This window comes from Segatella copri DSM 18205 (assembly GCF_025151535.1).
GTDB classification, from domain to species: Bacteria; Bacteroidota; Bacteroidia; order Bacteroidales; family Bacteroidaceae; genus Prevotella; species Prevotella copri.
Map to the genome: position 1 here is coordinate 181,052 of NZ_CP102288.1, position 57,671 is coordinate 238,722.

Annotated in this window: 47 protein-coding genes and 1 pseudogene (2 of these 48 running past the window's edge); 38 read left to right on the top strand and 10 right to left on the bottom strand. The window is 46.1% G+C overall.

Translation table 11 applies throughout. The features are described from left to right. From NQ544_RS00750 to NQ544_RS00790, 9 genes are all read left to right on the top strand, one after another. Nucleotides 1-192, top strand: the 3' portion of a protein-coding gene (locus NQ544_RS00750; RefSeq protein ID WP_006849065.1) for an efflux transporter outer membrane subunit. 1,203 nt of this gene lie to the left of the window's left edge; only the last 192 of its 1,395 coding nucleotides appear in the window; the start codon falls outside the window, past its left edge; it ends in the stop codon at nt 190-192. Between the two features lie 30 nt (nt 193-222). Continuing rightward, nucleotides 223-1,005: an acyl-ACP--UDP-N-acetylglucosamine O-acyltransferase gene (gene lpxA, locus NQ544_RS00755; protein WP_006849066.1), complete on the top strand. Its 783-nt coding sequence runs from the start codon at nt 223-225 to the stop codon at nt 1,003-1,005. 282 nt (nt 1,006-1,287) lie between these two features. After that, entirely contained in the window at nt 1,288-2,166 is an 879-nt protein-coding gene (locus NQ544_RS00760; RefSeq protein WP_006849067.1) for a cell division protein FtsX, read from the top strand. 99 nt (nt 2,167-2,265) lie between these two features. Further along, complete coding sequence (locus NQ544_RS00765; protein WP_006849068.1) at nt 2,266-2,496, top strand: DUF3098 domain-containing protein; 231 nt, start codon at nt 2,266-2,268, stop codon at nt 2,494-2,496. 29 nt (nt 2,497-2,525) lie between these two features. Continuing rightward, the gene (locus NQ544_RS00770) at nt 2,526-3,371 is read left to right on the top strand and encodes an undecaprenyl-diphosphate phosphatase (RefSeq protein ID WP_006849069.1); all 846 of its coding nucleotides are present in this window, start codon (nt 2,526-2,528) and stop codon (nt 3,369-3,371) included. 9 nt (nt 3,372-3,380) lie between these two features. Continuing rightward, on the top strand, nt 3,381-4,097 hold the full coding sequence (gene truB / locus NQ544_RS00775; RefSeq protein WP_006849070.1) for a tRNA pseudouridine(55) synthase TruB: 717 nt from the start codon (nt 3,381-3,383) through the stop codon (nt 4,095-4,097). A 13-nt stretch (nt 4,098-4,110) separates the two neighbouring features. Beyond that, the gene (gene queA, locus NQ544_RS00780) at nt 4,111-5,295 is read left to right on the top strand and encodes a tRNA preQ1(34) S-adenosylmethionine ribosyltransferase-isomerase QueA (protein WP_006849071.1); all 1,185 of its coding nucleotides are present in this window, start codon (nt 4,111-4,113) and stop codon (nt 5,293-5,295) included. 92 nt (nt 5,296-5,387) lie between these two features. Further along, entirely contained in the window at nt 5,388-5,795 is a 408-nt protein-coding gene (gene folK / locus NQ544_RS00785; RefSeq protein WP_006849072.1) for a 2-amino-4-hydroxy-6-hydroxymethyldihydropteridine diphosphokinase, read from the top strand. Nucleotides 5,796-5,814: 19 nt separating this feature from the next. Continuing rightward, entirely contained in the window at nt 5,815-6,462 is a 648-nt protein-coding gene (locus NQ544_RS00790) for a helix-turn-helix domain-containing protein (protein ID WP_082231268.1), read from the top strand. Here the strand turns inward: NQ544_RS00790 and NQ544_RS00795 are convergent. Further along, nucleotides 6,372-7,559, bottom strand: a complete 1,188-nt coding sequence (locus tag NQ544_RS00795) for a helix-turn-helix domain-containing protein (protein ID WP_006849073.1) — start codon at nt 7,557-7,559, stop codon at nt 6,372-6,374. The two genes, NQ544_RS00790 and NQ544_RS00795, sit on opposite strands and share 91 nt — an antisense overlap. A 430-nt stretch (nt 7,560-7,989) precedes the next feature. On the opposite strand from NQ544_RS00795, the gene NQ544_RS00800 reads away from it, so the two are divergent. The 6 genes from NQ544_RS00800 to NQ544_RS00825 all read left to right on the top strand — a co-directional run bounded on the left by NQ544_RS00800 (nt 7,990) and on the right by NQ544_RS00825 (nt 20,409). Further along, a complete protein-coding gene (locus NQ544_RS00800; RefSeq protein ID WP_006849075.1) occupies nt 7,990-9,477 on the top strand; it encodes a DUF3575 domain-containing protein in 1,488 nt (495 codons plus the stop codon). A gap of 41 nt (nt 9,478-9,518) precedes the next feature. Further along, nucleotides 9,519-11,327 carry an Mfa1 family fimbria major subunit gene (locus tag NQ544_RS00805; protein ID WP_006849076.1) on the top strand — a complete coding sequence of 603 codons (1,809 nt, stop codon included), beginning with the start codon at nt 9,519-9,521 and terminating at the stop codon, nt 11,325-11,327. 20 nt (nt 11,328-11,347) lie between these two features. Continuing rightward, nucleotides 11,348-12,397 carry a FimB/Mfa2 family fimbrial subunit gene (locus tag NQ544_RS00810; RefSeq protein ID WP_006849077.1) on the top strand — a complete coding sequence of 350 codons (1,050 nt, stop codon included), beginning with the start codon at nt 11,348-11,350 and terminating at the stop codon, nt 12,395-12,397. 22 nt (nt 12,398-12,419) lie between these two features. Beyond that, nucleotides 12,420-13,562 (top strand): FimB/Mfa2 family fimbrial subunit, encoded by a 1,143-nt coding sequence (locus NQ544_RS00815; protein WP_006849078.1) that lies wholly within the window; start codon nt 12,420-12,422, stop codon nt 13,560-13,562. Nucleotides 13,563-13,634: 72 nt separating this feature from the next. After that, nucleotides 13,635-15,146, top strand: a complete 1,512-nt coding sequence (locus NQ544_RS00820) for a hypothetical protein (RefSeq protein WP_006849079.1) — start codon at nt 13,635-13,637, stop codon at nt 15,144-15,146. Continuing rightward, on the top strand, nt 15,133-20,409 hold the full coding sequence (locus NQ544_RS00825) for a hypothetical protein (RefSeq protein WP_153134136.1): 5,277 nt from the start codon (nt 15,133-15,135) through the stop codon (nt 20,407-20,409). The genes NQ544_RS00820 and NQ544_RS00825 overlap by 14 nt, the downstream gene beginning before the upstream one ends. A gap of 102 nt (nt 20,410-20,511) precedes the next feature. Here the strand turns inward: NQ544_RS00825 and rpsO are convergent, their stop codons facing one another. Beyond that, complete coding sequence (gene rpsO / locus NQ544_RS00830) at nt 20,512-20,781, bottom strand: 30S ribosomal protein S15 (RefSeq protein WP_006849081.1); 270 nt, start codon at nt 20,779-20,781, stop codon at nt 20,512-20,514. Between the two features lie 184 nt (nt 20,782-20,965). On the opposite strand from rpsO, the gene typA reads away from it, so the two are divergent. Together typA and NQ544_RS00840 are read left to right on the top strand one after the other, a co-directional pair. After that, nucleotides 20,966-22,768 (top strand): translational GTPase TypA, encoded by a 1,803-nt coding sequence (gene typA / locus NQ544_RS00835; RefSeq protein WP_006849082.1) that lies wholly within the window; start codon nt 20,966-20,968, stop codon nt 22,766-22,768. A 57-nt stretch (nt 22,769-22,825) separates the two neighbouring features. Beyond that, nucleotides 22,826-23,737: a transporter gene (locus tag NQ544_RS00840; protein WP_006849083.1), complete on the top strand. Its 912-nt coding sequence runs from the start codon at nt 22,826-22,828 to the stop codon at nt 23,735-23,737. Between the two features lie 21 nt (nt 23,738-23,758). On the opposite strand, the gene NQ544_RS00845 is transcribed toward NQ544_RS00840, so the two are convergent. The 3 genes from NQ544_RS00845 to NQ544_RS00855 form a co-directional block, all read right to left on the bottom strand. After that, nucleotides 23,759-24,244 carry an S-ribosylhomocysteine lyase gene (locus NQ544_RS00845; RefSeq protein WP_006849084.1) on the bottom strand — a complete coding sequence of 162 codons (486 nt, stop codon included), beginning with the start codon at nt 24,242-24,244 and terminating at the stop codon, nt 23,759-23,761. Between the two features lie 23 nt (nt 24,245-24,267). Next, nucleotides 24,268-24,966 carry a 5'-methylthioadenosine/adenosylhomocysteine nucleosidase gene (locus tag NQ544_RS00850; protein ID WP_006849085.1) on the bottom strand — a complete coding sequence of 233 codons (699 nt, stop codon included), beginning with the start codon at nt 24,964-24,966 and terminating at the stop codon, nt 24,268-24,270. Between the two features lie 69 nt (nt 24,967-25,035). Next, entirely contained in the window at nt 25,036-25,206 is a 171-nt protein-coding gene (locus NQ544_RS00855; RefSeq protein WP_228023621.1) for a hypothetical protein, read from the bottom strand. An 865-nt stretch (nt 25,207-26,071) separates the two neighbouring features. Here NQ544_RS00855 and NQ544_RS00860 point away from each other — a divergent pair. Next, nucleotides 26,072-26,347: a phage antirepressor KilAC domain-containing protein gene (locus NQ544_RS00860; protein WP_228023616.1), complete on the top strand. Its 276-nt coding sequence runs from the start codon at nt 26,072-26,074 to the stop codon at nt 26,345-26,347. A 143-nt stretch (nt 26,348-26,490) separates the two neighbouring features. Here the strand turns inward: NQ544_RS00860 and NQ544_RS00865 are convergent, their stop codons facing one another. Next, complete coding sequence (locus NQ544_RS00865; RefSeq protein ID WP_040553226.1) at nt 26,491-27,165, bottom strand: outer membrane beta-barrel protein; 675 nt, start codon at nt 27,163-27,165, stop codon at nt 26,491-26,493. A gap of 239 nt (nt 27,166-27,404) precedes the next feature. On the opposite strand from NQ544_RS00865, the gene NQ544_RS00870 reads away from it, so the two are divergent. The 6 genes from NQ544_RS00870 to NQ544_RS00895 all read left to right on the top strand — a co-directional run bounded on the left by NQ544_RS00870 (nt 27,405) and on the right by NQ544_RS00895 (nt 37,446). Then, the gene (locus NQ544_RS00870) at nt 27,405-29,894 is read left to right on the top strand and encodes a YfhO family protein (RefSeq protein ID WP_006847837.1); all 2,490 of its coding nucleotides are present in this window, start codon (nt 27,405-27,407) and stop codon (nt 29,892-29,894) included. A gap of 50 nt (nt 29,895-29,944) precedes the next feature. Then, nucleotides 29,945-30,766 (top strand): GSCFA domain-containing protein, encoded by an 822-nt coding sequence (locus tag NQ544_RS00875; protein WP_040553225.1) that lies wholly within the window; start codon nt 29,945-29,947, stop codon nt 30,764-30,766. Between the two features lie 27 nt (nt 30,767-30,793). Beyond that, nucleotides 30,794-33,271 (top strand): bifunctional UDP-N-acetylmuramoyl-tripeptide:D-alanyl-D-alanine ligase/alanine racemase, encoded by a 2,478-nt coding sequence (locus NQ544_RS00880; protein WP_006847835.1) that lies wholly within the window; start codon nt 30,794-30,796, stop codon nt 33,269-33,271. A 251-nt stretch (nt 33,272-33,522) separates the two neighbouring features. Further along, nucleotides 33,523-34,878, top strand: a complete 1,356-nt coding sequence (locus tag NQ544_RS00885) for a PTS galactitol transporter subunit IIC (RefSeq protein WP_006847834.1) — start codon at nt 33,523-33,525, stop codon at nt 34,876-34,878. Between the two features lie 27 nt (nt 34,879-34,905). Continuing rightward, nucleotides 34,906-35,871 carry a 5-dehydro-4-deoxy-D-glucuronate isomerase gene (kduI, locus tag NQ544_RS00890; protein WP_006847833.1) on the top strand — a complete coding sequence of 322 codons (966 nt, stop codon included), beginning with the start codon at nt 34,906-34,908 and terminating at the stop codon, nt 35,869-35,871. A gap of 111 nt (nt 35,872-35,982) precedes the next feature. Beyond that, a complete protein-coding gene (locus NQ544_RS00895) occupies nt 35,983-37,446 on the top strand; it encodes an MFS transporter (protein ID WP_006847832.1) in 1,464 nt (487 codons plus the stop codon). 179 nt (nt 37,447-37,625) lie between these two features. Here NQ544_RS00895 and NQ544_RS00900 read toward each other — a convergent pair whose 3' ends face one another. Continuing rightward, the gene (locus NQ544_RS00900; RefSeq protein WP_006847831.1) at nt 37,626-38,363 is read right to left on the bottom strand and encodes a nitroreductase family protein; all 738 of its coding nucleotides are present in this window, start codon (nt 38,361-38,363) and stop codon (nt 37,626-37,628) included. 369 nt (nt 38,364-38,732) lie between these two features. Between NQ544_RS00900 and NQ544_RS00905 the strand changes: the two are divergent. The 5 genes and pseudogenes from NQ544_RS00905 to dnaA all read left to right on the top strand — a co-directional run. Then, nucleotides 38,733-39,191 (top strand): annotated as a pseudogene (locus NQ544_RS00905) (adenosylcobalamin-dependent ribonucleoside-diphosphate reductase); the annotation flags it as partial. A 66-nt stretch (nt 39,192-39,257) separates the two neighbouring features. Continuing rightward, nucleotides 39,258-39,635: a dihydroneopterin aldolase gene (gene folB / locus NQ544_RS00910; protein ID WP_006847829.1), complete on the top strand. Its 378-nt coding sequence runs from the start codon at nt 39,258-39,260 to the stop codon at nt 39,633-39,635. Nucleotides 39,636-39,690: 55 nt separating this feature from the next. Continuing rightward, nucleotides 39,691-41,031: an N-acetylmuramoyl-L-alanine amidase family protein gene (locus NQ544_RS00915; protein ID WP_040553150.1), complete on the top strand. Its 1,341-nt coding sequence runs from the start codon at nt 39,691-39,693 to the stop codon at nt 41,029-41,031. Between the two features lie 50 nt (nt 41,032-41,081). Next, complete coding sequence (locus tag NQ544_RS00920; protein ID WP_006847827.1) at nt 41,082-41,981, top strand: MlaD family protein; 900 nt, start codon at nt 41,082-41,084, stop codon at nt 41,979-41,981. A gap of 310 nt (nt 41,982-42,291) precedes the next feature. Beyond that, complete coding sequence (gene dnaA / locus NQ544_RS00925) at nt 42,292-43,707, top strand: chromosomal replication initiator protein DnaA (RefSeq protein ID WP_006847826.1); 1,416 nt, start codon at nt 42,292-42,294, stop codon at nt 43,705-43,707. A gap of 148 nt (nt 43,708-43,855) precedes the next feature. On the opposite strand, the gene pnuC is transcribed toward dnaA, so the two are convergent. Both pnuC and NQ544_RS00935 read right to left on the bottom strand, forming a co-directional pair. Further along, entirely contained in the window at nt 43,856-44,446 is a 591-nt protein-coding gene (gene pnuC, locus NQ544_RS00930; protein WP_006847825.1) for a nicotinamide riboside transporter PnuC, read from the bottom strand. 12 nt (nt 44,447-44,458) lie between these two features. Next, nucleotides 44,459-46,819 carry a TonB-dependent receptor gene (locus NQ544_RS00935; RefSeq protein WP_006847824.1) on the bottom strand — a complete coding sequence of 787 codons (2,361 nt, stop codon included), beginning with the start codon at nt 46,817-46,819 and terminating at the stop codon, nt 44,459-44,461. A gap of 994 nt (nt 46,820-47,813) precedes the next feature. Here NQ544_RS00935 and NQ544_RS00940 point away from each other — a divergent pair. From NQ544_RS00940 to NQ544_RS00965, 6 genes are all read left to right on the top strand, one after another. Further along, nucleotides 47,814-48,965 carry an AraC family transcriptional regulator gene (locus NQ544_RS00940; RefSeq protein ID WP_228023614.1) on the top strand — a complete coding sequence of 384 codons (1,152 nt, stop codon included), beginning with the start codon at nt 47,814-47,816 and terminating at the stop codon, nt 48,963-48,965. A gap of 117 nt (nt 48,966-49,082) precedes the next feature. Next, a complete protein-coding gene (locus tag NQ544_RS00945; RefSeq protein WP_040553149.1) occupies nt 49,083-49,343 on the top strand; it encodes a hypothetical protein in 261 nt (86 codons plus the stop codon). A gap of 64 nt (nt 49,344-49,407) precedes the next feature. Next, a complete protein-coding gene (locus tag NQ544_RS00950) occupies nt 49,408-49,536 on the top strand; it encodes a hypothetical protein (protein ID WP_006847820.1) in 129 nt (42 codons plus the stop codon). Nucleotides 49,537-49,785: 249 nt separating this feature from the next. Next, on the top strand, nt 49,786-49,947 hold the full coding sequence (locus NQ544_RS00955) for a hypothetical protein (RefSeq protein WP_153112973.1): 162 nt from the start codon (nt 49,786-49,788) through the stop codon (nt 49,945-49,947). Beyond that, a complete protein-coding gene (locus NQ544_RS00960) occupies nt 49,944-50,288 on the top strand; it encodes a hypothetical protein (protein WP_006847818.1) in 345 nt (114 codons plus the stop codon). Before NQ544_RS00955 ends, NQ544_RS00960 begins: the two co-directional genes overlap by 4 nt. A gap of 33 nt (nt 50,289-50,321) precedes the next feature. Then, nucleotides 50,322-50,573, top strand: coding sequence for a hypothetical protein (locus tag NQ544_RS00965; protein WP_006847817.1), 252 nt, complete (start codon nt 50,322-50,324; stop codon nt 50,571-50,573). A 202-nt stretch (nt 50,574-50,775) separates the two neighbouring features. Here the strand turns inward: NQ544_RS00965 and NQ544_RS00970 are convergent, their stop codons facing one another. Next, nucleotides 50,776-51,603: an alpha/beta hydrolase gene (locus NQ544_RS00970; RefSeq protein WP_006847816.1), complete on the bottom strand. Its 828-nt coding sequence runs from the start codon at nt 51,601-51,603 to the stop codon at nt 50,776-50,778. Between the two features lie 379 nt (nt 51,604-51,982). On the opposite strand from NQ544_RS00970, the gene NQ544_RS00975 reads away from it, so the two are divergent. The 3 genes in view from NQ544_RS00975 to NQ544_RS00985 are tightly spaced (at most 58 nt apart) and all read left to right on the top strand, a layout consistent with a single transcriptional unit that may run on beyond the window. Further along, the gene (locus NQ544_RS00975) at nt 51,983-54,961 is read left to right on the top strand and encodes a SusC/RagA family TonB-linked outer membrane protein (protein ID WP_006847815.1); all 2,979 of its coding nucleotides are present in this window, start codon (nt 51,983-51,985) and stop codon (nt 54,959-54,961) included. A 12-nt stretch (nt 54,962-54,973) separates the two neighbouring features. After that, nucleotides 54,974-56,500 (top strand): RagB/SusD family nutrient uptake outer membrane protein, encoded by a 1,527-nt coding sequence (locus NQ544_RS00980; RefSeq protein WP_006847814.1) that lies wholly within the window; start codon nt 54,974-54,976, stop codon nt 56,498-56,500. 58 nt (nt 56,501-56,558) lie between these two features. Beyond that, nucleotides 56,559-57,671, top strand: partial view of an endo-1,6-beta-glucanase gene (locus NQ544_RS00985; protein ID WP_006847813.1) — the 5' portion only. The gene runs 435 nt beyond the window's last position; the window shows 1,113 of its 1,548 coding nt (coding positions 1-1,113); its start codon is at nt 56,559-56,561; its stop codon lies beyond the right edge, outside the window.

Consider the following 57,671-nt stretch of genomic DNA (forward strand, 5'->3'; position numbering starts at 1 on the left):
CGAATAGAAGTACTCGAGAAGAATGTAGAATCTACCAAGGAATTGATGGGTATTGCAGGCAGCTCTTACCTTGAAATCATCCAGGCACAGTCTTCACTCCTCAACGTACAGCTTTCTAAGGTAGCTGATGACTTCAACAAGATGCAGGCAGTAGTAAATCTCTACTATGCATTGGGTGGAGGAGCTAAGTAGTTTATAGTTAATAATTAATAGTTTATAGTTATGGCTAGTATAATAAGTCCAAAGGCAGAGGTTTCTCCAAAGGCTAAGATTGGAGACAACTGCAAGATATATCCATTCGTCTATATCGAGGACGATGTGGTCATCGGCGACAACTGTACCATCTATCCATTCGTGAGCATCATGAACGGTACTCGCATGGGTAATAATAATAAGGTGTTCCAGGCAGCCGTTATCGCTGCCCTCCCACAGGACTTCCACTTTACAGGTGAGGAGAGTGAGGTAGTAATCGGCGATAACAATACCATCCGTGAGAACGTGGTTATCAACCGTGGTACCCATAAGGGCGGCAAGACCGTTCTGGGCAACAACAACTTCCTGATGGAAGGTGCCCATATCTCTCACGATACCGTAATCGGCAACGGTAGCGTATTCGGTTATGGTACCAAGATTGCGGGCGACTGCGTGATTGGTAACGGTGTCATCTACTCAACATCTGTAGTAGAGAACGCCAAGACTAGAGTAGGCGACCTGGCGATGATTCAGGCAGGTACTACCTTCTCTAAGGACATTCCTCCTTATATCATTGCCGGTGGAAAGCCTGTGAAGTATGCAGGTCCTAACACCATCATCATGGAAGCAGCCGAGCTTACCGAGAAGGTTCGCAAGCATATTGCTAATGCCTACCGACTGGTATTCCATGGTCAGACATCCCTCTTCGATGCCATCAACCAGATCAAGGATCAGGTGCCAGATGGACCGGAGATTCAGAACATCATCCAGTTCCTGGAGAGTTCAGAGAAGGGTGTCATCACTAAGATGTAATGAATGTACATAAAGGGATTTACCATCCCGAATAATAAATTTTCATTTAGTAAATTCAAGTCATACCTATTTGAATTTTACTTATTATGTGAAGGGCTGGCCGTGAGGTTGGCCCTTTTCCTTTTTCAATTGAACTTAACTTTTGCCTGTGGTTCGATTAATTAATTGAATAAATGTAAATAAATGCTATTTTATTTTGTAATCTCTTCGTTTATGCGTATCTTTGCAGACAATTTGGGTCATTGTGCCCTTTTGGTTTTAAGTTAGTAAAGGTTTTTAAAAATGAGAAAGAAACAATATAAGCCTAGCAATCATCGTGGATTGCAGGTCATTACTTTGTGTATCAGTACCGCTATGGTGCTCATTTTGTTGGGATTAGTTATCTTCTCTGTCCTCATGGGACGTAATCTCTCTTCCTATGTGAAGGAGAATCTCGTGGTACAGGTGATGCTCGAACAGGATATGACTAACCCGGAGGGATTGCAGATGTGTAAACGCCTGAATGCAAGATCTTATGTCAATACGCTGACTTATATCACCAAGGAAGAGGCACTGAAAGAAGCTACCCGCGATTTGGGTACCAACCCGAGCGAGTTTGCCGGTGTCAATCCTTTCCAGCCTTCCATAGAGATTACGACGAAGGCAGATTACGCGAACAATGATTCATTGAAGTGGATTGCCAAGGAACTGAAGGCATATCCGCGTGTTACCGAGGTTACTTATCAGCACGACCTGATAGAACAGGTGAACAATTCGTTGGCAAAGATCAGTATCGGATTGCTGATTGTAGCAGCCCTGCTCACCTTCATCTCGTTCTCGCTGATTAACAATACGGTGCGTCTGGGCATCTATGCCCGCCGTTTCTCCATCCATACGATGAAGCTGGTAGGTGCATCCTGGGGCTTTATCCGCCGTCCGTTCCTGCGCAAAGCTGTGCTTGTGGGTGTTGTTTCAGCCCTGCTGGCAGATGGTTTTCTGGGCGGTTGTCTCTATGCATGGTCGCTCCACGAACCGGAACTGATGAATGTTTTGGGCTGGCAGGAACTTGCCATCACCGGCGGCTCCGTCTTCCTCTTCGGTATCATCATCACCGCCTTCTGCGCCTGCATCTCAGTCAATAAGTTCCTGAAGATGAAGGCGGGAGACCTTTATAAGATTTAGTTGATAGTTGATAGTTAAAAGTTAATAGTTAAAAGTTAATAGCAGCTTTGCCGTATAGCAAGTTTGCTATAAACTGTAAATTGTAAATTATATAAAATAATGGATAAGAAGAATTTAGCATTCGACAAGATGAACTTTATCTTGTTAGGCATCGGAATGGCGATTATTATCATCGGTTTTCTGCTGATGAGTGGCGCCGGTTCTAACGAGCATACCTTCGATACTGATATTTTCAGTACCCGTCGCATCGTTGTAGCACCAACTGTAACATTGATAGGTTTCCTTTCAATCATCTATGCGGTGATACATAAACCGAAAGACAATGAATAATTTATAATTAATATACATATTATTATTAGATGGATTTTATTCAGACTATCATTATCTCTATCGTAGAGGGACTGACCGAGTTCTTGCCTGTATCCAGTACGGGCCACATGATTATAGCAGAAAATTTGCTGGGTGTAGATATCCAGGATAAGTTTGTCAACGCCTTTACTGTCATCATCCAGTTTGGCGCCATCCTTTCTGTCATCTGTCTGTATTGGAAGAGATTCTTCTATCCAGAGGCTGTGAAGACCGGTGAGAAGACCTATTTGAAGGCGATGTTCGATTTCTATGCCCGTCTGGTTGTAGGTACCGTGCCTGCCGTGATATTGGGCCTTGCCTTCAATGATTTCATCGAGTCAAACCTTGGCAATGTACAACTGGTGGGCTGGATGCTTGTCATCGGCGGTATTTTCATGCTCTTCTGCGATAAGATATTCAATAAAGGCAGCGAACAGACCAAGCTTACTTACAAGCGTGCCCTGATTATCGGTTTCATCCAGTGTATAGCGATGATTCCTGGTGTATCGCGCTCCATGTCAACCATCGTAGGTGGTATGTCCCAGCGTCTTACCCGCAAGGCAGCAGCCGAGTTCTCATTCTTCCTGGCTGTGCCAACCATGTTTGGCGCCACCTGTCTCGAGGTTTATAAGCTCATCAGCCATGGCGGCGGCTCATTGCTCACCCAGGGCAACAACCTGTTCACATTGATATTAGGCTCAGTGGTAGCATTCATCGTTGCCATTCTCGCCATCAAGTTTTTCATCAATTATGTCACCAAGTACGGTTTTGCAGCTTTCGGCTGGTACCGTATCGTAGTAGGACTTATCATTATCATCTGCGGCCTTTGTGGTGTAGATATGCAGATGGTTGACTAAACATAAAATATGGATTTCAGAAAAGGAGAAATTATTGCCATCGACAAGCCTTATCGAATGTCGAGTTTCGGAGCCCTGGCACATGTTCGCTATCTGCTCAGCAAGAAGCTCGGTTTTAAGGTGAAGATAGGACATGCCGGTACGCTCGATCCCCTTGCCACTGGCGTGCTGGTGCTCTGCACCGGTAAATGTACCAAGCAGATAGAACAGCTGCAGACCCATACTAAGGAGTATACAGCTACCCTGCAGCTCGGTGCTACTACCGCCAGCTACGATAAGGAACACAGCGTGAATCACACCTATCCTACGGAGCATATCACCCGCCAGCTGGTGGAGGAAACGCTCAAGCAGTTTGTGGGCGAGATTCAGCAGGTTCCGCCTACCTACAGCGCCGTAAAGGTGAATGGCGACCGCTCTTATGCCTTGCGCCGGGCAGGCGAAGAGGTTCAGCTCAAGCCGAAGACCGTGCGTGTAGACGAGATAGAACTCACCGATTATAACGATGAGGAGAAGACCGCCAGCATCCGTGTGGTTTGCGGCAAAGGCACTTACATCCGCTCCCTCGCCCGTGATATCGGCAGGGCTCTCGATAGTGGCGCATACCTTACCGCCCTCCGCCGTACCAAGGCAGGAAGTTTTGCAGTAGAAAACTGCATCAGTTTTGATCATTTCCAGGAATGGCTTGATGAGCAGCCTCTCGAAGACAGCCTTCAGCCATCCAAGTAATAAAAAATATAACATGAAGCTATCACAATTTAACTTTAAGTTGCCAAAAGATCAGGTGGCACTTTATCCACATAAGGCAAAGCACGTGGTAAAAACGGCTAGTGGTGAACGTACATTCGAGATTACTCGCCGCGATGAGTCCCGACTCATGGTTCTCCACAAGAAGTCAGAAACCATCGAGATGTACAAGAAAGATGAAAACGGCAAGGATATGGTTGATGCCGATGGCAATCCAGTATTCCTGCAGTTCAAGGATATCGTGAATTACTTCGAAGAGGGCGATACCTTCATCTTCAACAATACCAAGGTTTTCCCAGCCCGTCTTTATGGTACCAAGGAGAAGACCGATGCCAAGATTGAGGTGTTCCTGCTCCGTGAGCTCAATCCTGAGATGCGCCTTTGGGACGTATTGGTAGAGCCTGCCCGCAAGATCCGTATCGGCAACAAGCTTTTCTTCGATGATGTCAACGAGATGGTTGCCGAGGTTATCGACAATACCACCAGCCGTGGACGTACCCTCCGTTTCCTCTATGATGAGGACGGCAATCATGATGTCTTCAAGCGTTCGCTCTTCGCTCTGGGCGAGGCTCCGCTTCCTCGCTACGTTATCGATGCACGTGAGGATCATCACGCTACAGAGGATGATATGGACGATTTCCAGTGTGTTTTCGCTGAGGTAGAGGGTGCTGTTACTGCACCTGCTACCGGTCTTCACTTCTCACGCGAGCTGATGAAGCGTATGGAAATCAACGGTATCAACGAGGCTTATATCACCCTGCATTGCGGTTTGGGCAACTTCCACGATATTGAGGTGGAGGACCTTACCAAGCACAAGATGGATTCTGAGCAGATGATGATCAGTCAGGAGGCATGCGATCTGGTTAACAAGACCAAGCTTGCCGGCCATCGCGTCTGCGCTATCGGTACCAGTGTGATGAAGGCAACAGAAACGGCTGTAGGCACCGATGGTATGATGAAGGCATTCGACGGATGGACCAACAAGTTCATCTTCCCTCCATACGATTTCGGTCTTGCTGACTGTGCCGTAGCCAATTTCTATCATCCGGAGTCAACCCTGATGATGAGTACTGCAGCCTTTGGCGGTTACGACCTGGTTTACGAGGCATACAAGATGGCTGTGAAGAATGGCTATATGTTTGGCTGCTATGGTGATTCTTTGTTGATGCTTCCAGATTAACTGTGGTATAAACAGTTTATATACACATAGAAGTTATTGATATTTTGGGTTTTAGCTTAGTTATCCACAATTTTATAAAAGTGTGAATAAGTATGTATCAGGTATATTTAAGTCTCGGTACGAATTTGGGCAACCGAAAGCGCAACATTCGCGAGGTAATTGAAAAGATAGGAGAGCAGATTGGTGTGGTAGAGCGCCAGTCTGCTCTTTACGAAACCAAGCCTTGGGGCTATTCATCGCCCAACGACTATATCAATGCCTGTGTGCTGGTTCTCACCACGATGGCTCCGCGCCAGGTGCTGGAGGCTACGCAGCGCATAGAGAGCGAAATGGGGCGCACTATGAAGTCGGTGGATGGCGAATACCAGGACCGCATCATCGACATTGATATCCTGATGATAGATGACTTGGTGATAGATGAGCCCGATTTCAAGGTTCCCCATCCGTTGATGGAGGAGCGTGAATTCGTGATGAAACCGCTGAAGGAGATACTAAAATAGAGATTTTAAAAAAGAAATTATGCAGTTGTTCGAAAGTTATCACTTCATTTCCTGGGCGGTTATGGCATTGGTCCTACTAGCCCTTTTGATATTTTATATAATTAGCTTGCGCTTAACAGTGAAGAGACAGGTTTGTATCATCAAGTCTCTGCGCCAGCAATTGCAGAATCTTTTAGATCCTTCGGCTTCGGTTGAAGCCGTTCGTACAGATCATCTCTTTTCCGAAGTACAGGGTAAGAATTTGGGCGATGAGGCACTTGAGGCATTGACTACGGAGCAGGAATTATTTGTCAAGGCAACATTATATATGAAGGAGAAAACTCCTTTTACCAATCCTGATTTTCATATAGATGATTTGGCAAAGGCTTTGTGTTCTAATCGTACTACCTTGGCAAATTGCATCAGGAAATATACTTTCGGTGATATGACCTTATTGCAGTTTATCAATCGTTATCGTCTGAATTATGCCGTTCAGTTATTGTCTTCTCCAGATAATAAGCTAAATATTTCGCAGATTGCAGAAGCTGCGGGCTTTCGTTCTCGCAGCGTCTTCAATCGGCAGTTTTTCTTGCGGTTTCATTGTTCACCTTCTGAATTTCGAGAGAATCCTCTTAACCAGGCAGAGGGTGAGATGCCTTCTGACTTGACAAATACACTTGAAAAATAGGCCAGTGAAGAGAATCCTGCCTTGTAAGCTACGTCAATGAGCTTTTGTTGGGGATCATTTGCCATGATTCTCTTGGCTTCTTCTATTCGCAGGCTCGAAATCCAGGAACTGAAACTCATGCCATATTCTTCATTGATAAAGGTTGATAGATATGTTTTGTTGGTGTGTAGTCGGCTTGCCAGTTCTTCTATGGTGAATTGTTCTTGCGTATAAGCCTTTTCTTTCAACCACAATGCCAATCTTGGGCGCAATATATTCCTGAAGTCTTCTTTCCTTTTGTTTTTATAGCTGTTGCCGGCAGCTATGGCGTTTTCTTCCTTTTTTGTATCAAGAGCACTTGGGCACTTGTTTTCATCTGTATGGATGCCCCGCTCGCTAGCCAATTGTAGGTTTCCGTATTCTCTGGCATGGTTTATAAAGTTGATGGTGATATAGATATTCACTGCTACAATATAAAACTGCAAGAGCCAGTTGATGATTGCTCCTGATGTGGTGGAAATAACTGCAAAGGCAAAAAGGATATAGAGCAGCCAATGAGTGATGTTCAGCCATTTCAGGAAAGATCTTTGGTCGCTGGAGAAATAGTTGGCCAGTTCTATGTTGTACTGAAGATAGGTTCTATGGAAATAGAACACATGTTGGAAGCATAGTTCCACAATGCCTAACAGGGCGATGATCTGCAGTATGGGGCTGTACTCTTGTAATGCGTCGAGCATAGCAAAAAGGGCAAAGCAAGATGTTGCGCCAAACTTGATTGCTGTGATTTTGCAGCGTCGCTTGGAAATGTATTGATGGTTTATCAGATTACTGAAGGAAAAGGAGAAGCAGATGCCGATGAGATAGAATAGGATGGTATCTAAACTCACCTCCCAATCGTATGAGTATGTCCACACTCCGTTGAAGCTGGCAAGCCAGATCCATATATCTATACTCATTATGAACATGCCAGTAGCCAGTAATCTCTTTGACTTTCGATAGGGCGCATAGATGCTGGTTTGGGGTGTGTTGATGAATATAAGGAAAAATCCCAGCATGCAATAAATGATGCTGGTCATCGTTACTAAATACGAAAAGTTTTCTTCTAAGAACTCATTCATAATCTTTTTCTTTCAAGTAAATTCTATATATTTAGTTGACTGATAACTACTGATAGGCGCAATGAAAAAATGTTTTGTTTGTATCTCCTGCAGTTATACTCCTGCAAAGTTACAAATTATTTTCCTAAAAATGAAATTTTTATGTTCTAAAAATGCAATTCTTTGATATTTAGTTGGTTTTACACACAATTTTCCCCTCCCATTATGTTCGTTTTTTCTTTTTTCTATCATCTTTTCCTTGCTTTTTTTTTCTGTTTTCTAAAATTGCAAATCGTGTTTTTGCGGTTTTTGATAATATATTTTCCTCTTTTTTTTTAATTTTGCGGCCAAAAATAAGTACATTATAAGAAATTGTATTCTAAGATAATAATATATGAAATTTAGTGGATTTATATCAGTTGCTATATTGTTGTGTTTTTGCATCTTACCTATGCAAGCCCGCCAAGCCGAGCAAACCAAGCCATCTCAGCAGACCTGGCAGACTAAGCAGGTTGGCTTGAAGACCAATATGCTTTATTGGGCTACTGCTACCCCTAACTTGGGATTAGAGATGGCTGTAGGCAAAAAGCATACAACTCAGGTTTTCTTCGGCTTGAATCCTTGGAAGCAAAGTGGCGGCAACCATTCCAGTCTTCGTCATTGGATGGTGATGCCTGAGTATCGCTACTGGTTCAATCAGAACTTCGATGGTTGGTTCCTCGGTGCTCATGCTTTAGGAGGACTGTATAATGTAGGTGGCGTGAAGTTTCCTTTCGGGTTATTGAAAGGATTGCGCAACCATCGCTATGAAGGATGGTATGCCGGAGGCGGTATCACAGCCGGTAAGCAATGGAATCTTTCTAAGCACTGGAACTTCGAGGCTTCGCTCGGATTGGGCTATATCCATACCAAATACGATAAATTCGAATGTGGTACCTGTGGTGAAAAACTCAACTCTGCCCATAAGAATTATGTGGGACCCACCAAGGTGGCTCTTTCCCTCATTTATTTGATTCCGGGTAGGGCAGATGAAAAATGCTCAACAGGTGCTCCTCAGATCATCGAGACCATTCAGCAGCCTAAGCAGAACGTATTGAAGCCGGTGCTCCAGTTGCAGGCAGTAGTAGCCGAAGCTCCGAAGATTCGCCATTTGGATAAGCGTGCCTATATCGACTTCCCGGTCAACAGGATAGAATTGCGTGCCGATTATCGCCGTAATCCGGCACAGTTGGATAGCATCATCACCACCATCAAGGCATTGAAGGCGGATAATAACCTGCAGGTGATGGGCATCAATATCCATGGTTTTGCTTCGCCGGAAGGTTCGTATAAGCATAATGAGTATCTGGCAAAGAATCGTGCCATCACCCTGACAGAATATGTCCGCAAGATGGTAGAGTTGCCTGACAGCATCTTTGCGGTATCATCTACCGCTGAGGATTGGGACGGTTTGCGTGAGTATATCCGGGCAAGCAACTTGGAGAAAAAGGAGCAGCTTCTTGCCATAGCCCAGGATGAAAATCTGGATCCAGATGCTCGTGATGCGAAGCTGAAGCAACAATATCCTGCACAGTATCGCACCCTGCTCACCCTCTGCTATCCAGCTCTCCGCCATAGCGACTACCACATTACTTATAAGGTTAAGCCTTTCGATGTGGAAGAGGCAAAGCAGATCATGAAGACCAGGCCGCAGCTGTTGTCGCTCAACGAGTTGTTCATGGTAGCCCAGACCTATGAGGTAGGTTCCATGGAGTTCAATGAGGTGATGGAGCTGGCTGTGCGCATGTATCCGGAGGATGAAACGGCAAACCTGAATGCTGCCATTATCCGTCTGAACAACGGAGATGCCGATGCTGCCAAGCCATATTTGGATAGAGCCGGCGATTCAAAGGAAGCCAATGCCGCAAGAAAGGCGTATGAAATGATGATGATGCAATAGAACGAAAAAGAAATTATAAGTAAAATTAAAACTATAGGATTATGAAGAAATTTACGATGCTTTCATCTGTGCTAGTTTCTGCACTGATGCTGGTGGTTGCATCCTGCTCTAGCGAAGATGTTGCTGGCGACGATGCACAGAATGGTAAGGGGACTACTTCTTTCCTTGCCGTGAATATCGAGAACGTGGGTTCTGCTCCTGCATACGTGGGTTCTGCTCCTGCATCTCGTAGTTATGAACAGGGTGATGGTACTTATGAGAATGGCACTGAGGCTGAGAGTAAGATTAACAAGGTGCGTTTCTATTTCTTCAATGGTGATGGTACTCCATACCTGTTGGTGAAAAAAGATCCATCTCAGGCAGAATCCGTAAATTATTTGGATAAGTCTGTTGTACAACATGGTGGTAATAATGACCAAACAGTTGAAACCAAGACTGATGCGGTGCTTGTGATAGAAGGTGATACGAAGACTGTACCAGCCTCTGTTATCGCTGTGATCAATCCAGATGTGTTGGAGAATACAACCCTGCATAATGGTAAAAGTATGACTATTTCTGAACTCCGAACATCTGCAACAGGTTCGAAGTTTTATGATACTACCAATGGCTTTGTTATGTCTAATTCTGTGTATGAAAGTGCTGGTCAGGACATTTGCTCAACACCTGTTGCAAACAACGTTTTCTCTACATCTGATAAGGCCTTGAGGAACCCTGTGGATATTTATGTGGAGCGAGTTAATGCCAAGGTTAATGCAAAGATTGATAAAGACTATAAACGCACTGGAGAGACCGAGAATGCATGGAGTCAAAATGCAGAGGGTAAGTACCAGATAAAGGTTGGCAGTATTGATGTTACCACTTATGAAGAGAATACCAATTCAACTCCAACAACACACCAATATCCTGTATATGCAGTAGTTCAGGGATGGCAGGTGGCTGATGCCAATGGTAAGGCTGAAGTTTGCAAGCAGATTAAGACTTCATGGTTTGCAGGAGAATTAGGTATTAATCCTTGGACAACTCGTGATTACCATCGTAGTTTCTGGTCTGAGTCAGTACCTTTCAATTCGGGTGCTGTGACAGGAGCTAATCGCCCAGTCAATCCTTCTTTTAATGACATCAATATGCCATTGTCAGACGGTTTCGCGGCAACACCTGTCTATACATTGCCAAATACGCCAGATGCGGTAGTTAAAAATCCAAAAACAAGTGACAATGACTTGACAAAACTGATTGTCGCAGCCAAACTGGTATACAAGGATGCTGATGATAGCTATAAGGCAGCGCAGGTATGTCAGTATAGAGGTTTGACCTATCTCGGCGAGGATGCTGTTAAAAAGCAGATTGCAGGTAGCTTTACACAATATTTCAAAAAGACATCAGATGCATCAGGTGCTACAGTCTATAAATCCCTTGAGGCTTCTGATATTGCATTCAAGACTTCTTCTTCTGTAAAGAATTATGAGGTTGTTGCAACTCTGGCAAGCACCGTAGGTGATATTTATGTCAAGAATGGAGAAACATGGACAATAGCACCTAAAGACGATGTTAATGCAGCCCTTGCCAAGGAGGACGCTCTGATTCGTACTGCTGATGGTTCTACCTATTATTATACACCAATCAAGCATCTCGGTTCTGAAGGCAAGTTGGGCGAGTATGGTATCGTGCGCAATCATTCTTATCAGGTAACTATTCAGAATATCCAGGGATATGGAACTCCAGTCTATGATCCAGACAAGGTTATCGATCCAATGATTCCAAGCGATGATAATACCTATCTTGCTGCACGTATCAATGTTCTTTCTTGGCGCGTGGTATCCTCAACTGTAGATTTGGATCAGACAAAGTAAATAATTCATAAACTGTATAAATGAAGAAGATTATAAATGATATCAAAGAGAAGGGAAGGCTGATGATGCTCTCTTGCTGCGCCATCCTCGGTTTGCTGCTCGCATCCTGTGATTATTGGCACGATAGCTACGAGGGATGTGAGGAACTGCTGAAGACTCATCTGAAGGTGCAGTTCATCTACGATATGAACATGAAGTTTGCCGACGCTTTCCCTCATGAGGTAAAGAACGTCACACTTTATGCTTTCGACCAGCAGGGAAAATTGGCTTATGTCAAGACCGAGGCTGCCGAGAAGATTATCGCCGAAGAGGGGATGAACATCGACGACCTGACTCCTGGTGTCTATGATCTTCTCGTTTGGGCACAGGGCGAAGAGCGTTATGCTGGCTCCTATACTTTTGGGCAGGCACGCATAGGCTCTTCAGCCTGTGATGTACTCAAGGCTACGGTGAACCGTGCCGATAAGGGAATCGTCGACCATGATTTGACTCCGCTCTTCCATGGACAGTTGGCAAAAGCCAATCTCACAAAGATGGAGAAGGGGGGAACGAGAACCGTCAAGGTTTCGCTTACCAAGAACACCAATCATTTCAAGGTGGTTTTGCAAAACCTGTCGGGAGTGAATCTCAGTGCCGATGACTTCATCTTCCAGATTACCGATAACAATGGTAAGATGGATTACGACAACAGTCTGATGGAGGATGAAATGCTTACCTACAACGCCTGGTCTGCTTACTCCGCTTCTGCCGGTGTCAGTTCAGGTAGCAGCGAGCAGACATCAGTGGCATGCGCCATCGCCGAGTTGACCACCAACCGGCTGGTGAAAGGCCACGATATGCGACTGCGCGTATACAATAAGTCAACGGGTGCAAGCATCATCAATATTCCATTGATAGATTATGCCTTGATGGTAAAAGGTAATTATAACAAGAGTATGAGCGATCAGGAATATCTGGATAGACAGGATTCCTACGACCTTGTATTCTTCATTGACGAAAACCACAAATGGCAGGCAGCTTCCGTCATCATCAATTCATGGAGAGTGGTACTGAGCAAGACAGATATGTAATCTATAATTATTGTATTTAATCATGATGTATGAGATAAAAGGAATAAGATATGCTGGGGGACTGCTTAGGTTCTTCGTATCAATAGCGATGGCTTGGCTAGGCTGTATTGCTTTGGTCTCATGCGACCAGAGAGAAATAGACGGAGTGGAGGCTGAAGCGGAAGCTAATATTACGTTAACCCTCTGTTTGAAAGGAACGGATGAGAATAGCACAAGAGCAGGTGCCTCATCTAACAGACTGCTTTCTTCGAGAGGAGATGCCGGAACGGAAAATCCCGATTCGGAGATGGAAAACAGTATCGACTTTAGCAGATTCCACGTCGTTTTCTATGATGCAAATCATCGTATGGCTGGAATCCTGCAAAACATGGTGCTCATTCATGTGGGCGGTAATATCTACCGGTTGACAGGCTCTTTGCCTGTGAGCAACAAGGTGCTTGTTGGTAACCATTTTGAAGGAAAAATGGTGGTTTATGCCAATTTCAATATGAGTGAGGCTGACTTGCAGAAAGACTACAACGATACGGATATCGCCCAGAAGTCGTTTAATTACGAAGAAAATCCTAAGTATCTGCCGATGTGGGGTGTCAAGAAAGTTGTCTTTACACTTGCTGCCGGCAAGCTTCAGGATTTCTCGGATATCAATCTGCTGAGGGCGGTAGCCAAGGTAAAGGTGAATCTGAGTAACGATATGAAGAAAAATGGATGGCGCATACATAGTATGCAACTCTTCAACTATAATAATAAGGGCTATTGTATGCCTGGTAAATATACAGATTGTGAACGGACTGCATCGCTTACCCATAAGGAGTTTTCGCACTTCTATGATACAAAGCAAAGCGGTGGCATCACCCTGACAGATAATGTGCCCATCTATCTGCCTGAATATCAGAATACGGTCAGAAATGATGCGGATAAATGTGTCATCAAGTTGAAACTGGTTAGAAATGGAACCGTTGAACAGGATGCATCAGGCAAAGATAAGGAATATACCCTGCGTTTCATTGATTATACAGACCAAGGAACGGAAGGTACAACCATCAATGATATCGTACGCGACCATTATTATATCTTCGAGGTGTATAAGAGCAGCAATGGTCAGAATCTCGTGAAGTTGACGGTGAGGAAATGGAATGTACGTAATCACGAAGATATCGTGATGTAACTTCTATGAATAATAAATAAAGAATTAATAAGAAAATATAAATCAAGCAATTGATTGTTGGCTTTTCAAAACATGGCAAAGATATACTATTATATATGTATTTGGGCAGTATGCTTGCTGGCGGCTTGTTCTGCCGGTGATGATGCAACTTCCTTTCCCGGTCAGGCTGATGCCGAGAACCGGGTAGGGGTGACGTTGCAGCTGTCTGCCTTATCTTCCCAGACTTCGCAGTCTTCCCGGTCTTCTCTGACCAGGGCGGGTTGGGAGACGGATACCGAAGCTTGGCCTGGAGAAATGATGAAAAGCTGGTTTGTGGTGGTGGTACAGAATGGACAGATAGAGAAGATTATCACTTCCGATTTGAAATCTGGTGTTACTGAGGTAGAGAAAGACCAGGCCTTTGTGGAGCTGAATAAGGGCGAGACAACCTTCTATTCTTTTGCCAATATCAAGCCTGAAGATATCGAGTTGGATGCCATTACATCTGTTGGGCAACAGCTGCGTACTGGTTTTGATCAAAAGACTTATCAGATGGATGGCAACAGTAAACTCTTCCATCAGTCGATGGCGCCTGACTTGCAGAACGGTTATCCGATGAGTAATAAGCAGATTGTGAATATAACTGATAATCAGCAAGTCATCAATCTGGAGGTTATCCGTATGGTGGCTAAGGTACAGCTCTCTATTACCAATGCCACCGATCATGCCATTGTCTTGAAGACCATCACCCTTTCAGATGTTACCCAGAATGGTAATCAGAATATCAAGCTTTTGCCAAATGTGGATTCGGCAAATGAATTGAAGGGTGTGAATTTACCTGATGGTGTGGCAAAGGGAACCATCACGCTGACGGCTGCCGAAAACAATGGTATGACCATAGAGGCTAGAGCTAAGCAAACGGCTTGTTTCTATATGAACGAGAGTTTGGTAGATAAGGGCGCAGATGGTGGCAACCGGTATTTTATCCTTTCGCTTACTACGGTAGATGCGACTACGGGCACTACCAGTAACCATCGTTATGCCATGCTATCATGGAATGAAATCCGGCGCAATGATTATCTGAAGATTCCTATCAAGCTGGAGGATTACCAGATTAGATGGACGGTGGAGGCATTCTCGCCAATCGGTGTGTTGCCGAAGGTAAAGGATGATGGGGAAAACCTTTCGCTTGACTTCGGTTATTATGGAGAGTTTCATATCAAGCCTGAGGTCATCAAGTTGAGCCGTACTGGTTCTCAGACCCTGCCAGTGAGTGAATGGCAAATGGGAACGGATGCGGCAGGTTCTGATGGCTGGAAGCTGCAAGAGCAGAATCCGGAGGGAGCTGATGGCGTAAACATCTTCGATAGCTCGCCAGCCTGGGTTCCATCCGCTTACCGCCTGGAAGGAGAAATGGGCAACCGCACGGGTTCTTCCATTTACACAATGAAGATCAAGGTGAAGGAACAGAATGGCTTGGGTATGTATCCTATCATCTCCCGCAAGGTTCGCTTTACGATGAAGCAAATAAACCTGACCCGTGCAGGAAAGAATACTGAAAAAATAGTATTAAATACAAAGACTTTTGGCTATGAAAGTAAATAGTTTATTTTCTAAATACATCTTGTTTATCCTGGGCATCATCTCTTTGATGCCTGGTATGGCTTATTCCCAGACCTTTAAGCATTACGAAGGTCTCGCCAATAAAACTGGCGATTACGAGGTGATAGATGCCGCCTATGACTGTCTCCGACAGAAAACGCATGTGGTTCATTATTATATCGCCCTGCCTAGCGGCGGTAGCAAGGAATTGTCGTTGCCATTTACCGGCTATTCGGGCAATGGTGAAAATTTGGAACCCAGAGGATATTTCAGATGGTATAATTACGATACTGATAAGGCTTCTGATCAGTTGGAGAAATATTCTGCCGGCGGCAGTTTGCAGCGCATGAATGATGCTCATGGGATAAATAAAGGTTTGATAGCCTATGGGCTTTCATCCAAGCCAAATCGTAATTTGGTGGGCGTAAAATACACCCGTCCCTCTGATACTTCCTGGACTGGGGAGACCATCGCCTGCGATGTGAGCCGATACATGGACGGCTGCAATGGAACCTTCTATCATGAGCCGACTCTTTCTATCCGATACATCTTCCATATTATGCCGGCAGAAAAGATGGCGGATGATATCAAGCAGAAACTCCTGGAAACGGGAATAACCAGGGATTATTCTTATGAAGATGGAAAGGGTGTTTCGGCAGGATTGATGGATTTTAAAGCCACCATGACACTCCGTTTGAATCAGAATGATGTATCCAACTATTATTTCCATCCCATGAATAATAGCTATACGCATCATGTCTTTGCAGAGGATGAGGCGCATAAGATAAAGGAGTCGGATTTCTCTTCAGAGGTTGTTCAGGCAACTAAAGTGCAATGGCGTGTCTATAATTCCGATAAAACCCAGTTTGTCTGGTGGACATATACAGGTAGTTCTTCATCCCGTTTCTTTGATTTGAGTCTGGATTTGCTGAATAATAGAGCGGCCACTAGCGCATGGCGAAATCTGGATGGTGAAGGAGTCAGCAGCAAGCAGACCTTTAAGTATGGCGACCGTATCTATGTGGTGGCGCTAGCCGCTTCCAGCAGCGGACAGATGTGTCCTATCGCCAATTTCACCTGTCAGCTATTCAACCAGTATCCGATGACTGCGGACGAACTGAAGGCGAAAGGTCAGAATACCCGATTAAATTCTTATCTTGAAGATCATTATCGCTCTGTCAACACCGTTTCTTTTGATGACGATGATGAGGAGCAGACTCTTCTGGCTCCTACAAGCCCGGATGATAACCAGGCCCGCCTGCCTTCTAAATGGAGCAAGCGAAGCTATGGCTTTGTCTATCGTGAATTGATGAATTTCGCTCCGGCAGGCGATATGTATGTAAATCCTAAGCATTCACCGCTGCATGGAGAATACGGACTCTATAAGTCGGCAAATATAAAGGGAAAGTCAGGATGGGGAAACTCTGGTACAGATAGCTACCTGTGGTGGCCTACTGCCCAGCTCTACGACCGTACCTACGAAAATACGAATGGCACCCAATATGGACATTTCCTCTATATAGATGCTTCCGATGAAAGCCGACAGATTGCCGAAGCTGATTTCAAGGCCGACCTCTGTGTGGGTTCGCAGGTGATTTTCAGTGCTGCCATTGCCGATATGACCACCGGTTCGCAGCGCCCGCAGCTGATGTTCAAGCTCTATGGCGTGAATTACGATGGGAATAACCAGGAAACGGAGCGCAGGTTGCTGCACTCCTTCTCATCCGGCAATTTTTCGGGAAACCGTGAAGGAACAGATGCTGCCAATGTAGGAAAATGGTATCAGGTTTACGGAAAAATGGTGCTGCAGAAGGAGAGCGGCGTGAATAATTTCACCGATTTCAAACTTGTGGTGGATAACATGTGCAAATCTACCTCTGGTGCCGACTATGCCTTCGATGATCTTCGCATTTACACCAAATCATCCAAGGTGGATATCATCCAGAGCTCGCCTATCTGTCCTGATAAGAACACGGCAGAAGATTCCTCCGTTTCCAGCAATATCCTCACCAAACTGAGGGCCTTGCAGGAAACCATGGCGGCACTCATCGCCCCGGCTACAGAGAAGAAACTCTACTTCCGCTTCGTGGATGCCGAAGGAAATCCGGCAAAGAACGTGAACTATGGAACGGCAGAAAGCCCGAACTACAATTGGGGAACCACCACCATATATAATTATGTGGATGATAAGCAAACGGTGGATGGAAAGCCGATGTACGAGAAAATCAACGACGAGTGGAACGTGGTGCTTGCCAACAGATACTTCAATCTGCAGTCGAACCAGACTTACTATGTTAGTTTCGCCTTCGAGGATGATTCGGTGACGGATAAGACCCAGCTTGCGTGGGGAAAGCCTTCGGATGTGTGCTCGCTCTATAGCGCCAACTTCCAGATGGTGCAGCAGAAGGTGCTGGTTACCGATGCCAACGGAAGCATCACCACCACCGTCACCATTCCTTGCGATGACAACGATACCCCGAAATATAACATCAAGGCGCAGTTGCAGACCGTAGACCAGAACAATGGCGGCAGCATCCAGCTGAATGGTGTGCTCTACGATTGGTATGTAGACGATGCCACGACGCCGATTCTAAAAAACTGTGCCGAGTTCAAGGACGTGCCGCTGGATGTGGGCGACCATACCATTCGTGTGCTTCCTACCAATACATCTGGCACCATCAACCAGGGCGGCGTGGATTATCAGATCTGTCTCGGTGAGATGTCGTTCAAGCTTCGTGTCGTGAAGAACGGACCGCAGTTGGATCTGGGACGTCCCGGCGTGGCATATCCTAATAATTATGTTCGCACGGTTCGCATCGGTTTGCCGCAGGTAGCTCATCTGGCTCAGCAGGAAGCCAAGAAGGGCAAGGGTGGGTACTTCTGTGTACCGGTTAGCGGCAAGAACTTTGTGGCAGATAATTCCAATCGCCTCTACTTTGTTGTGGCTGGCGGAAAGGACCATCTGGATGAGTCGCAATATACCCAGGTGATGTATCTCTCGGATACCAACGACCCTGCCTACCAGAACAGGATAGGGGAGAGCCTGACGCTGGCTACGCTTCAGGATAATTACATCGAGCGTAATACCAGCCAGCTGAAGCTGAAGTTTACGCCGCAGTCGGGGACTGCATCTTCTGCTTCTTCCAAGAATGTGCAGTTGCACGAGGGATATTGGTACGAAGGCGTATTGATATTCCGTGAAGATGGCTCCCAGGGAACCACGGTACTCTGTTCGGGCGAGGTATACATCCGCTTTGCGGTGGTACCGGAATACGCTACCTGGAATCCTACTGCCAACAGCAGGATGAGTGCGGCATGGAACAATGATGAAAACTGGCGCCGCTCTGGCTGTGGCGAGCTCTATAAGGGGGCTGATAAATATACGGATTACAGCAGCGGCGGATACGTGCCGATGAAGTTTACCAAGGTAACGATTCCAAATTTGAGCGGACTGTATTTCCCTTCCCTGGGCTATATCGCCTATCAGAAATCCACGGGCATCGCCACCCGTCTGAGCAATGCCAAAGGCGATGCGGCTACTGCGAATATCCAGTATGACATGCTTGCCAAATGGGATGCTGATGCCGCAGATCACGGATTGAACGCCGACGGCAATCTGGAGTGTGAACCTTTCTATGGCAACACCTGCGACCAGATTTACTTCAAGCCGGGAGGCGAACTGCTCAACCAGTGCTATCTGATATACAACAAGGCGTGGGTGGAGAAGCAGATGAAGTCAAACACCTGGTATGCCCTCACTTCGCCTTTGCAGGATACCTATGCGGGCGACATCTATGTGCCGGCTGCATCGGGCAGACAGGAGACGGAGGCGTTCGAGCCAATCTCGTTCTCATCATCGGTAAACAATCGTGTAACCAGTCCTGTATATCAGCGAAGCTGGGATGATGCTTCTGCCAAAGAAGTAATCTTGGGCGGCAGCTACGATGCCTACGACTATGCAGGCACCGGCATCACATTCGAGAAACAGAATCTCAATGCGCTTTCAGCCCACTGGAGCCACGTATATAATCAGGTGGATAAGAAATATCAGCCGCTGGAGGGCGTGGCTATCAGGATGGGAGATAAATATACGATGGGTGCATCGGGCGAAGTATTGCTCCGTTTGCCGAAGGCAGATACGCAATATACTTATGTTTCGGCTTCTCAGCAGCAGAGTACGCTTTCGAAGAATGTGGATAAACAGAATGCTTATCGCCTGGTGGTGCATGCCGATGCCCAGGAGAATGCTTTGGGCACAATGAGCTATTCGCTGGTTAATAAGTTGTCGGAGGGCAACAATTATTATCTGGTGGGCAATCCTTATATGGCTACGCTCAGCATGCATAAGTTCCTGAAGGCAAATCCATCGCTACAGTCCAGCTTCTATGTCTATGAGAATGGTGTGTTGAAACTCTATGATAAGCTGGATATGTCAACCACCACGTATGAGTCGAAGAACGACGTGAAGATTTCGCCGATGCAGTCGTTCTTTGTCCGTCTGCAAGATGGACAGAGTGCATCGCAGCTCAACTTCACTTCTGCGATGACGGTAGATAGAGAAGTGTTTGGCGGTGTGAAGACGGCATCGGATGAGGAGCAGAATCTCATGACGCTTACCCTTACGGCATCTGCATCGGGTTATCGCAGCCGTTCGAGAATCGTTCTTGATGCATCAGCTTCGGAAGATTATGATGATGTCGAGGATGCCCAGCTGCTCTATGATGCCCAGCTGAAGGAAGTTCCGGTGGTCTATACGGTGGCAGGCGATGAGGCTGTGGCGCTGAATTCCTTGCCGGATGTAGATTGGCTGCCACTGGGTGTGGTAGGCAAATCCTCTTCTGTTGGATTGAAAATTGATGGCATCTCTCGTCTTTCTTCTCCTCTCTATCTCTATGATGCTGCCACCCGGAAGTATCAGGAGATAAAGGATGGCGAGGAAGTGAAGGTGCAGGCAAACGAGCACGGCAGATACTTCCTGACGCAGACTCGCAGTACTACAGGTATTGAAAATGCTGAGATGGGAGAGAGTGACGTGAAGATCTATTCTCCTGCCAGGGGATTGATAGTAGTATCCAAGGTTGGGGGGTCTCTATTAAATAAGGTGGAGGTTTATACCCTTGATGGAAGACTGGTGGCAGCGAAAAAGGCTGCAGGTGCTGTTTCTGTCAGCATCCCGGTTTCCTCTTCGTCCCAGACTGTCTATATTATCAGAGTATCCTTGATGGATACGCAGACTGTAATAACAAAAAAGCTTTCTCTCCGTTGAGAGAAAGCTTTTTTGTGTTAAACTGAGAAAAAAGAAAATCCCATCGTTCTTGTGAGCGATGGGATTTTTAATTCTGTTAAGCAATGTGTCTGCTTTCGCTGATTACTTACGAAGACCGAGGGCCTTGACGATAGCACGATAGCGATTGATGTCGCGATCATACAAGTAATCGAGCAATGCACGACGCTTTCCTACAAGCTGTGTCAACGCACGTGTTGTAGTATAATCTTTACGGTTCTTCTTAACATGTTCCGTCAAATGAGCAATACGGTATGAGAACAATGCTATCTGGCTCTCAGCTGAACCAGTATCAGAGTTAGACTTTCCGTACTTGCTAAAGATCTCTTCTTTTTTTGCTTTGTCTAAATACATAGCTGTAAAAACTTAATTTAATAAAATATGAATATGTTTAATTTTGTGCATCTGATGACCTTCCTCACGGTGGTTTCATTAAAAATGCGGTGCAAAGATACAACTTTTTGGTGAATTATGCAAACATTTCGGGATTTTTTTGTAATTTTGCACCCAAATTTAAGTATTTAAGGTAAAAATTAAAATGCAAGACATTAGAAACATTGCAGTTATTGCACACGTTGACCATGGTAAGACTACATTGGTCGACAAGATGATGCTCGCCGGTAAGCTGTTCCGCGACGGCCAGGATAACAGCGGCGAAGTGCTCGATTCCAACGACTTGGAGCGCGAGCGTGGTATAACCATTCTCTCAAAGAATGTATCTATCAATTGGAAAGGTACTAAGATTAATATCCTCGATACTCCTGGACACTCTGACTTCGGTGGTGAGGTTGAGCGCGTGCTCAACATGGCAGACGGATGCCTCCTCCTCGTCGATGCTTTCGAGGGTCCGATGCCCCAGACCCGTTTCGTGCTCCAGAAGGCATTGCAGCTCGGACTGAAGCCTATCGTCGTTGTTAATAAGGTAGATAAGCCTAACTGTCGCCCTGAAGAGGTGTACGAGATGGTGTTCGACCTGATGTGCGACCTCGATGCTACAGAAGACCAGCTCGACTTCCCTGTAGTTTACGGTTCTGCCAAGAACGGCTGGATGGGCGAGGACTATAATCATCCAACAGACAATATCGATTATCTGCTCGATAAGATAATTGAGGTTATCCCAGCTCCTAAGCAGCTCGAGGGTACTCCACAGCTCCTTATCACATCACTCGATTACAGCTCTTATACAGGTCGTATCGCCGTAGGTCGTGTACATCGCGGTACATTGAAGGACGGCATGAACGTTACTATCTGCCACCGCGACGGAACCCAGGAGAAGACCAAGATCAAGGAACTCCACACCTTCGAGGGTATGGGCCACAAGAAGACCGATCATGTAGATTCTGGCGATATCTGTGCTGTTATCGGCTTGGAGAAGTTCGAGATTGGTGATACCATCTGCGACTTCGAGAACCCAGAGCCACTGCCTCCAATCGCAGTCGATGAGCCTACCATGAGCATGCTCTTCACCATCAACGATTCACCATTCTTCGGTAAGGAAGGCAAGTTCTGTACATCACGCCATATCCAGGAGCGCTTGAACAAGGAGCTCGAGAAGAACCTCGCTCTCCGCGTACAGCCTTACGAGGATTCTACCGATAAGTGGATTGTATCAGGTCGTGGTGTGCTCCATCTCTCTGTCCTCATCGAGACCATGCGCCGCGAGGGCTATGAGCTCCAGGTCGGTCAGCCTCAGGTTATCTATAAGGAGATTGACGGTGTGAAGTGCGAGCCTGTAGAGGAGTTGACCATCAACGTACCAGAGGAGTTTGCTTCTAAGATGATTGATATGGTAACCCGCCGCAAGGGTGATATGACCTCTATGCTGAACATGGGCGAGCGTGTAGACATCGAGTTTGATATCCCATCACGTGGTATCATCGGTCTGCGTACCAACGTGCTTACCGCTTCTCAGGGCGAGGCTATCATGGCTCACCGCTTCAAGGAGTATCAGCCATACAAGGGTGAAATCAGCCGCCGTTCTAACGGTAGCATGATTGCGCTCGAAACCGGTACTGCCTTTGCTTACGCCATCGATAAGCTGCAGGATCGTGGTAAGTTCTTCATCGACCCGGGTGAGGAGGTTTACGGCGGCGAGGTTGTAGGTGAGCATGTTCACGACAACGACCTGGTAGTCAACGTAACCAAGGCTAAGCAACTTACCAACGTGCGTGCTTCCGGTTCTGACGATAAGGCTCGCGTCATTCCTAAGACCGTGATGAGTCTTGAGGAGTGTCTGGAGTATATCCGTGAGGACGAGTACGTAGAGGTAACTCCAAAGAACATGCGTATGCGCAAGATCGAACTCGATCACCTGAAGCGCAAGCGCAGCAACAAAGACTAAACAGAAATGTTTTTGTGGAGATTTTTTAGAAAGTTTTCATTGCCCTGCTCCCTGGTTATGGGAGCATTGGGCTACCTGTTATTCGCCAATGTGCCCTTTCTGGTGCCCATTGGCGATTATTGTGGTCCGAGGTTGGTAAGTCTGATGCCGGTGGTGCTGTTCTCCCTGCTCTATGTTACTTTCTGTAAGATAGAAATCAAGGAGATGAAGCCTAAGGCGTGGCATTTCATCCTCCAGCTCATCCGTACCTCGCTGGCATTGATGATGGTGGTGCTTATCTTCGAGTTCGGCTCCGATTACAGTACCAAACTGGTTCTAGAGGGTGCCTTCATCTGCTTCATCTGTCCTACGGCAGCCGCCGTGGCTGTGGTTACGGAGAAGTTGGGCGGCAGTATCGGTTCGCTAACCACCTATACGGTCATCGCCAACATTTTTACGATGGTCATCATTCCGAGTCTTTTCCCGATGGTAGAGAAGGGGGCAGATGTATCGTTCCTCATGATGAGTGCGATGGTGTTCCGCAATGTCACTACCGTGCTGGTGGTGCCTCTGCTGCTTGCCTTGCTGAGCCGCCGGTTCCTGCCAAAATGGGTGGATAAGGTGAAGAATGTAAAGGATTTGGGCTTTTATATGTGGTGTTTCAACCTCACGATACTGATGGGCGAAACGGTTCGCAACATGCTCCATGCCGAAGTATCGGGCGTAACGATGCTTCTGCTGCTCTTTGTACCGCTGCTGGTATGTCTCCTCCAGTTTGCCATCGGCAAGGCGGTAGGCAGGCATTTCGGTGCGAGTATCAGTGCCGGTCAGGCGTTGGGACAGAAGAATACGGTAGTGGGCATCTGGCTCACCCTCACCTTCCTGAATCCTCTTGCTGCCGTAGCACCGGGTGCCTATGTAGTATGGCAGAATCTGGTCAATGGCTGGCAACTTTGGTATAAAGAAAAATATGGCAAGCTTAAGTGGTAAGCTTGCCATATTTTTTTGTTTCTAATCCTGGGTAGGGTAGATGAGGTTTTCTTCCCTGATGCAGCAGAGCACCTCATCCAGATATTTTCTGGCTTCATATTTCGCCATAGGCAGGTCGTGGAGCAGGTAGTTGCCGCAGTCCTTTGCCGCCTGTCCCGGAATCTCACCCTCGAAATCAGCGATAAACTGAAAGGTGCGCTTCATCAGTTCCACGATGTCCTTGCTCTCCAGGTCGCCCTTGATGAGGAGATAGTTGCCCGTGAGGCATCCCATCGGTCCCCAGTAGATGATGCGGTCCTTCCACTCCTCGTCGTTGCGCAGATAGGTGGCAGCCAGGTGCTCAATGGTGTGGATGGCACCGTTGTGCAGACAAGGCTCTTGGTTAGGCACCTTCATGCGGATATCGAATGTTGTGATGACTTCTCCGCCTACTTCGTCCTTACGGCTCACGTAGATGCCGCGGAGCAGCTTATTGTGATTGATTGTAAAACTTGGAATCTTATTCATCTTGATAATTAATAATTTACAGTTTACAGACTTTCGAGGAAAGCCTTGGTAACATTGAAAGAGCCTTCAGCCATTTTAGCCCAGAAGTCGAAATACTGCTGTGCCTTGGTATCTTTCAGCGGTACATCGCTGATGATGCGGAAGGAGATGAAAGGCGTCTTGTAGATGTGGCAGGTCTGGGCGATAGAGCAGCTCTCCATATCCACCGCCATCACCTGAGGGAAGTGTTCCAGGATAGAGCGCATCTTCTCCTTGCTGTCTACAAACCATTCGCCGCTCACAATCTGTCCGGCGTGGATCTTCGGGTGCCTATTGCCCGGCAGGTTGTTTATGGCGAGTGCCTTCTCCACATATTCCTTAGGTGTTTTGAAGGAAGCAGGCATGCCCAGAATCTGTCCGAATTCGCATTCCTCGCCGCAGTAGGCATCGTGGTAAACGCAGTTGGTTGCCACCACCACCTCAGTCACGTTGAGGTTGATATCAGCTCCTCCAGCCACGCCTGAAGAGATGACGAGGTCAGGGTGATAGTTGTCAATCATTTCCACGGCACCTATGGTACTGTTCACCTTACCGATGCCGCATTGTTGCATCACCACCTCGTTATTGCCTATCTTTCCGATAACGAAGTCCTTATAGTTTTTTCTCTCAACCTGCGATTCGGTCAATAATGTTTTGAGTTGCGCGAACTCCTTGTCCATCGCAACGATAATTCCTATTTTCATCTTGTATACTAACTTTTGGGTGCAAAGTTACTAAAAATATTGCAGAGAGTAGCAAAGTTTAAGGAGTTTTTAAGGAAAAAGGCTTTTAAAGGTGAAAAAGTAAAAAAGCCCCCGATGCGTGATGCACCGGGGGCTTTGGTCGGTTACCGAAGTAGCATACCACTTCTTCTTACCTGCGTTTTCACCAGTCTGAGGTGTGCGCTGTACTTTACGATATTTCAATGTTCCTTTCTGTTCCATAATCTTAAATTTTTAAAGGGTTAATAAATTGTTAATTGTTAACTTTGTGGGTTGCGTTTTGTCGCGTGCAGCCTTTCTTCGAACGACAGTGCAAAGATACGCCAATTTCCCGATACCACCAAATTTCAGCGTGGGATAAGGCGCGATTTTCAGCACGCTTTCAATCCGAAACCTGTTAAACAATCTAACTCGCCGTTTTGCGCCCCGCAACTCATACTTTTTCAGAAGAGAAAACATAGAGTTAAAGAAAAGAAAACACAGCACCTTATTCAGTATTCAGTTATTCAGTTTTTTTTAAGGGGTTACTTTTTACCCCCTTAAAAAGTAAAGTTTATATACTATCTATATATCTATATATATAAATATATATATAATATAATATAATAATAAAAAATACATTACAAAATAACCAATCCCTTTCTTCCGGGTTTTCAACCCCTTTATCCATGTAAGGGTTTTAAAAAAAACTGAATAACTGAATACTGAATACGGATGGTGTCATTTGATACTTTCTTCATAATTCTTTTCTTTTGATTCTATGTTGCGAAGATACAAAAGAATCCGAATAATCGGATACCATTTCAGCTTTCTTATATTTTTCGCGCACTTATAAACATTTTCTCAATTTTTATCAGAAAACTCTTGCAGATATGAAAATAAAATCGTAACTATTGCTGATGCAATAGAAATATTAATAACATTGGGATTATGAAGCAGGTAGAAGAAAGATATATCAGTTTTGAAGCCAGCAAGATGGCATATCGTGATATCAAAAATTCGATTGATACCGCTAAGCGAGAAGGTAAAGAAGAGGGCCTGGCTGAAGGCATGGAGAAGGGGCTGGCTGAAGGAATGAAAAAGGGCTTTGCAGAAGGAGTGGACCCAGGAGCTGAACCGCTCGCTCTGTGCTCTGCATATCCTGTATTACCAGAGCGGTCAGTATCTCCTCTATGCTGATTATGCCCACATGGGTTTAGCCAAGAGCCGTACCCGCTACAGCGCCTTCCTAGACCCGAAGAGCGATGGCAGACAGGAGAAGATGGGTAGAGCCTACACCCATACCTATCTCGTATGGACCGAACGAGGGCGAAAGTTCATCCATGACCTCGCCCAGCGATACTGGGAACTCATTGAAAGGTAAAAAAGTAAAAAGGTAAAAAGAGCCTAGCGGAATGTTAAGCTAGGGTGCTCTTTTTACCTTTTTTAGGGGACCAGCGATGGAATCGCTGGGGACGGGGCGCGAAGGGGGTAAGGCTCTTTTTACCTTTTTACCTTTAAACGTTTCTAGAAGTTAACTCCGAAATTGAGCTGGAGGGCTCCATTGCGCGATTTGTCGAAACTGTCGTGGCAGATGTTGGCAAGACCGATATCGTAGGTGAGATCGGCATAGAACATGTCGTAGCCGATGCCGCAGCCGATGCGGATACCACCATCAAGGCGGCGGAAGTTTGCATCCTTGAATGAACTCTCTGCTTCATGCTTGGCAAAGTCCTTGATCTTGCCTCCTACACCAACGGCAAAATAGCCGCCTACCTGAGGCTGGATGGAGAAGTGGTCGTCTACTTCGTACTTGTACTTCAGTACGGCTGGAATCTCAAGATAGTTGAGATTGTAGGTCATCTTGCCTTCAGGAAGTTCCTTCTTGCCCCCTTTCTCTATATATGAAAGTCCGGTTTCGAGATAGAGTGGGGCGCTGTCGGTCAATGGAATGCCGGCTACTATGCCCACATTCAGGCCGGTCTGCCAGTCGTCACCATCCAGTCGGGAATTGTCGGAATTGACAAAGGTGAAGGCAGGACCGATGCGGAATCCGTAATACGGGCTGCCGTAGTTGTGGTTGTAACGGTAGTCGAGACGGTCTGTCTTGCTGTTGTAATATCTGCTGTCACGATAATTCTGTGCTGCTGCCGGCATCAGAGCCAGGAGCAATGCCAGCATGATGAATGCTAATCTTTTCATAATTCTTATTCTTTTATACATTAATATATACTGTTTGAAGAAACTTGTTTTACGGTGCAAAGGTAGGGATAAAAACCGAAACGGCAGCGAGTGTTTCCCTAAATGATAGAGGGGAACCCCTATTTCTGACCTAATACAACTTTCTCAACAAAAAAAATATAAATTTTTGCTATATTTTTTGTTTTGTCTCCAATTTGTGCTATCTTTGCCTTCAAATTATAAACGTTTATATAGAAATTATGAAATTTTTGAAGAAGTATCTACTGGATATTCTGGTAGTTATTGCATTTGCAATCATCTCCTTCGTCTACTTTATGCCTGCCGATATGGACGGACGAATCCTCTTCCGACATGATGCAGCGGCAGGAAAGGGACTGGGACATGAAAAGGAACTCTTCCAGCAGCAGACGGGAGAGACTACACGATGGACGAACTCGGTGTTTGGCGGTATGCCTACCTATCAGATGTCGCCTTCGTATGACAGTAATCAGGTGCTCAGCCAGATTGTGAAGGCATATCATCTGTGGTTGCCGGACTATGTTTGGTATGTCTTTGTATACCTCCTGGGCTTCTATATCATGCTGCGTGCCTTCAACTTCAGACAGTCGCTGGCGGTGCTGGGAAGTATCATCTGGGCATTCTCGTCCTACTTTTTCATCATTATCGCTGCCGGACATATCTGGAAGGTATGGGCGCTGGCTTATCTGCCTCCGATGATTGCGGGCGTGGTGCTTGCCTATCGGGGCAAGTATCTCAAGGGACTGCTCCTTACTGCCATCTTCTCGGCTTTCGAGGTGCAGGCTAACCACGTGCAGATGACTTATTACTACCTCTTTATCATCCTCTTCATGGTGATTGCCTTCCTGGCAGATGCCATCAAGAAAGGCGAACTCGCACGCTTCGGAAAGGCTACGGCAGTATGCGTGGTGGGTGCCCTCATCGGTATCTCGCTCAACCTCTCGAACCTTTATCATACCTGGCAGTATGGTCAGGAAACCATGCGAGGAAAGAGTGAACTTGTAAAGAAAAATGCGGCTAACCAGACCAGCAGCGGACTGGATAGAGACTATATCACACAGTGGAGCTACGGTATCGACGAAACCTGGACGCTGATGATTCCGGATGCCAAGGGCGGTGCCTCCGTTCCGCTGGCGCAGAACCAGCAGGCGATGGAGAAGGCTGATCCTAACTTCGTTCAGATTTACCAGCAGCTGGGACAGTACTGGGGCAACCAGCCGGGAACGAGCGGACCGGTATATGTAGGCGCCTTCGTCTGCATGCTCTTTATCCTGGGTCTGTTTATCGTGAAGGGTCCGATGAAGTGGGCGATGCTTGCTGCCACCATCCTGAGCATCCTGCTCGCCTGGGGTAGAAACTTCATGCCGTTTACCAATTTCTTCCTCGATTATGTGCCGATGTATGCCAAGTTCCGTACGGTGGCATCTATCCTGGTCATCGCAGAATTCACCATCCCGCTCCTGGCGATGATGGCGCTGAAGAAGATTGTGGATGAGCCAGAGATTCTGACAGAGAAGATAAAATATGTATATGCCAGTTTCGGTCTGACAGCAGGCTTCTGTCTGCTTTTTGCCATCATGCCGGGCGTATTCTTCCCTGATTTCGTATCGGTACAGGAGACACAGGCGCTGCAGCAGTTGCCTCAGGAGTATATCTCTCCAATCATGAGCAATCTGACAGATATCCGCAAGGGCATCTTCACATCCGACTGCTGGCGTTCGTTCTGGATCATCCTCATCGGTTCGGCACTGCTGATGCTCTTCAAGATGAAGAAGCTGGGCAAGGAATATATGATTGCCGGTATCGCCGTGCTCTGTCTGGTGGATATGTGGATGGTGAACAAGCGCTATCTCTACGATGATATGTTCGTAGACAAGGCGCAGCGCGATACACCGCAGCAGATGACCGAGACCGACAAGATTATCTGCCGTGACAAGGAACTCGACTATCGTGTGCTGAATCTGGCATCGAATACATTCAATGAGAACGAAACCTCTTACTACCACAAGAGCATCGGCGGTTATCATCCAGCCAAGCTCCGTCGCTACCAGGAGATGATTGAGGCACATATTGCTCCTGAGATGCAGAAGACGATGCAGGCGGTAGCTGCTGCGGGCGGCGATATGACCAAGGTGAACGGCGACAGTATCTATCCGGTATTGAACATGCTGAATACCAAATACTTCATCATGCCGCTGCAGGGCGGACAGACCGTTCCGGTTCAGAATCCGTATGCCTACGGCAATGCATGGTTCGTAGACGAGGTGAAGTATGTGAACAATGCCAACGAGGAAATCGATGGTGTGGGCAAGGTGAACCTCCGACATGTGGCTGTGGCTGATGCCAAATTCAAGGAACAGCTGGCGCAGAGCGTGAAGCAGGATGATACTTCGGTGGTGAAGATGACGCAGTATAAGCCGAACAACCTGACTTACGAGGTGAAGTCGAGCAAGGGCGGCGTGATCGTATTCTCTGAGATTTACTATCCGGGCTGGACGGCTACGGTTGATGGACAGCCGGCTGAACTGGGTAGGGTAAACTATATTCTGCGTGCGCTGAACGTGAAAGCAGGCAGCCATAAGGTAGTGCTCGATTTCCATCCTCAGTCGCTCAAGAATACCGAGACTGTGGCTTACATCGGTTATGGCGTTCTGGCTCTCCTTATTATAATAGGTGTAGTGGTTGAGGTGAGAAAACGCAAGAAGGAATAGCGGGGATTGCAAATCCCCTTAGACTGATAGACAGATTGCAAATTCTAATGATGCGATTTAGAACAGAAATAGATATTCCGAAGGCCGACTTCGAGATAGAGGCGGCAGAGCGGATGCTCTTTGTGGGCAGTTGCTTTGCCGACAATCTGGGTAGGAGGTTTGTGGAGAACCGCTTCCGGGCTACGGTGAATCCCTTCGGGGTGATGTATAATCCGGCAAGCATTCTCCATACGGTAGAGAAATGTTCCGAGGTCCGCCCTCGTGTGGCTGTCTTTACGCTGGGTACCAACCATGTGTATATCCTGAAGGAGACGGGCGAGATAGTGGACAACTGCCAGAAGCGCCCGCAGCGCCTCTTCGAAGAGCGGGAACTGAGCGTGGACGAATGTGCAGGCTATCTGCAGAAGGCTATCAGTCTGCTGAAATCGCAGACCGCAGCATCTGATGGCAGTGAAGGCACTCTGAAGGTAATCATCACGGTAAGTCCTATCCGCTATGCGAAATACGGCTATCACGGGAGTCAGCTTTCGAAGGCTACGCTCCTGCTGGCAGCCGATAAGCTGGTGAAGGAGAATCCCGGAGTGGTGAGCTATTTTCCGGCTTACGAGATCATGAACGATGAACTTCGTGACTACCGCTTCTACAAGGAAGACATGCTGCACCCGAGCGAACAGGCTGTGGAATATATCTGGGAGCGGTTCCGGGCAACTTACTTCGGCAAGGCAGCGGAGCTGTTTCTGGAAGACTGGAGGCCTATCCGCGAAGCACTCGGCCACAAGCCCTTCCATCCCGAGAGCGAGGAACACCAGAAGTTCATCGCCAGGACGGAAGAGAAAAACAGACAATTTGAGGAGAAATATCATCTCTTATAAAATAAAGAATATTTAAATAACAAGACAATGACATATACTATTGAAAAGGTAACCACACTGATAGGTGCGCGTCGCTATGGAGACAATGATACCAACATCGGTTTTATCCTGACCGATAGTCGTTCACTTTGTTTCCCAGAGGAAACTCTGTTCTTTGCGCTCAAGTCGGAGCGTAATGATGGTCATAACTACATCCCTGAGTTGTATCGCAGAGGTGTGAAAAACTTTGTTGTAACGAATGTGCCAAAGGGCTATGCTTCTGATTATCCGGGAGCCAACTTCCTGAAGGTAGTAAACACGCTCGAGGCTCTCCAGCGTCTGGCTGAGCGCCACCGTGACGAGTTTAACATCCCTATCGTAGGCATCACGGGCTCAAATGGCAAGACCATGGTCAAGGAGTGGCTCTACCAGCTGCTTTCGCCAAGCATGTTTGTTACCCGCAGTCCGCGCAGTTATAACTCTCAGATAGGTGTGCCATTGTCGGTATGGCTGATGAACGAGCAGACCCAGGTGGGCGTTTTCGAGGCAGGTATCAGTATGCCTGGCGAAATGCTTGCCCTGCGTGACATCATCCAGCCAACCATCGCTGTACTGACCAATCTGGGTGCTGCCCATCAGGAGAACTTCTCTTCCATGGAGGAGAAATGCCGGGAGAAACTCATCCTCTTCCATGACGCAGAGACCGTAATCTATGATGGCGATGACGAGGTTATCAACAAGGTGATAGCCGAATATCCCGACTATAAGGGCGAGAAACTCTTCTGGTCGCTCAAGAATGCGGAGGCTCCTTTCTATGTAAAGAACATCGAGAAGCAGCAGAGCGTGACCGTGATTACCTATATATATAAAGGTGAGGAAGACAGTTTCTCTATCCCGTTCATCGACAATGCATCTGTACAGAATGCCATCATCTCTGCCGTCGTGGCATCGAAACTCGGTCTTTCGGCTGAAGATATCGACAAGCGCATGACACAGCTCGAACCTGTGGCAATGAGACTGGAGGTGAAAGTAGGACAGCACGGATGTACGCTGATCAACGACAGCTACAACAGTGATATCAATTCGCTTGATATCGCCCTCGACTTCATGAACCGCCGTCCAGACCATCGCGGTCGTCGCCATACACTGATATTGAGCGACATCTACCAGAGCGGTCAGGCACCGGAGGCATTATATAAAGAGGTGAGCGATTTAGCCCGTAAGCGTGGCGTGGTAAAGTTCATCGGTATCGGTCCTGAGCTCTGCAAGCAGCACGACGTGATTCAGATTTCAGAGAAGTTCTTCTTCCCGAATGTAGAGGAATTCATCGCCAGCGAGGTGTTTGCTTCCCTGCGCGATGAGGTGATTCTGCTGAAGGGCGCCCGTCAGTTTGGCTTTGACCAGCTCACCGAACTACTGGTACAGAAGGTACACGAGACTACGCTGGAGGTGAATCTGAATGCCGTGGTAGCCAATCTGAACTACTACCGTGCGTTTATGAAGCCGGAAACCAAGCTGGTATGCATGATCAAGGCAGACGGCTACGGTGCAGGTGCCGTGGAGATAGCCAAGACCCTGCAGGATCATCGTGTAGACTATCTGGCTGTGGCTGTAGCCGATGAGGGCGTTACGCTGCGCAAGAACGGCATCACCAGCAACATCATGATCATGAATCCGGAGATGACCGCCTTCAAGACCATGTTCGATTACGACCTGGAGCCGGAGGTTTACTCTTTCCGTCTGCTCGATGCGCTCATCAAGGCAGCTGAGAAAGAGGGCGTAACCGGTTTCCCTGTCCATATCAAGCTGGATACCGGCATGCACCGCATGGGCTTCGACCCTGAGAACGATATGGAGGAACTCATCGGCAAGCTGAAGCACCAGAATGCCATCATCCCACGTTCTGTGTTCTCTCACTTCGTGGGCAGCGATGACGACAGCTTCGATGATTTCTCAGCTCATCAGTTTGAACTCTTCGACAAGGGCAGCAAGCAGTTGCAGGCAGCCTTCGACCATAAGATATTGCGCCATATCTGCAATTCGGCAGGTATCGAGCACTTCCCGGAGCGCCAGCTGGATATGTGCCGTCTGGGACTCGGGCTCTACGGTATCAATTCGCGCAACAACAAGACCATCAACTGCGTGAGCACCCTGAAGACAACCATTCTGCAGATGCACAACGTGAAGGCAGGCGACAGTGTGGGCTACAGCCGCAAGACGATTCTCGACAGAGACAGCGTCATCGCAGCCATCCCTATCGGATATGCTGACGGACTGAACCGCCGTCTGGGCAACCGTCATGCCTACTGTCTGGTGAACGGCCAGAAGGCAGAATATGTGGGCAACATCTGTATGGATGTGGCTATGATAGACGTGACTGACATCCCTTGCAAGGAAGGAGATTCGGTAGAAATCTTCGGCGAGCATCTGCCTGTCCAGACACTGAGCGACATCCTCGAGACCATCCCTTACGAGGTGCTGACCACCATCAGCAACCGTGTGAAGAGAGTTTACTTCCAGGACTAGGAAGTGAAGAGGGAAGAACGAAGAGGGAAGAATGAAGACCGATTCGGTAAAAAATCATTTAAAAACGTATAAAAATAGAGAAATCCTATCAGAAATGTTCTGATGGGATTTTTTTTGCGTAAATTTTTCCATCAAAACGTATTGTAATTGAAGAAAAAAGTGTATCTTTGCACACAACAAATCATAAAAAGACAAAAGAGGGTGCTCTTTGTCGTGTATTTTCTAACAATTAAACAATACTACAAATTAAAATGGAACAAGTATTTAGCTATATTATCAGTCTCGGTGCGAGCGTGATGATGCCTATCATCTTCACGGTCATCGGTCTGTGTATTGGCATGAAATTAGGAAAGGCTTTGAAGTCGGGACTCTTCGTAGGCGTGGGTTTCGTAGGCTTGGGCGTGGTAACAGCATTGCTTACTACCAACTTCAACGACCCATTGAAGGCTATTTCAGACATCTACCACTTACAGTTAAACGTTTTTGACATGGGATGGCCAGCAGCTGCAGCTGTAGCTTACAATACAGCAGTGGGCGCATTGATTATTCCAATCTGTCTGGGTGTCAACTTCCTGATGTTGATTACCAAGACAACACGTACAGTGAATATCGACCTCTGGAACTACTGGCACTTCGCCTTTATCGGTGCAGTGGCTTACTTCGTGATGGGTCAGAGTTTGCTCTGGGGCTATTTCGCAGCCATCGTCTGCTACATCAATACCTTGGTCTGTGCAGACCTGACAGCCGACAGATTCCAGAAATATTACGATTTGGATGGTATCTCTATTCCGCAGCCATTCTGCCAGAGTTTCATGCCATTCGCAATCGTTTTCAATAAACTCTTCGATATGATTCCGGGCTTCTCTAAGCTCGATATCGATGCAGAGGGACTGAAGAAGAAGTTTGGTGTGCTCGGCGAGCCACTGGTACTCGGTGTTATCGTAGGAGCCCTGATAGGTTGGGCAGCCCAGCTCGATATCAAGAAGATTCTCTTCCTGGGTGTAACGATGGGAGCCGTGATGGAGCTGATTCCTCGTATTACAGCCCTGTTTATCGACGGTTTGAAGCCTATCTCAGAGAAGACACAGGAGTTGGTGAAGACCAAGTTTAACGGCAAGAAGGTTCATATCGGTATGAGTCCTGCCCTGGTAATCGGCCATCCTACTACTCTGGTAGCATCTGTGATTCTGATTCCGGTTATCCTGGCTATCGCAGTCTTCCTGCCAGGCAACCAATTCTTGCCTTTAGCTTCGTTGGCAGGTATGTTCTACCTCTTCCCAATGATTCTGCCGTTTACAAGAGGTAATGTGGTGAAGACGCTTATCATCGGCCTGGTAACCCTCGTCATCGGTCTCTATTTTGTTACCGATATGGCACCAGACTTTACGCTGGCAGCCAACCAGGTTTATGCAGCAACAGGCGATAATGCCGCTCATATCCCTGACGGATTCTCAGGCGGTGCACTCGATTTCGCATCCTCTCTCTTCGGATGGGTTATCTATCGCGGTGTGAAGCTTTCATACGTAGGTATGGGTGTTCTCGCAGTCATCACGGTAGTCATGATGGTTATCAACCGTCAGCGCATCGTGAAGGAAGAAAAAAAGTAAAAAGGTAAAAAATAAAACAAGATAATTATGAAGAAATTAACATTAATATTAGCAGCAATGGTATTAACAGCAAGTCAGGCTTTTGGTCAGTGTGGAAAATGTGGTTATGAAGTGAAGGCAGAAAATGCCTACACTAACTACAACGTTCGTTATGCAAGCAATCCGATGGATGCAAAGCACTATACAACAGACCGCCTTCGCAGTGAATTCGCTATCGAGAAGGTGTTTGCTCCAGGCGAGGTAAACTGGACATACACCATGTTCGACCGCTTCCTCATTGGTGGTGCTGAGCCAACAACCGCTCCTCTGAAGCTGACTTCTATCGCTCCTCTCTATACAGACAAGCCAAACGATGAGAAGAATCTGCTCGACAACCGCGAGTTGGGTATCATCAACATCGGTGGCGAGGGTACTGTTACCGTTGACGGCAAGAAGTATACGCTCGGTTTCCAGGAGGCTCTCTATGTAGGTCGTGGTGCCAAGAACATCGAGGTAAGCAGCAAGGATGCAGCTAAGCCAGCTAAGTTCTATATGAACAGCGCTTGTGCTCATCAGACATATCCTACCAAGAAGGTTACCCTGAAGGATGCCAACAACATCAAGGCTGGTAGCCTGAAGGAGAGCAACGACCGTGTAATCCACCAGTTGATTATCGACGGTGTAGCCGGTGTTCGTACCTGCCAGTTGCAGATGGGTGTTACTGAGTTGAAGGAGGGTTCTGTATGGAACACCATGCCAGCTCATACTCACCTCCGCCGTATGGAGACTTACCTCTATTATAATGTACCAGAGGGTCAGAAGATTCTCCACGTAATGGGTGAACCACAGGAGACACGTCCTATCTGGTTGAACAACGAGCAGGCTGTGATTTCTCCAGAGTGGTCTATCCACTGTGCAGCAGGTACCAGCAACTATACCTTTATCTGGGGTATGGCAGGTGAGAATCTGATCTACAACGATATGCAGGTAGTGAAGATTCCTACATTGGAATAATAAGATACATGATATGGCAACCTGGTTTATGATTAATATGAGCCAGGCTTTGCCGTCTAAATAGTAATCTAAAATAAAAATAAGTATAACGCTTAAAAACTTTTTTATAAAATGAGCCCTATTACAACAAGTAAAATGTCCAACTTCCGTTGGGTAATCTGTGCGCTGCTCTTCATCGCAACTACAGTCAATTACATGGACCGTCAGGTTCTCTCTTTAACATGGAAAGACTTTATTGCTCCAGAATTCCACTGGACAGATGATCACTATGGTACCATCACTGGTCTTTTCTCAATCTTCTATGCCATCGCCAACCTCTTCGCAGGTAAGTTCGTTGACTGGATGGGCACCAAGAAAGGTTATCTCATCGCCATCTTCGTATGGTCAACAGGTGCTGTGATGCACGCCGGTTGCGGTTGGGTAGCTATGCAGATGGAAGGATATGATTCTATCGAGGCGCTCCGCATGGTACAGGCTGGTAGTGATGCAGCAGTAGCGATTGCTACAATCAGTGTATGGCTGTTCCTCTCTTGCCGCTTGATTCTTGCTGTGGGTGAGGCAGGTAACTTCCCTGCAGCCATCAAGGTAACAGCAGAGTATTTCCCTAAGAAAGACCGTGCTTTCTCTACCGCTATCTTCAACAGTGGTGCTTCTGTAGGCGCTTTGGCAGCTCCAGCTACCATTCCATTGTTGGCTCGCAGCATGGGCTGGGAGTGGGCTTTCATCATCATCGGTGTGCTCGGTTATGTATGGATGGGCCTCTGGGTATGGCTCTATGACAAACCATCTAAGAGCAAGCATGTAAACAAGGCTGAACTTACTTACATTGAGCAGGATGAAGACCTTGAAAAGGTTGAGGCTGAGAAAGAGACAGAAACTGTCGCTGAGGAGAAAACTATCGGCTTCCTGAAGTGCTTCAGCTACCGTCAGACCTGGTCATTTATCGTAGGTAAGTTAATGACTGATGGTGTTTGGTGGTTCTTCCTCTTCTGGGCACCTGCTTACTTCTCTGACCAGTATGGTTATTCTTCTGATTCAGGTATGGGTATTGCCCTCATCTTCACACTCTATGCTATTGTAACCGTATTGAGTATTGGTGGTGGTTACTTGCCAACTTACTTTGTTGACAAGAAGGGTATGAATCCATATATCGGTAGAATGCGTGCGATGTTGATTTTCGCTTGCTTCCCATTGCTCGGTTTGATAGCCCAGCCTATGGGTGAGTACAGTGCATGGTGGCCAGCTATCATCATCGGTTTGCTCGGTGCAGGTCATCAGGCATGGTCAGCTAACCTCTATTCTACCATCGGTGATATGTTCCCTAAGTCAACTGTAGCTACTATCACCGGTATTGGTGCGATGGCAGGTGGTATCGGTTCCTTCCTAATCAACAAGGGTTCCGGTATGCTCTTCACCTATGCAGATGGTCTGGGTTCAGACTTCAGCTTCATGGGCTTCGATGGCAAGCCAGGTGCCTACATGATTGTATTCTGCATCTGTAGTGTTGCTTACCTCGTAGGCTGGTGCATCATGAAGGCATTGGTTCCTAAGTACAAGCCAATCGTTGTAGAATAATGAAAAGGCACTTTTAAAGGTAAAAAAGCCTTAACCCTTTATAACCCCATTCCCTCGAAAATTTATATAGCCCCTGGTGTGTTATTACATCAGGGGCTTTTAATATTACGGGGGACCTGCGATGGAATCGCAGGGAACGGGGGGCAAAGAAGGAGAGGGGGCTTTTTACCTTTTTACTTTTAAATAAATCCTTGCTGCTTGAGGGCTTCGATAACCCCAACGCTCATCGCCTCGCAATCCTTCTTTGTGTATCGGATGTCGGTGAAAACCTGGGCTAGGGTCTCTACGTTGTTGATGCGAACGAACTCCTTGTTTTCTTCAAGAGCTTCCTTCTCTGCATAGAAGTCATCTATCTTTTCTGGGGTATAATCCTCGAAATGCTCGTGGTGGATGATGCTGCGCAGAGGGAGACGGTCGCTCAGGGCTGGATGTTCTGCCGGCCAGCCGATGGTCAATGTGGCTACTGGCATTACGAGCTTAGGGAGCTTCAGGGTGTCGATGATCATCTTTGGCATATAAACCGTAGTTCCCAGGAAACAGGTGCCTAAACCGGCTTCTTCTGCCAGGTTCGTAAAGGTCTGGGTGAAAAGAAGGGCATCGGTAGCTGCATTCATAAAAGAGAGAATGTTGTCATAGCCCGGGGTTCCCTTGCGGTTCTCTGCCCAGATGGTTGTGCGGCGATAATCAGCACAGATGGTGAGGACGACCGGGGCTTCTGTTACCATCGGCTGGTTGAAGTGGGCTGGCGCCAGCGCCTTCTTTCCTTCTTCACTTCTTGTTACCACAACGCTGTAAAGCTGCAGGTTTCCCATTGTCGGGGTGCGCTCTGCCTCTTCTAAAAGGCGGTTCAGGAGTTCTTCAGATACTTCCTTCTCTGCATATTTTCTGATGCTTGTTCTGTTCTTAATCGATTCCATATCTTTTTTATTTTATCATTATACCTTATTATATATATAGGAGTTCTGTTCCATTTCAGAACCCTATTTTGCTGCAAAGTTAGTGAAAGTTTCCCAAAAAGTTGTCTTTCTTTCGCTTTTTTAGTGAAATATATGGCAAAACGTTTCAGATTTTAGAAATAAAAGTTTAATTTTGCACCTAAATATGAAACGTTTGATATGAAATATACTGAAAATATGACTTTTGAAGAGGCTTCCAAGGCTCTTATAGATGAATTGAATGCTAATCTGGCTACACTTCATCAGAATTATCATGTAGAACAGTCTGATTGGAATAAACTCTATGATCAGATAGCCAATGTTGTTTCAGAGGAAACTCATCTTCCTGTTTTCTCTCCTGAAGTGATGGAGGTGCGACCTCGTGAACTGGAATGCGATGTGGTGCGATTCCAGAATAATAAGGAGAAATGGGTGGCTCTGGTAGGACTGCTCGATGGTCATCCATACGAAATCTTCACGGGTTTGCAGGATGAGGACGAGGGTATCATGCTGCCTAAATCTGTAAGCAAAGGCAAGATTGTGAAGACCATTCTGGATGGAGGATTGAAGCGATACGACTTCCAGTTTGTGAACAAGCGAGGCTATAAGATTACGGTTGAGGGATTGAGCGAGAAGTTTAATCCTGAATACTGGAACTATGCCAAGCTGATTTCCGGTGTGCTGCGCTACCGTATGCCTATCGAACATGTCATCAAACTCGTTTATCAGCTCCAGCTTACTTCAGATAACATCAATACCTGGAAGAAAGGTGTTGTGACAGCCCTGAAGAGATATCTGAAGGATGGTAGCTTGATGAAACTTTACGATGATAGCGATTCCGAATCCTAATCCCCAAGATAGAAACTGATATAAACTATGCTTTTCCGTAGTAAGATATACTTGAAGAATGTCCGTTTCCATGCATATCACGGCGTTCTGCCACAGGAAACCCAGGTGGGCAACGATTATGTGGTGAATCTGGATGTGAGCTATGATTTTTCCAAAGCCATGGAAACCGATGAACTGGCTGGAACCCTCAACTATGCAGAACTCTATGAACTCGTGAAACAGGAGATGGAGATACCTAGCAAACTGCTGGAACATGTAGCCGGAAGGATAGGAAAGCGACTCTTTGCAGAATATCCGACTATTCAGAAAATACAACTCGCCATTACCAAAGTTAATCCTCCTTTTGGAGCAGATTGTGACGGCGCAGGGGTAGAAGTTGTATTAACAAATGATAAAACTTTATAGTAGATTTAGGTTTTCTGATACAAAAGTAGTAATTTTGCAAAATCATCAGAAAGATATGTTGAAGAAAATAACACTCATATTGACCCTATTGTGTATGTTGGTGCTGACAGCGACAGGCGCCAACCGCCGTTTCACGCTCGTTATCGACCCAGGTCATGGCGGTCATGATGCGGGTGCACTTGGTGCTATTGCCAAAGAAAAGAATATCAATCTCTCTGTGGCATTGCAGTTTGGCAAATATGTTGAGCGCAATATGCCGGATGTGAGAGTTATCTATACCCGCAAGACGGATGTCTTTATTCCTCTGAAAGAGCGTGCCAACATTGCTAACCGCGCCAATGCCGACCTGTTTATCTCGGTACATACCAATGCGCTGCCAGCCGGTAAGATAGCCCGCGGTTTTGAAACCTATACGCTCGGTATGCACCGTGCCAAGGATAATCTCGATGTGGCTATGCGAGAGAACTCCGTTATCTCGATGGAGAAGGGCTATCAGCAGACCTATCAGGGTTTCGACCCGCGATCTTCTGAGAGTTACATCATCTTCGAGTTTATACAGGGTAAAAATATGGAGAGAAGCGTAGAACTGGCGCGCAATATCCAGCGAAAGGTATGTTCCGGTGCCAACCGTCCGGATAAGGGTGTGCATCAGGCAGGATTCCTGGTTCTCAGAGAAACCTCGATGCCTAGCTGTCTGATAGAGCTCGGTTTCATCACTACTGCCGATGAAGAAAGACTGCTCAACGATGCCAGCAGGGTGGATGATATCGCCCGAGGCATCTACGAAGGTTTTGCGCAATATCGCAATAAATACGATAAATCCATCTCGGTTCCTTATCGGGCTGCGGATACAGAATCGGTGCCGGTTGCCAAGATAGTTTCTGATACGAAGCAGGAGAAGGACGAGCGCCGTGCTGAGGAGGCGGATACTGCGCCGAGAAGAACGGTGAAGCAGGTGGAAACCAGAGCAACAAAGGCTAAAACGGTTCAGCAGAACAGAAGACAGAACCAGCAGGATAAGCCGGCTCAGCATAGCAGACAGACGCAGCAGAACAGACAGACGCAGCAGAACAGAACTGTAGCTCAGAACAAGCCGGCACAGCAGAAAGCCAATGTAGCCGATGCGCCTGTCTTCAAGCTTCAGATATTTGTCAGCAACCGCATGCTCCGCAAGGGCGATGCCCATTTTAAGGGCGAAACCGGTTATGACAGTTATCCGGAAGGTAATATGGTGAAATATACGATGGGAGCCTCTACCAACTACAATGAGATTTTCCGCTTGCGCAAGACGCTTGCCGAGAAGTTCCCGGAAGCTTTTATCATAGCTTTCAAGAATGGAAAGAAATATGATGTGAATCAGGCTATACGTGAGTTCAAACAGAACAGAAACCGCTGATTGACCTGAATAAGGATAAGATATAAGCACGAATATATAAAGAGATAAATATGAAGCTAACAAAAGAAATCAAGATAGCTCTTGTAGCTATTGTCGGTATTTTGGTTATGTATTTCGGAATCAATTTTCTGAAAGGCATGAATCTGTTCTCTACCAACAATACCTATTTTATAACGTTTGATGACATCCAGGGACTGGGTGCCTCTACGCCTATTTATGCGGATGGTTATAAGGTAGGTACCGTGGATGGTTTGGAATATGATTACAAGGAGAATGGTCCTATCAAAGTAAAGGTGGATATTATCAAGGATTTGAGAATCCCGCAGGGCAGTAAAGCCGAAATAGTAAAAGACTTGATGGGTAACCTGCAGGTGAATCTGCTTCTGGCAAACAATCCGCGCGAAAGAGTAGAACCGGGTGGTATCATTCCGGGTGCTGTAAACGGAGGCATGATGGATAAGGCTGCCAACCTGGTTCCGGTAGTGGAAAAGATGTTGCCTAAGTTGGATTCTATCCTTACCAGCGTGAATGCGCTGCTGGCTGACCCGGCTCTGGCTGCTTCGCTGCATAATGTGGAAACCATCACAAGCAACCTCACCGTTTCTACACGTGAACTGAATACCCTGATGGCAGGACTCAACAAGCAGGTTCCGGGTATGATAGGAAAGGCAAATGGCGTGCTGGATAATACCAACCGCCTCACAGCTAATCTGGCCAGTCTTGATGTGCAGGGCACTTTGAACAAGGTGAACCAGACTTTGGAGAGTGCTCATCAGTTTACTGAGAAGCTGAACAGCAACCAGGGAAGCCTCGGATTGCTGATGAACGATACCAAACTGTACGACAATCTGACGTCAACCATGGGTCATGCCGACTCCTTGGTTATCGACTTGAAGGCCCATCCGAAACGCTATGTTCATTTCTCTGTTTTCGGCAGAAAAGACAAGTAAAAAGAGTCCGAGCTAAATAAATTTAGTCTAAATAAGATTCGGTATGTTTCACGCCCCGAAATGACTCGCAAACTGTTTGTTTGTTAGCCGTTTCGGGGACGTTACATTATTGTTTCACTGAATTTCAGTCTGCTATATTTGTATTTTAGGCAAGTGTTTGGTATTCAGTAATTTAAAGATTATCTATTAAAATGTTTTAAATAAGGGGATTTGCATTTCTCCTATTTTTTTTGTAACTTTGCACGTGATTTCGCATCTTTTGGTGCGTCCCGTCATTTGTGAATTAAAATATTAATAATATAAGTAATCAATGTTAGCAAGTCCAAAAGCCCTCTGGGACAACAGTCTTTTGCTCATAAAGGACAGTGTAACAGAGCAGCAATATAACACATGGTTCAAGCCAATCGTCTTTGAATCGTACAAGCCGTCGACAAAGACTTTGTTGGTGCAGGTTCCGAGTCCGTTCGTATACGAGTACTTGGAACAGAACTTTGTTGACTTGTTAAGTAAGGTGCTGCATCGTAATTTTGGTGAAGGAATCCGTCTCACTTATCGTGTTGTAACCGATAAGGAGCATAAGCTTTCTCAAGATATAGAGGCAGATCCAGACGATGCTGATATGGCAAAGCAAACTCGTGAGCGTGCCCAGCAGACGGCTGCCCAGCCTGCCGCTCCCCAGCAGCAGGAAGACATTGATACACAGTTAGACCCGAAGCTTACTTTCAACAATTATATGGAGGGTGACAGCAATAAGCTGCCTCGTTCCGTAGGATTGTCTATTGCCGAACATCCCAACACCACCCAGTTTAACCCAATGTTCATTTACGGACCTTCGGGTAGCGGTAAGACGCATCTGGTGAATGCCATCGGTCTGAAAGCGAAGCAGATGTATCCTCAGAAGCGTGTGCTCTATGTGAGTGCCCGTCTTTTCCAGACCCAGTATACCGATGCCGTGCTCCATAATGCGAGCAATGATTTCATCAACTTCTATCAGTCTATCGATATGCTGATTGTGGATGATATCCAGGAGTGGGCTGGTAAGGCAAAGACGCTGAACACCTTCTTCCATATCTTCAACCACCTTTTCCGCAACGGAAAGCGTATTATCCTGGCGTGCGACCGCCCTCCGGTAGAGTTGAAGGATATGCCAGACCGTCTGCTCACCCGTTTCTCTTGCGGTCTGGTCTGCGAGTTGGAGAAGCCGAATATCCAGTTGTGTGTGGATATCCTGAGCAATAAGATCCGTCGTGACGGTTTGAAGATTCCGGCAGATGTCATCTCTTTCATCGCCCAGACCTGTAACGGAAGTGTGCGCGATTTGCAGGGAGCCGTCAATGGTCTTCTGGCTTACAGCATCGTTTATAACAGCAGCATTGATATCCGTCTTGCCGAGCGCGTCATCAAGCGTGCGGTGAAGGTGGATGATAAGCCGCTCACCATCGATGACATCGTAGAAACGGTTTGCCATCATTATAATGTAACGGTTACTGCCGTGAACAGCAAGAGCCGTAAGCGTGATTATGTCGTGGCTAGACAGGTAACGATGTATCTGGCACAGAAATATACCAAAATGCCTGCTTCGAGAATCGGCAAACTCGTTGGTAATCGTGATCATAGCACAGTTATCCACAGTTGTTCAAAAGTGGAAGAAAGACTGAAGATTGATGCTGGATTCAGCGATGAACTGGTTAGTATCGAAAACGGATTAAAGGTGAAAAGGGCATAAAGGATGTGCTTTTCGCTGATAGGATAAGTTTAAGCGCGGAACCTTGGTATAGTGGTTCTTGTTTATATAAATGAAATAAAGGAAGCCTGGCAAGTTTGTTTTTGCCTTGGCTTCCTTTTTCCGTCTATAAACTGTTAACTGTAAACTATCAACTCTTTTTCATCATCTTCTTCCATTTAAAGTATCCGGCTACGGCGATGATGACGTAGAGACCGTAAAGTCCTGCCTTGAATGGGATGCCTTTGACGATATAGAGATAGAAGCAAACGGCATCTACGATAATCCAGAAGAACCACTGCTCGATATATTTGCGTGCCAGCGCCCAGAGACCCACAAAGCTCAGGGCATTGGTGAAACTGTCTTGCAGAGGAACTGTAGAGTTGGTGAAAGTTATCAGTATATAATAGGTGATGCCCCAGGCTGCCAGGAAGAACAGAAGAGTAGGGAGATAGAGCGACTTCTTCATATAGGTAATCGGAAGTTCTTCTTTCTCCTTCTGGTTGTGCTTCTTGCCATATTTCCATACTGCATAACCATATATACCGGCTATCGTATAGTAGACCGCCATACCCGCATCGCCGTAAAGACCATGACTCCAATAGAGCCATACGTCCAGGGCAGGCATGATGATGCCTACCAGCCAGAGCCAGATACTGGCACGGTACTCCAACAGGATATAAACCAGTCCGAGTACCGTGGTAAAGATGTCTAAACCATGTGATGCAATATAATCCATCATGATGATTTCTGATTAGAACTTCAATGTAAGATGCGTCATCCAGGTGGTATCTGCCATCGGGATGTAGGCTATCTGCTTGAATCGTTTGTCCAATGTATATCCGTAACCGATAGCATTGCCCCAGGTGAATGCGCTGGCTGCATAGTGGCGGTTGAAGATATTGTTGATGTCCACACCGAAGCTTACCTCCTTGATGCCGAGTGCCTTGGTTACCTTAGCGCTGTAGTTCAGGCTCAGGTCGCTCTGTGAATAGCATGGCAGCGAGAAGTCGCGGTCTTCTGTGTTGGTAATATACTGGCGACTTACAAAGTTGGTGTGCCAGGTAGCAGAGAAACCGGCATAGTGGATGTCGATAAATCCGTTCAGGATGGCTGATGGAGAATAAGAGAGGGTTGAGTTGTCGTAATGTACTACGCCTGGCTTCGTATCATCTTCCCAGTTGCTTACATACTCATCAAAGTCCTTAATCTTGTTCTTGCTCAAAGCGGCATTTCCTTCTACAGACAACCATGACAATGGTGCCCAGCCGGCTGTCAGCTCTACGCCCATACGGTAAGAATCCTTGATGTTGGTGGTCAGCGCCTCGCCGATGTCACTCAACTGTCCGGTCTGAGCCAGCTGGTTGTCATAATCCATATAGTAGAAGTTGGCGCCTGCGTGCCAGTTGTCGCTCTGATACTGATAGCCGAACTCAACATCGAGCAGCTTCTCCTCTTTAGGGAATGGATAGTTGAAGTTGTCGGTAAAGTTGTTGCGCTCTGGCTCGCGGTTGCCGTAGGCTACAGATGCGTATGCCTTGTGGCCATCCCTGTTGAAGCTGATACCTGCCTTAGGATTGAAGAAGTTGTACTTCTCGTTGATGTTCAGCTCCTGGTTCTTGTAGCTGCCATCTGCCTGGGCGATAAATTTATCGTTGATACCGTCGGTCTTGTATTCTACACGGCGATACTGCAGGTCAGCGAAGGCATTCCAGTAGTCTGCAAAGCGATAGCTTGCCTTGACGAAAGCGCTGTAGTCATACTTGTGGGCATCAGAATCATAGTACTTATACTTTCCGTTGCTGCCGAAGAACTTCTTCTCGGCATCCTGGTTGGCGATATAAGTAAGGTATCCCCAGTGGTTGCCGCGGAACTGCTGCAGGTTCAATCCGCCGATAACATCCCAGTGCTCATCCTTGTAGTTGGTATTGTATACCATGCCGTAGGTATGCTGGGTGAGTCCCTTCTTGCGGATGAAGTCAGACTTCTTAACCTTCTTGCCTTCTGCATCCTTGTAGACGAGTCCGAACTTGGCAAACTTGGCGTTGTTCTTGAACTCCTTGTAGTAGCCGTAGCCATAGGTATAATGCAGTGAGAGGCTGTGGCTCCAGTGGCTGCTTGGTGTCCAGGTAGCCGAAAGGATGTTGTGGTTCTGATAGAAGTTATCAGTTGTCTTGTCCCATTTGCTTCCGTCGCGCAGGGTATAAGGAGTGATGGTATAATCGCCCTTGTCGTTGCGAACCAAATCACCTGTCAGCACATTAAACTTATCCAGACCTGCCTTATACATATCTTTATAAGTGCGGATGCCATCCTCAAGGAGGGTGAAGTTAGAGTTGTAATCTCCGCCCAGCACACCGTTCCAAGCCTGACCGGTCTTCTCGAAGTTGCCGATGTTCTTGTAGCTTACCTTGAAGTTATCGCCCAGCCAGGTCAGTCCGCCATAGTAAGAACCTGAGCGGCCTGCTGTGCCGTCTACATAACCGTCGGTAGCTGTCTCGTGATAAGCACCGTCAAAAATCAGATGCTTGCCGAGCAGACCTGTAGAGAAGCTGGCGCCTGTATGATAGGTATTGTAAGAACCGAAAGAACCGGTAACTTCTGCAGTAGGGGTGAGCGAAGGATCAGCTGTAGCCATAGAGATGCTTCCACCGAAGGCACCGTCGCCATTGGTAGAAGAGCCTACGCCGCGCTGTACCTGGATGCTGCCCAGGAGCGAAGAATAACTGTTCATGTTAGCCCAGAAAACGGTCTGGTCTTCCGGTGAGTTGAGAGCCACTCCGTCGAGTGTTACATTGATGCGGCTTCCGGCAGCGCCACGAATGCGCATATAGGTAGTACCGGTGCCGATACCGTTCTCACTCCAGGCGAGAATGCCCGGTGTACGAGAAAGGAGAAATGGCAATTCCTGACCTGAGCAAGAGAATTGTTTGAGTTCTGATTTCCTGATGTTAGCCACGGCGTATGGAGCTTCCTTTGCGGCACGTACGCCTTTTACAATCACTTCATTCAAATTCTGCACCTTCAAGGTGTCGATTTTTGTCTGTGCCAGTGCAGCCTGGCTTGCCAAAGAGCAAAACGCTACACTGAGTGCGATCCCGTTGAATCTTTTCATTTATTTAAATTAAAAACATCATATAAGGGGGGAATGTGCCTTATTTTCCTACGCCAGCATTACCTGGTTCAGGTCGATGGGTATATTCTCAGCATCCGCTTTTTTCTCTTTTCCGGCGGTAGCACCCCTTAGTTAGCTCTCTGCTAACCGGGTGCAAAGTTACAAATAAATTTTAATCCCGCAAAATTTACGTAGATTTTTACTATATTTGTGTCCTTTTATCATTCTTTTTTCTTATATTTGCAGTCGGATTACTGTTATTCGCAGTCTTGACAGTCTGCTTTCTCTTTCTCCTGATGATGAGCAGCTTTATTCTTCCTGGCAATATCTTTATCGGGCTATCGGTATGTGCAACAAGTCGCTGGATATGATTGATTTACAGTCAGTACGGCTTACCGATACCTCAGCGAAGTCTTGCCTTCAATGGCAAGTTGGTTCAGAATAAAGGATATGAGTAGGCAGATAGCCAAAAACTCTTCACTCTTCACCCGATAGCTCGAATCCCCTTTATATAAAGGTGTTGCGGAGGGTGAAGAGTTTTTCTTAACTCTTCACCTCTCTTCACCCACTCTTCACCTCTCGAATCCCCTTTATATAAAGGCATTCCCAGCGATTGGGTGAAGAGTGAAGAGTAAAATCAATTCGACCTGTACGGTTGAAATTACCCAATACGCCCTTTCAGGGCGTGTGGGGCAAAACTTGCGAAAGTTCTGTCGGTTATTTAAAAACCTGGCAAACCGCTTTTCATTCGCTGTTTGGACCAGACAGCCCACTGTTCTTCCTATCGCTAGTCTGCTGTTCTAGTTTCACTCGTCAGCTGTTCTTGTTTCACTCGTCAGCTGTTCCCGATAAATAAAACCATTTTTTTTCTTTTTAAAAATCACTTTTTTCCTTTTTCTACCCTCATTTCAAAATAAAATTTGTACTTTTGCACGCATATTAAGACGATAAAACAGTAATCTTGGCAGATGCCAAATACAAAAATAAGAACGAAATGGATACATTATATTTATTGCAGTTCGCCTGTTTTCTATTTATGCTCGTCAATATCCTCATCCTGGGTATTACCCGTCTGCACATGAAGTGGATGAACCGGCGATATGAAGTGTCACGATGGCTGATTATCGGAGCCATGGTAGGATTAGCCATACAATTTCTCATGCAGATGCTTCTGGGCTTCCGGGCTCAAGACGCTGCTGTGGGAGCCGTTTTCAACATTCTGGTCTATCCCCCTTGCTTTTCGCTCATCTCTATTGGCATTTACAATATCGAGGCAACGCATGCCAACCGCCGGAAGATGAGCATCGTTTGCGCCAGCATTTATGCCGCCATATTGGCTGCCTTTTGCATCGGCTTTATCCAGAGCGGAAACTTCCATATCGGCAGCTGGATTTATGTGATGATAGTCCTGTTCGCCTTCAGCGTAGCCTATTGCATCTATATGATAATAGTGGAAATCAGAAAGCGCAGAAGGATGCTGGAGGTGATGGCTGGTTATGATATCCTGCCTTATGTGAGATATGCGCGAGCCAGTGTGTTCATGGTCTTTTTCCCTGCAGTAGCCCTGCCTTTTGCAGTCCTTTCCACCAAATCTCTATATGTAATCGGACCTCTGGGACTGCTTGCTGTCTTTTTCTTCACGCTCAGTTTCATGGCTTTGGGCTATAATTACGTGCCTACCGAAAAACTCTTGGATAAGGAGGAAGAAGAGGAGGCTGCCATGGAAAGTGTGGAAGACAATGCCTGTTTAGAACTGCAGGATGAAGAACTTGAAAATAAGAAAGAAACTTTACAATCACAGCATTCAGAAAGACGGCAGAAGATCATCCGTGAGAAGTTGGATGAATGGTGTGCTACCAAGGGTTATAGGGATACGTCGCTGAATATGATTACCCTGGCACGTTCGTTGAATATCAACAGATACGAGTTGTCGCGCTACCTCTCATCCTGTCTCAATACCACCTTCCGCCTCTGGCTTGCCGAGGTGCGTTTTGAGGCTGCCAAGAAGATGATGTTGGATAACCCCGACTTCGGTAATGACATCATTTCTGCCGAGTGCGGCTTCTCTTCCCGTACCCATCTCTACCGTATGTTCAAAGAGAAAGAAGGCTGCTCTCCTACGGCTTGGAGGGAGAAAAACTGTTAAAAAGTATGTATTAGGTGTCTCCTTCCCCCACGAAGGAGACACCTTTTTTGTAGGAATGCGACACCAATGTGGGGGAATGCGACACCTTGTTTCAAAGAAAAACACTATCTTTGCACCATGAAAAGTATAATAGAATCATTAGCCAAAGAAGAACAGGCTATCCTGATAGTAGCTTTGTTTCTCCTCATTTATGTTGGCATCATGATTAATGTCATGGTGAGGGAATACAGGACCTATCTTGATGATCACCCGATGTATCATTTCAGTTTGGATGATTTCATCAGGAGAGGGCGTTTCTATATCTGCCTCATTCTCGGCGTAGTGTTTATCACGTTCGTGTGTCTGGTAGTCAGCCTGATGGCAATCAGTATTCAGTAATTTCTTGATAAAAAAATAATAACAAAATATGGTGTGAAATTATATCAAGCCAGTGGTTAGCGTCATGGAAATGGAAACCACTGCCATCCTCGCCGGCTCTGTTATCCAGAAGGCGGGAGAAGCGGATTACCGCGATGAAAATGTGAAGGATTTCTGGGATAATCCAACAGATAAGAGAATTTGGGCAGACTAGCCCAGATTCTCTATCGTACCCCCCGACAGGCAGCACATCTGATGCCTGGGGCAAAACAAACAGCCCTCGGAGCTATACGCATCGGGGGCTTTTTCATAACCGTATAGAATAAAAATCTGCGTGACCGATTCTTTATCACGCATGACTATAACAATTTAAAAATGAAAAAAAACAAAAAAGTTGCCTAAAAACTTGGAAGTTAAAGATATAAACCTTATCTTTGCAAAAATATCAAAAAAAAGAAAAGTTATGGCAACAGCAATAAGAATCATTCCAACTCTTCAAGGTGAAGAAGCTGAAAAATTTTTAGAAAATGCAGAATGGACAGAAGCCCATCCTGGAAGTATTAAAGTTGACAAGAAAAAAGTTGAACTCACAAGAAAATTCTTGCGCGAAATGAACTTGCTGTGACATATGAAGAATTATTAGAGATGTGCGTTCTTACTGTCGTAACACCTCAAAAGCTTGCTTCATGTGAGCCTTTTTGTTGTGACAATCAAGACTTAGACGAATTCTTTGCCAATGATTCCGTTATTTATTCCAAGCGTTTACTTGGAAAAACATATTTATTGTGTCTTCGTGACAATCCTAATATTGTTGTGGCTGCATTTACCCTATCCAATGATAGCATTAGGATCACCAATAAACTAAATGATGAATCAAAAAAATCATTTCTTGACTTTACAGATCTTCAAGGGAAAAGACTTCGTAGGTTCCCAGCTGTTCTGATAGGCAGACTTGCTACCAACTAAAAGTTTGCAGGCAAAGGAATCGGAACTGCTGTTATGGACTTGATAAAAAACTGGTTCAGATATAATAACAAAACCGGATGCCGTTTCATTATTGTTGATGCCTATAATAGTGATTCTACCATTCACTATTATCAAAAGAACGGTTTTAAATATCTTGTTGAAGATGAACGTTTCGAAGCTAAATACATGGAAATAGGTGTTGGCAGATTGCCACTAAATACACGCCTTATGTATTTCGATCTCCTAGGTATGGAAGACATTGATGATACCGTCTATATATCATAAAGTTCTCAGACTTCAATAGGAAATTTCGCCGAATCGCCTGTTTTCTTCCCATATTGCGTATAGTGTATTTCTATATGGGTGAAGAGTGGGTGAATAGATAAAGAAAACTCTTCACCTCCCGAAACCCCGATAAACAGAGGGGTTACGGGCGAGAAGGTGAAGAGTGAAGAGATAAATCGGGATTGCTTAAATAGACAGAGAATTAAAAATTGTATTTTTCTCCTAGCATTTTATGGATAGTCTGAATGAGAATGTGGAAGGCTGGCTGTGCCATGGCACCATGACCACATCCGCCCAATTCGTAAAGCTGGGTGTCTGGGCGTCCTATCAGATTCATCATGCGCCACATATATGCATTTTCTTCATAACGGCCAAATAGTTCTATGTTGCGATCGCCTGTTATCAACACCAAGGGAGCTGCATCCTTGCGAACATGATAGAGTGGGGCATACTTGTCGATAGTTGGTTGCAGATTATCGATGCCGTTCATCTTGCGATAAGCAAAATGGCTAATCATCTGACCGCTGAATGGAATCAGACCGGCAATGTTGTTGGCATCAACTCCATAACGTGAAAGCCAAGTCTTATCTAATCCTAACATGGTTGTAATATAGCCGCCGGCAGAATGTCCCGAAACAAATATTTTCTTTGCATCTCCACCATATTGACTGATATTTTGGAATACCCATGCCAATGCAGCTGCACAATCATCTAGGCATTCGTCTATTTTTACCTTGGGAAGTAAACGGTAGTTTACACTTACTACAACAAAGCCTTGTTTCTTCAGCAGTTCGGGAATCTCTTTTTGTCCACTGGTCAATCCGCCTCCGTGATACCACACTACTACAGGTGAGTTTTTTTTACTCTTGTCATAACAGATGTCGAGTTTGCAACGTTCTTTGATATAAGTATCTTTCCCATTCTTATATTGAATGTTGCTTGTTATCACTTCGTCAGAAGAAATGGACTTCTGCGCATTCACGTTCAAGACCATGAAAGTCATGAATATCATCCAAAAAACCTTTTTCATAAGTTGCTTTTGTTTAAATTATCTGGTATTTAAAAAGATATTTGCAAATGTATACATAAATAAAGTAAATAGCAAATTTTGAAGAAATAATGTGATAATATTAACACAAATTAAACAGGTAGTTTAGAATTCTCCTTAATAATTGTATCTTTTACCATTATAAATCTACCACTTATTTTTAGAACTATGAAAAATGTAAAGTCCTGATAATCAAATGCAGTTGTAAAAACAGGTGGTCATTTTCACCACTTAATTATTTAATCAACCAACAAATATCAGACATTTTATATACTTTTGCAACTGGAAACCAATCATGGATGGGTTCCCGACTATCAGAAAACAATTTTAAACATAAATGAGAATAACTAAAGTTTAAATTATGAGAAAATCAAAAAGTAATGCGATGTTGCGAGGACTAGCAGCCTCAGCACTCGTCCTAATGGTCTCGGCGACAGCTTGGGGACAGAAGGTGAAGATTACGGGTACTGTAATCGACAATACCAATGAACCCGTTATCGGAGCTTCGGTTCTGGAGAATGGTACCAAAAATGGTGTTGCTACAGACCTGGATGGTCACTTCACCATTGAAGTACAGCCAGGTGCCAGACTCAAAATTTCTTATATAGGTTATAAGAATAAGGAAGTGAAAGCTTCTAACGGCGTACAGATTATGCTCGAAGAGGAGTCTAATATGCTCAACGAAGTGGTGGCTATCGGTTATGGCTCTGTCAAGCGTAAGGATGTAACTACTGCCGTATCCAGTGTGTCAGCCAAAGACCTTGATACCCGTCCTATCGTATCTGCCGCAGCAGGTATGCAGGGAAAGGCAGCCGGTTTGCAGATTTCGCAAGCCAACGGTCAGCCAGGTGCTTCACCAACCATACGTGTGCGTGGTACCACCTCTTTAAATGGTAGTAATGATCCGCTCTATGTAGTAGATGGTGTGCCAATGACCAATATCGACTTTCTGGCAGCTGATGATATTGATAATATCCAGGTGTTGAAGGATGCCTCTTCTGCTGCAATCTATGGATCCCGTGCAGCCAATGGTGTCATCATTATCGGTACAAAGCAGGGTAAGGCTGGCGTAGCCAAGGTATCTCTGAATGCACATTATGCATTTAATACTGTACGTGACAACCAGGAATCTCTCAATGCGGCTCAGTATAAGGAGCTGATGGATGAAATCGGTCTTGTGAAACTGCCTGAAGGCTTGAAAGACCAGACCGACTGGAAAGACGAGGTGTTCCGTACGGGTAATGTACAGGACTACCAGCTCTCTATCACCAATGGTACTGATAAACTGAGATACTTTATCTCGGGTGGCTATACAGGCGAAAATGGTGTTATCAAGAAGTCAAGCTATCAGCGTTACAACTTCCGAGCATCTGTAGAGAACGATATACGTAAGTGGTTGCGACTCAATGCCAGTGTAACTTATTCTGATTATACCAACAAGGGTACAGGTATCATCTCGGGTGCCGGTTCTAACCGAGGCGGCGTAGTAACCGCTATTGTCAATACGCCAACCTATGCACCGGTATGGAATCCGGAGAATCCTAGCCAGTTCTACAACAACTTCTATGGCGTGAACATTACCTCGCCAGCAGAGAATATCGCCCGTACTCAGAATAATAAGTCGGCCTACAACCGATTGTTGGCAACCGGAAAGGCTACTGTCACCTTTATGCCTGAACTGACTTATAATACATCTCTCTCGTTCGACCGTACACAAGGAACAACCACCAACTTCCTTGACCCGATATCTACTACTATCGGCCGTCAGGAATTCGGTACAGGATATGATGGTAGAAACATCAGCAGCGTTATCGTATGGGACAATGTATTAAACTATAAGAAGGCATTCGGAAAGCACAGTCTGGATGCGATGGCTGGTAGTTCCTGGACACAGAGCAAGTGGAGCCAGAACTATATCAACGGTAGCAACTATGCCAACGATCTGTTCCCAACCTTGAATGCAGCCAACAAGATTTCCTGGACAGGAACCGGTTCGTCAGCTTCTGATTGGGCTATTCTCTCTACTTTCGCCCGTTTGCAGTACAACTGGAATGATACCTATATGGTAACCGCCAATATGCGTGCCGATGGTTCTTCCAAGTTGGCACCACATCACCGTTGGGGCTACTTCCCATCATTCTCTGGTGCCTGGCGCGTAAGCAATGAGAAATTCATGAAAAATATCAAGTGGATTGACGACTTGAAGATTCGTGGAGGCTGGGGACAGACCGGTAACCAGAGCGGATTGGGCGATTACAGCTATCTGGCAAGATACAATATCAATCGTGTGCAGTGGTTTGGCGAGGGAAATGATGCCAATTCTACTCCTACTTTCTCACAGGGCAACCTGAGCAATCCTGAACTGACTTGGGAAACAACAACCCAGACCAACATCGGTCTCGACTTGACCGTACTGGGCAACCGCCTCACCTTCTATGCTGATTACTATTATAAGAAGACCAAGGATATGTTGATGAACATCACCTTGCCGACAGGTGGTGCTGCTGCAAGTAACCTGACCTATAATGGCGGTTCGATGATCAACAAAGGCTGGGAGTTTGCCATCTCTTCACAGAATCTGACAGGCGCCTTGAAGTGGAATACAGATTTCAACATCTCATTCAACAAGAATAAGTTGGAGAGCCTGTCTCTGACTCAGGTATATTATGAAGCCACGACTACCGATTTCGTCAACGAACAGGTGGTTCGCAATACGCCAGGTAAGCCATTGGGCAGTTTCTGGGGATATGTAGCAGAAGGTGTGGATCCCGAGACCGGTGATATGAAGTATAAGGACGTGACCGGTGATGGTCTGGTATCAGCCAGTGACCGTACTTATATCGGTGATCCGAACCCAGACTTCACCTTCGGTTTGACCAATACCTTCTCTTATAAAGGCTTGAATCTCAGTATTCTTATCCAGGGAAGCTATGGCAACGATATCTACAACGTTTCACGTATGGAAACCGAAGGAATGTATGATGGTAAGAACCAAAGCACCAAGGTGCTTGCTCGCTGGAGAGTTCCTGGTCAGATTACCGATGTGCCAAAGGCTAAGTGGGATATCCGCAACTCAACCTACTTCGTAGAAGATGGCAGTTATCTCCGTGTAAAGGATATTTCTCTCTCTTACGATGTGCCTCGCAAACTGATTTCACGCTTTGGTCTGACCCGTCTGCAGCCATACGTATCAGCAACCAACCTGCTTACCCTGACCGACTATTCAGGTATGGATCCGGAGGTTAACCAGTATGGCAACAGTGGTAGTGTGCAGGGCATCGACTGGGGTACATATCCACTCAATAAGAGTGTAGTATTAGGTGTAAAAGTAGAATTCTAAACATCGACAACAATGAAAACATATCATACAATCAAGACATTGGCGCTCGGTGGCATCGCAATGTTCTCTTTGGCAAGTTGCTCTCTCGACTATGAGCCATTATCAGAGCCATCAGAAATAACACAGGGCGGTCAGACTGAGACCTCAACAGCCGTATTGAAGGACAAGGCTGCTGCTGATGCACAGCTCAAATCGCTCTATGAGTTGTTCCGCAACCGTCAGGAGCATACCCATCTCGACTATCTTCTGATAGGCGATTCACATAGCGACAATGCTTATGCCGGAACTACCGGTGCAGAGGTGGTACCTTATGAAACCAACTCTATCGATGCCAGCAACTCGGTATTGAGCCGTGACTGGAACCGCTATCTGGATGATATCGCCCAGGCAAATGTGCTGATCAATGGTGTTGAGCAATTGAAGGAGAATGGTCAGATATCAGAAGCAGAATATCATTCCTATAAGGCACAGGGCGAAATCTTCCGTGCCCTGATGATGTTCCGAATGGCTCGTCTGTGGGGTTCTTTCCCTGTCATCACGACTATCGCCAAGACCATTACATCCGAGAATATCAATGAGGTATATCCTACCTATTATCCACCTCGCAAGACGCCGAAGGAATGTTATGAGCAGATTATTGCCGACTTGACGGATGCTGAGCAGTATGCACCGGATAATGACAATTCCGACCGCACCAAGATGACCAAGACCGTAGCTCAGGCTATGCTTGCCAAGGTTTATGCCGAAAAGGAAGTGCAGGATTATGACAAGGTAATCGCTTATGCCGACAAGGTGATGAAGACAACCGGTGTAGAGCTGGAAGACAGTTATGAAACTCTTTGGGGCTATGATGAGACTGCGAAAGACTGCATGAAACGCAATACCAAAGAAGGTATTCTGGAGGTGCATTGGACAACCGGTAGCGGAAACTGGGAAACCTGGATGTACGGCCGTCAGTTAGACAACTGGGATTATTACTTTACCTGGGCAAAGTGGATTACTCCTTCACGAGACATCATCAATGACTTTGACAAGGAAGGTGATGAGGTTCGTAAGAATCAGGCTATCGTATATTATGCCTGTACCTGGAGCAACTATTATCCGGCTTCCAACTATCCGTTCATGTATAAGTTACGCTCTTCATACAATAATATTTACTGGGTTCGCTTAGCTGATATTATCCTGATGAAGGCTGAGGCAGAAGCCTATAAGGGCAATCTTGCCGAGAGTGCGAAACTCGTGAACCAGATTCGCAAGCGTGCCAAACTGAAGGAACTGACATCCGACAAGACTGGCAGCAAGGAATCTATGATAGAGGCTGTTCTCCATGAGCGCCGTCTGGAACTTGCCTTTGAGGGAGAACGCTGGTTCGACCTCTGCCGCAACAACAAGGTGGAGCAATATCTCAACGGAATAGACAACCGTGACAGCGGACGCATCAGACAGGTAAGACAGTTTGACGGCAACTCATACCTGTTGCCAATTCCACAGACCGCTCTTGACCAGAATACCAATCTAGAGCAGAATCCAGGTTACTAAGCTAACCTGGATAGCTTTCAACTCAAACCGTTATTAACAAATAATAGAAGAAACGAATATGAAATACTATAGCAGTAAACTGATGATGCTGGTCTGCGCAACAGCTTTCTCTGTGACAGCTTGCAGCAGCAGTAACTCATTCTCAGATCCTGTAGACTTTGATACTCCTAGTGAGGCACCAAATCCAGTACCGGCACAAGGAACAGCCAAAACTTTCATTACCACAGCCGATGGAGTCTATTCATTGGCACAGGGTGAGGTAAAGTTGTATAATGGAGTATCTATGGCACCAACCACCATCGAACTCGATTTAAATAAGAAGTATCAGACGATTGATGGATTCGGTTATGCCATCACTTATTCATCCTGCTATAATCTGATGCAGATGAACCCAGAGGCGCGTCTGGCTCTTTTGAAGCGCATTTACTCTACCACAGAGGGTTATGGCGTAAGTTATGCCCGTATCTCTTTGGGATGCAACGACTTTTCAAGTACAGAGTATACCTATTGCGACACGAAGGGCAGCGAGGCTGATCCTATCAGCAACTTCGCGCTCTATAGCGATGAGAACGATTATGTGATTCCTGTGTTGAAGGAGATTCTTGCCATCAATCCTAATCTGAAGATTATCGCTGCTCCTTGGACTTGTCCGAAATGGATGAAGGTGACAGACCTCAACACCAAGAACCCTAAGGATTCATGGACAGATGGTCATCTCAATCCTGATTATCGCGAGGTTTATGCCAAGTACTTTGTGAAGTTTATTAATGTGATGAAGGAAAAAGGTATCAATATCTATGCTGTTAGTCCTCAGAATGAACCATTGAACAAGGCAAACTGTGCATCTCTCTATATGCCTTGGCAGGAAGAGGCTCCTTTCGTAAAGGAATTGGCAGCGCAGTTTAAAAAGAATAATCTGCAGACCAAGATTTATGTCTTCGATCACAACTACAACTATGACAAGATTGCTGATCAGGAAGATTATCCTGTGAAACTCTACAATGCTATCGGTGATAACTTTGAGGGTTCAGAGCTGGTTGTAGGTGCTGCTTATCATGATTATGGCGGCAATAACAGCGAGTTGACTGATATCCACAATCAGCGTCCTGACAAGGAACTGATATTCTCGGAAACCAGTATCGGAACCTGGAATAACGGACGTGACTTGAGT

Bases quoted from the DNA above. Each gene is read 5' to 3' on its own strand.
- lpxA (WP_006849066.1), top strand. From the start codon at position 223: ATGGCTAGTATAATAAGTCCAAAGGCAGAGGTTTCTCCAAAGGCTAAG.
- NQ544_RS00760 (WP_006849067.1), top strand. From the start codon at position 1,288: ATGAGAAAGAAACAATATAAGCCTAGCAATCATCGTGGATTGCAGGTC.
- NQ544_RS00765 (WP_006849068.1), top strand. From the start codon at position 2,266: ATGGATAAGAAGAATTTAGCATTCGACAAGATGAACTTTATCTTGTTA.
- NQ544_RS00770 (WP_006849069.1), top strand. From the start codon at position 2,526: ATGGATTTTATTCAGACTATCATTATCTCTATCGTAGAGGGACTGACC.
- truB (WP_006849070.1), top strand. From the start codon at position 3,381: ATGGATTTCAGAAAAGGAGAAATTATTGCCATCGACAAGCCTTATCGA.
- queA (WP_006849071.1), top strand. From the start codon at position 4,111: ATGAAGCTATCACAATTTAACTTTAAGTTGCCAAAAGATCAGGTGGCA.
- folK (WP_006849072.1), top strand. From the start codon at position 5,388: ATGTATCAGGTATATTTAAGTCTCGGTACGAATTTGGGCAACCGAAAG.
- NQ544_RS00790 (WP_082231268.1), top strand. From the start codon at position 5,815: ATGCAGTTGTTCGAAAGTTATCACTTCATTTCCTGGGCGGTTATGGCA.
- NQ544_RS00795 (WP_006849073.1), bottom strand. From the start codon at position 7,559: ATGAATGAGTTCTTAGAAGAAAACTTTTCGTATTTAGTAACGATGACC.
- NQ544_RS00800 (WP_006849075.1), top strand. From the start codon at position 7,990: ATGCAAGCCCGCCAAGCCGAGCAAACCAAGCCATCTCAGCAGACCTGG.
- NQ544_RS00805 (WP_006849076.1), top strand. From the start codon at position 9,519: ATGAAGAAATTTACGATGCTTTCATCTGTGCTAGTTTCTGCACTGATG.
- NQ544_RS00810 (WP_006849077.1), top strand. From the start codon at position 11,348: ATGAAGAAGATTATAAATGATATCAAAGAGAAGGGAAGGCTGATGATG.
- NQ544_RS00815 (WP_006849078.1), top strand. From the start codon at position 12,420: ATGATGTATGAGATAAAAGGAATAAGATATGCTGGGGGACTGCTTAGG.
- NQ544_RS00820 (WP_006849079.1), top strand. From the start codon at position 13,635: ATGGCAAAGATATACTATTATATATGTATTTGGGCAGTATGCTTGCTG.
- NQ544_RS00825 (WP_153134136.1), top strand. From the start codon at position 15,133: ATGAAAGTAAATAGTTTATTTTCTAAATACATCTTGTTTATCCTGGGC.
- rpsO (WP_006849081.1), bottom strand. From the start codon at position 20,781: ATGTATTTAGACAAAGCAAAAAAAGAAGAGATCTTTAGCAAGTACGGA.
- typA (WP_006849082.1), top strand. From the start codon at position 20,966: ATGCAAGACATTAGAAACATTGCAGTTATTGCACACGTTGACCATGGT.
- NQ544_RS00840 (WP_006849083.1), top strand. From the start codon at position 22,826: ATGGGAGCATTGGGCTACCTGTTATTCGCCAATGTGCCCTTTCTGGTG.
- NQ544_RS00845 (WP_006849084.1), bottom strand. From the start codon at position 24,244: ATGAATAAGATTCCAAGTTTTACAATCAATCACAATAAGCTGCTCCGC.
- NQ544_RS00850 (WP_006849085.1), bottom strand. From the start codon at position 24,966: ATGAAAATAGGAATTATCGTTGCGATGGACAAGGAGTTCGCGCAACTC.
- NQ544_RS00855 (WP_228023621.1), bottom strand. From the start codon at position 25,206: ATGGAACAGAAAGGAACATTGAAATATCGTAAAGTACAGCGCACACCT.
- NQ544_RS00865 (WP_040553226.1), bottom strand. From the start codon at position 27,165: ATGAAAAGATTAGCATTCATCATGCTGGCATTGCTCCTGGCTCTGATG.
- NQ544_RS00870 (WP_006847837.1), top strand. From the start codon at position 27,405: ATGAAATTTTTGAAGAAGTATCTACTGGATATTCTGGTAGTTATTGCA.
- NQ544_RS00875 (WP_040553225.1), top strand. From the start codon at position 29,945: ATGCGATTTAGAACAGAAATAGATATTCCGAAGGCCGACTTCGAGATA.
- NQ544_RS00880 (WP_006847835.1), top strand. From the start codon at position 30,794: ATGACATATACTATTGAAAAGGTAACCACACTGATAGGTGCGCGTCGC.
- NQ544_RS00885 (WP_006847834.1), top strand. From the start codon at position 33,523: ATGGAACAAGTATTTAGCTATATTATCAGTCTCGGTGCGAGCGTGATG.
- kduI (WP_006847833.1), top strand. From the start codon at position 34,906: ATGAAGAAATTAACATTAATATTAGCAGCAATGGTATTAACAGCAAGT.
- NQ544_RS00895 (WP_006847832.1), top strand. From the start codon at position 35,983: ATGAGCCCTATTACAACAAGTAAAATGTCCAACTTCCGTTGGGTAATC.
- NQ544_RS00900 (WP_006847831.1), bottom strand. From the start codon at position 38,363: ATGGAATCGATTAAGAACAGAACAAGCATCAGAAAATATGCAGAGAAG.
- folB (WP_006847829.1), top strand. From the start codon at position 39,258: ATGCTTTTCCGTAGTAAGATATACTTGAAGAATGTCCGTTTCCATGCA.
- NQ544_RS00915 (WP_040553150.1), top strand. From the start codon at position 39,691: ATGTTGAAGAAAATAACACTCATATTGACCCTATTGTGTATGTTGGTG.
- NQ544_RS00920 (WP_006847827.1), top strand. From the start codon at position 41,082: ATGAAGCTAACAAAAGAAATCAAGATAGCTCTTGTAGCTATTGTCGGT.
- dnaA (WP_006847826.1), top strand. From the start codon at position 42,292: ATGTTAGCAAGTCCAAAAGCCCTCTGGGACAACAGTCTTTTGCTCATA.
- pnuC (WP_006847825.1), bottom strand. From the start codon at position 44,446: ATGATGGATTATATTGCATCACATGGTTTAGACATCTTTACCACGGTA.
- NQ544_RS00935 (WP_006847824.1), bottom strand. From the start codon at position 46,819: ATGAAAAGATTCAACGGGATCGCACTCAGTGTAGCGTTTTGCTCTTTG.
- NQ544_RS00940 (WP_228023614.1), top strand. From the start codon at position 47,814: ATGGATACATTATATTTATTGCAGTTCGCCTGTTTTCTATTTATGCTC.
- NQ544_RS00945 (WP_040553149.1), top strand. From the start codon at position 49,083: ATGAAAAGTATAATAGAATCATTAGCCAAAGAAGAACAGGCTATCCTG.
- NQ544_RS00950 (WP_006847820.1), top strand. From the start codon at position 49,408: ATGGAAATGGAAACCACTGCCATCCTCGCCGGCTCTGTTATCCAGAAG.
- NQ544_RS00955 (WP_153112973.1), top strand. From the start codon at position 49,786: ATGGCAACAGCAATAAGAATCATTCCAACTCTTCAAGGTGAAGAAGCT.
- NQ544_RS00965 (WP_006847817.1), top strand. From the start codon at position 50,322: ATGGACTTGATAAAAAACTGGTTCAGATATAATAACAAAACCGGATGC.
- NQ544_RS00970 (WP_006847816.1), bottom strand. From the start codon at position 51,603: ATGAAAAAGGTTTTTTGGATGATATTCATGACTTTCATGGTCTTGAAC.
- NQ544_RS00975 (WP_006847815.1), top strand. From the start codon at position 51,983: ATGAGAAAATCAAAAAGTAATGCGATGTTGCGAGGACTAGCAGCCTCA.
- NQ544_RS00980 (WP_006847814.1), top strand. From the start codon at position 54,974: ATGAAAACATATCATACAATCAAGACATTGGCGCTCGGTGGCATCGCA.